The following is a 57,671-nucleotide window of genomic DNA, read 5'->3' on the forward strand; positions in this document are numbered from 1 at the left end:
CGCTGGCCCGACACCGCGGTGACGCTGGCGTTCCCGGGGGAGCGGGCGTTGCCGCGGCACCACCCGCGGGTGTGGTCCGTGGCCCGCCGTCGCCTGGCCCGGGCCGGGGTGCGGCTCCTGCCCCGCCMCCSSGCCGAGCTGCCGGCCGGCTTCACGGCCGACCGGATCACGACTGGACCGGTGAGGTGGACGAACGGGCGGGCGCCGGTCGACGCCGACGCGGTGCTCTGGGCCATCGGCAGCGTCCGCCCGAACACCGACTGGCTGCCGCCTGCGCTGCTCGACGAGCAGGGCTTCGTCCGGGTGCGACCGACCCTCGAGGTGCCGGGCGTGGACGGGGTGTTCGCCGTCGGCGACGTGGCCGCGACCGACCCGTTGCGGTCGTCGGCGCGCAACCGGGCCGACCGGCTGCTCGCCCGCAACGTGCTCGCGCACCTGCGCGGCGAGCCGCTGTCGTCGTACCGGCCGCCGGGGCGGCGCTGGGGCTCGGTGCTCGGCCCCGAGGCCGACGGGCTGCGGGTGTTCGCACCGTCCGGGCACCCGTTCCGGTTCCCCGCGTGGACGGTCGACCGGCTGCTGCAGGCCTGGATCGTGCGCCGCGGGATCTACGGCGGCGTGCGCCGCTGAGGACGTGCAGGGGGACGTCAGGGCAAAAAGAGAGCTGCGGCGCACCCCTGTGGGACTGGAGGGGAGCGCCGCAGCCGTCTGGTCGGTCAGGTGAAGATGCTGACACCGCCGGGGCCGACCAGCAGGCCCACGATGATCAGGACGACCCCCCACAGGACCTCGCCGCGGAACAGGCTGACGATGCCCGACACCACGAGGATGACGGCCAGGATCCACAAGATGAATGCCACGATTTCCCTCCTCCTTCTCAGGGGCCTCGCGGCCCTGACCACTGGTACCCCGGTCGTGTTGCGCTAGACGGGTCGGCGTCCGTCCGCGGATGCGAGGGCCGGCCCACGCGGCCGTCCGGCCGGGTCAGTCCGAGGCGCCCAGCTCGTCCTCGCCGACGACGTGCATCGCGGCCTCCTCCGCGCTCGCAGCGGCGCCGTCGATGCCCACGTCCTCGGCGACGAGGTCCTTCTCCACGTCGTCGTGGACGCCCTCGTCCGGGGCGACCAGGCGGCCGGCACGGGTGTCGCCCACCTCGACCCCCTCCTCGTCCGCGTCGTGCGGGACGCCGTCCTCGTCGACGTCGGCCTCGGCACGCGGGTCGGGCTCGGGCACCTCCTCGGCGAGGCGGTCGTCGAGCGGCCGGTCGTGCGCCTGCTCCCACGGCGTGTTGCCGTAGCCCTGCGCGGCGGAGTACCTCTCCGGCGGCGAGTAGCCGCGGTCGAGCTCGTCCTCCACGTCGTCGCCGACGAGGGTGTCCTCGGGCTGCAGCTGGTCCTCCGCGTCGATGCTGTAGTCCTCGTAGTGCTCCTGGTCGTTCCCGGCCTCGTTGTGCTCGTTCTGGGTGCTCATGAGCGCTTCGGTACCCGGACCTGCTGCGGCCTTACGCTGGCGCGGTGGAATCACTCGCCCTGGCGTTCTCCTCGGGCTGGGCCAGCGGGGTCAACAGCTACCTCGTGGTCCTGGTGCTGGGCATCGCGGACCGGGTCGGGTCCTTCGACTCCGTTCCCGACGTGCTCGGTCGCTGGGAGGTGCTCGCGGTCGCGGCAGCGCTGTACGCCTTCGAGTTCGTCGCCGACAAGATCCAGTACGTCGACTCCGCCTGGGACGTCGTCTCGACCGCGATCCGGCCGGTCGTCGGCGGGGTCCTCGGCGTCCTCGTCGCCGGCGACTCGGCCGCGCTGGACGAGCTGGTCGGTGGCACGGTCGGCGGCACCAGCGCGCTCGTCTCGCACACGGTCAAGACCGGCACCCGGATGGCGGTCAACACCTCGCCCGAGCCGTTCTCCAACGTCGGGGTCAGCCTCGGCGAGGACGTGGTCGTGCTCGCCGTCGTGTGGTTCGCCGTCGAGCACCCGGTCGCTGCGGCGGCCGTCGCGCTCGTGCTGCTGCTCCTGGGGCTGCTCCTGCTGTGGCTGGCGTGGCGGCTCGTGCGTCGCGGGTGGGCCCGGCTCCGGGCCTGGCGAGCGCGTCGCGGAGGCAGCGGAACGAGGGCCTTGACTTAAAGTTCAAGTGTCGTACTAAATGGGGGCGTGTCCCTCGTCCTCGGCGTCGACTCCTCGACGCAGTCCACCAAGGCCGTCCTGGTCGACGCCGCCGACGGCACCGTCGTCGCGCAGCAGACCGCCCCGCACCCGCCCGGGACGGAGGTCGACCCGCGCGCCTGGCTGGGCGCCCTCGAGCTCGCCACGGACGGCCTGCTCGAGCAGGCCGACGCGGTCGCGGTCGCCGGCCAGCAGCACGGGATGGTCGTGCTCGCCGACGACGGCACGCCGGTGCGCGACGCGCTGCTGTGGAACGACACCCGCTCCGCCGGCGCGGCGACCCAGCTGATCGCCGAGCTCGGCGGCCCGCAGGCGTGCGCCGACGCCCTCGGCAGCGTGCTGGTCGCCTCCTTCACCAGCACCAAGCTGCGCTGGCTGCGCGACCACGAGCCCGAGTCCGCCGCCCGGGTCGCCCGCGTGCTGCTGCCGCACGACTACGTCTCGGGACACCTCGCAGCACCCGGCACGGACCCGTTCACCGACCGCGGTGACGCCTCCGGCACGGGCTACTTCGACGCCCGGACGGCGACCTGGCGCCACGACCTGCTCGAGGCCGCGCTCGGTCACGCCGCCGCCCTGCCCGACGTCGTCGCCCCTGGCCTGGCCGCCGGCGAGACCAGGGACGGCAAGCCGATCGCCGCGGGCACCGGCGACAACATGGGCGCCGCCCTCGGCCTGCCCCTCGTGACCGGCGACGTCCTGGTCTCCATCGGTACGTCGGGGGTCGCCTCGGCCGTCGTGCCCGACCCCGTCGCGGACGGCACCGGCACGGTCACCGGCTTCGCCGACGCCACCGGCGGTTACCTGCCGATGGTCACCACGATGAATGCCGCCGGCATCCTCGACCTCCAGGCGCGCTGGCTCGGCGTCGACCACGACGAGCTCGCCGCCCTCGCCCTGTCGTCCGTCCCCGGCGCCGGCGGCGTCGTCCTCTCGCCCTACTACGGCGGCGAGCGGACCCCGAACCGTCCCGATGCCGTCGGCACGTGGACCGGCCTGACGCCCGCGACCACCCGCGCCGACCTCGCCCGCGCGGCCGTCGAGGCGCTGCTCTGCTCCCTCGCCGACGCCGTCGACGCCCTCGTCGCCCGCACCGGCGCCGAGCCGCGCCGGGTGCTCATGGTCGGCGGCGCCACCCGCAACCCCGCCGTCCGCGCCCTCGCCCCGGCCATCCTCGGCCGCCCGGTCGCGCTGCCCGCGCCGGGGGAGTACGTCGCCCGCGGGGCCGCCCGCCAGGCAGCCTGGGCGCTCGCCGGCACCGCCGAGCCGCCGGACTGGCCGCTGACCACGACCGACGAGCTCACCGCCGACCCGCAGCCCGCCGTCCGCGAGCGCTACGCCGCGCTCCGCAACCACCTCACCGATGTCGGCGACCCCGCCCAGGAGACGACCTGATGACCCGCACAGCCCGCCCGACACCCACCCCGGCCGACAAGTTTTCCTTCGGGCTCTGGACCGTCGGCTGGCAGGCGCGCGACCCGTTCGGCCTCGCCACCCGCGAGCCGATGGACCCCGTCCACGCCCTCGAGCAGCTCGCCGCGGTCGGCGCCTACGGCGTGAACTTCCACGACGACGACCTGGTCCCGTTCGGGTCCGACGACGCCACGCGGCAGGCGATCATCGACCGCTTCCGCCAGGGGCTCGCCGACACCGGCCTCGTCGTGACCACCGCGACCACCGACCTGTTCACCCAGCCGGTCTTCAAGGACGGGGCCTTCACGTCCAACAACCGCGACGTGCGCCGCCTCGCGCTCCGCAAGGTGATGCGCAACCTCGACCTCGCCGCCGAGCTCGGCGCGAAGGTCTACGTCTGCTGGGGCGGGCGCGAAGGTGCGGAGTACGGCGCGGCCAAGGACGTCCCCGCCGCGCTCGACCGCTACCAGGAGGCGTTCAACCTCCTCGGTGAGTACGTCACCGACCAGGGCTACGACCTCCGCTTCGCCATCGAGCCGAAGCCCAACGAGCCCCGCGGCGACCTCCTGCTCCCCACCATCGGTCACGCGCTCGCGTTCATCGAGACCCTCGACCGCCCCGACCTCGTCGGCCTCAACCCCGAGGTCGGCCACGAGGAGATGGCCGGCCTCAACGCCGCCGCCGGCTACGCCCAGGCGCTGTGGCACGGCAAGCTCTTCCACATCGACCTCAACGGGCAGAACGGCCCCCGCTACGACCAGGACCTGCGCTTCGGCGCCGGCAACGTCCGCGGAGCGTTCTGGGTGGTCGACACGCTGCTCGCAGGCGGGTACGACGGACCCGTGCACTTCGACTACAAGCCGGTGCGCGCCGAGACCGAGGCCGGCGTGTGGGCCTCGGCCCGGGCCTGCATCGACAACTACCTGATCCTGCGCGAGAAGGTCACCGCCTTCCGGGCCGACCCGGAGGTGCAGGCCGCGCTCGCCGAGGCGGAGCTGCCCGGGCTCGCCCGCCCGACCCTGGCCGAGGGGGAGGGGTGGCGCGAGCTGCTGGACTGGGAGCTCCCCGACGCCGACGCGGTCGACGCGCTCGCCCGCCGCGAGGTGGCCATGGAGAAGCTCGACCAGCTGGCCCTCGAGCACCTCTACGGTGTCCGTGGCTGAGCCTGCCGGGGCGGAGTCGCTGCGTCGGCGCAACGCCGCTGCCGTCGTACGCTCGCTGCGGGTGGACGGTCCCGGCAGCCGCGCCGACCTCGCCGCCCGCACCGGCCTCGCGAAGGCGACCGTCGGCACCATCGCCGCGGGCCTCGAGGAGGCCGGCGTGGTGCGCGAGCTCGAGCAGGTGCGCAGCGGCGAGCGCGGTCGGCCGGGCCAGCTGCTCACCCTCGCCGGCGGCCGCCCGGTCGGCCTCGGCCTCGAGGTCAACGTGGAGTACGTCGCCGCCGTGGCCCTCGACCTCGCCGGCACCGTGCGCCGCGAGGTCACCCGGCCGGTGTCGGCCGACGGTGTGGTCGCGGCGCTCGCCGAGGTCGCCCGCCAGCTGGCCGCCGACCTCGCCGGAGCCGGGCTGGAGCCCGTCGGCGCGACCGTCGCCGTGCCCGGTCTCGTCGACGGCGACGACCGCACCGCGGTGTGGATGCCCAACCTCAGCGCGACCGGCACCGCCGTCGCCGACGCCGTCGACCAGGCCCTCGGCTGGTCCGGGCGCACCCGGGTCACCAACGACGCCGACTGCTCCGCGCTGGCCGAGCTCCACCACGGCGCCGGGCGCGGGGCGGGGCACCTGCTCTACCTCACCGGCACCGTCGGCATCGGTGCCGGCATCGTCGACGACCGCCGCCTGCTGCGCGGTGCCCGCGGCTTCGCCGGGGAGGTCGGCCACCTGCCCGTCGGCGACCCCGCCGCCCGCTGCGGCTGCGGTCGCACCGGCTGCTGGGAGGCCTCCGTCGGCCTGCACGCCCTCCTCTCCGCCGTCGGCATGGAGGAGGTCGGCACCCCGCAGGAGACGGCGGCCGCCGTCGCCCGTGCTGCGGAGTCCTCCGCCGACGTCCGCGAGGGCGTCGCCGTGGTCGGCCGCTGGCTGGGCCGGGGCCTGGCCATCGTCACCGGCGTCGTCGACCCCGGCGCCATCGTGCTCGGCGGCTACTTCGCCCCGCTCGGCGACCTCGTCCTCGCCCCCGCCGCCGACGAGCTGGCTGCCACCCTCGCCTCCAGCGCCCTCGGCACCCCCGACCTCCGCCTCGGCGAGCTCGGCACCGGCTCCGCCGCCACCGGCGCCGCCGAGCGCGCCCTCGAGGACGTGCTTTCCGGAACCTCTGACCTGTTGGGAGCCTGAGCGTCATTCCCGGTGGTTGAGGTGCGACGAGCGCCAGCGAGGAGCCTCGCTGTTCTCATGGCGCGAGCGCGTCGCCTGTCGAGGGACGCGCGCAGGCCTCGCAGGCTCGGCCCGCACTTGCCCTCGACGCGCCTTCGGCGCGGGCGCCGCGCTGCCGCGCACGCGGTTGGCTCCGGTGGAGGGCACAGCAGATCTGGCGGCAAGCCCTGGCTTGTTGCACCCCGCTCCCGGTGGTTGAGGTGCGACGAGCGCCAGCGRGGAGCCTCGAAACCTCCGGGCCTTGCGGGCGGGCCGTGGTGGCGCAGTCGGGCGTTCCCGGACCCGGCTCCGCTAGCCGGCGAGGCGGGCGGGGGCGTCGGTGATCGCATCGGCGAGGCTGGCGACCGGGTCGACGAAGACCGGCTCCATCGCCATCTCCGCGGCGCCGAGGAGGACGGAGTCGTTGCCCAGGCCGGGCAGGCACAGGCGCACCGACTCGCGGGCGGGCACCAGCGCCCGCTCGCCGAGGCCGGCGGTGACCTCGCTGCGGCAGAGCCGGAAGAGCGGCAGGAAGTAGCCGCCGAGGATCACCACGCTGGGGTTGAAGATGTTGACCACGGCCCCGAGGCCGCGGCCGAGGTCGGCGGCGATCGGGCGCAGCTCGCGGGGAGCGGTGGTCATCGCGTCCAGGATCTCGCCTAGCCGGGCCACCTGGTCGGCCGGGCAGCGCAGCGCCTCGGCGATCGCCGGGGCGCCGACGACCGTCTCCCAGCAGCCGCGCGAGCCGCAGTGGCACGGACCGCCGCGGGGGTCGTGGTGGAGGTGGCCGACCTCGCCGGCGTACCCGGCCACGCCCTCGAGCCGGTTGCCGCCGATGATGACGCCGGCACCGACGCCGACGTTGCCGGAGAGGTAGACCAGGTCGTCGATGCCCACCGCCGCACCGCGGCGGTGCTCGGCGAGCGCGCCGAGGTCGGCGTCGTTGCCGAGCGCGATGGGGACGTCGAGGGCGAGGGCCGCGAGCACGATCGAGCCGAAGGACACGTCGTGCCACCCGAGGTTCGGGGCGTGCCGGATGAGGCCGTCGCTGCGCCGGACCAGGCCGGGCACCGCGATGCCGATCCCGAGCAGCGGCGCGTCGGCGGGGGACAGCGACACCACCTGGCGGACCAGGGTGGCGATCGTCGAACCGGCCAGCCACGCCTCGGGGTCCGGCGGGATCGGCGCGGCCGCCCGGTGCCAGATCCGGCCGCCGAGGCCGACCCGGGCGACGACCGCGTGGTCGACGCCGAGGTCGACCGCGACGACGTACGGACCGTCCTCACGGATCCGGACCCCGGCCGAGGGGCGGCCGGCGCTGCGACGGCCGGCGGCGGGGGAGGCGTGCTCGATCAGGCCGAGCGTCTCCAGCTCGGTGACCAGGGCCGCGATCGTCGACCGGTTCAGCCCCATCCGACCGGTGAGCTCGGCGCGCGAGACCTCGCCCGAGTCGTGGACGTGGCGCAGCAGGGTCCCGAGGTTGTGTCGGCGGACGGCTTCCTGGTTGGTCCCCGTCCCCGTCCGCACACCAGCCACGCTAGCGATCCCTTCCGTGCACGCCGCACCACCCCTCGCCGTGCACCGCTAGACCCCTGTCGCCGACCGCCGACGGCGCGAGATGGCGTCGACGCTGGCCGCGAGCAGCAGCACGCCGCCGGTCACCAGGTAGTTGGCGTAGCTCTTGTCGATGAGCAGCGGCAGGCCGTTGTCGACCGTCGCCAGCACGACGCCGCCGATCACGCCGTCGATGGCGCGTCCCCGCCCGACGTTGCCGCCGCCGGAGCCCGGCGAGACCTTGCCGNTGGCCGCGAGCAGCAGCACGCCGCCGGTCACCAGGTAGTTGGCGTAGCTCTTGTCGATGAGCAGCGGCAGGCCGTTGTCGACCGTCGCCAGCACGGTGCCGCCGATGACGGCTGCGCCGACGGCGTACAGCAGGACGTTGCCGCCGCCGGAGCCCGGCGAGACCTTGCCGGAGTACGCCGCCTGCAGGATGCCGGCCACCGCCGCGAGGGACGAGCACAGCACGAACGCCATGATCCGCATGTAGAGCACGTTGATGCCCGCGCGGCGGGCCGCCTCGCGGTTGCCGCCCACGGCGTAGAGGTGCCGGCCGAAGGCGGTGCGCGAGAGCAGGAAGGTCATCAGCAGCAGGATCACCACGACGACGGGCACCATGTAGGGCACGCCCTCGATCGGGAAGAACGGGTTGCGGCTGCGGTTGACGTTGAAGTACGCCGTCAGGCCGAGCACGACGACGGCCAGCACCGCGATGCGCAGCACCACCAGCCCGAACGGCGGGCGGGCGAGGTCGCGGGCGACCTGGCGGCGGTAGGTGAACAGTGCGAGCGCGGCGTAGGCGGCGACGATCGCGACCGCGCAGATCCAGCCGAGCGTCACCGGGACGTTCTTGATCGCGAGGCCGCGCAGCACCTCGTGGTTGAAGCGCACCGAACCGCCCTGGCCGATGAGCCGCAGCATCACGCCCTGCAGGGCGAGGAAGAACGACAGGGTCACCACGAACGACGGGATGCCGAGCCGGGCGACCATCGCGCCGATGGCGAGGCCGATGACCGCACCGCAGGCGATGCCGGCCACCACCGCGACCGGCCACGGCTGGCCGTGGTCGACGATCGCCAGCGCGGTGATCGCGGCGCCCGTGCCGCTGGCGACGCCGGCGGACAGGTCGATCTCGCCGATGAGCAGCACCGGCACGAGCGCCATCGCGAGCACGCAGATGGGCGCGGCCTGCACGGTGAGGTTGGCGAGGTTGAGGTTGGTGAAGAAGCTGTCGGTCGTCAGCCCGAAGATGACGAAGAGCACCAGCAGGCCGAGCAGCGCGGGCAGCGAGCCCATGTCGCCGCCGCGGACGCGGTTGAGGTAGTCGCGGGCCGCCTCGCGCAACGTGCCGGCGCGGTGGCTGTCCTGGGCGAAGTCGGCGTCGGCGTAGGTCGCCGAGGCGGGACGGGTCTCAGGGGTCTCGGTGGTCATCGGGTACCTCAGATCGTGGCCGACGTGGGCGACTCGGCGATGCCGTGGCTCTCGCTGCGGCCCGCGGTGATCAGCTCGACGACCTCGCGGTGGGACACCTCCGAGGCCGGTACGTCGGCGGCGACCCGGCCGAGGTAGAGCGCGGTGATCCGGTCGGCGACCTCGAAGACGTCGGTCATGTTGTGCGAGATGAGGACGACGCCCAGGCCGCGGTCGGCGAGGCGTCGTACCAGGTCGAGCACCTGACGGGTCTGGGCGACGCCGAGCGCGGCGGTCGGCTCGTCGAGGAGCACGATCTTGGAGTTCCAGAGCACGGCCTTGGCGATCGCGACGGTCTGCCGCTGCCCGCCGGAGAGGCTGGCGACCGGCTGCCGCACCGACTTCACGGTGCGCACCGACAGCGACGCGAGCGTCTCGCGGGCCTTGGCCTCCATCTGCGCCTCGTCGAGCACGGGCCAGCGGCGCAGCTCGCGCCCGAGGAACATGTTCTGGACGATGTCGAGGTTGTCGCACAGCGCGAGGTCCTGGTAGACGACCTCGATGCCGAGCCCGGCGACGTCACGCGGGCCGTGCACGTTCGCCGGCTTGCCCTCGAAGAGGTAGTCGCCACTGTCGCGGCCGTAGATGCCGGCGATCACCTTGACCAGGGTGGACTTGCCGGCGCCGTTGTCGCCGACGAGGGCGGTCACCTGCCCCGGGTAGACGGCGAAGTCGACGTCGTGGAGCACGTGGACGACGCCGAAGCTCTTGTTGACACCGCGCAGCTCGAGCAGCGGTTCGGTCATGCCTTCCTCCAGGGGTGGCGGTTCGGTGCGCCGCGGGTGGCGCGGGACGCGCGGACGGGGCGCGTCCGTCGGTGCGGGAGGGGGCGTCCGGGCCGGTCGGGCCCGGACGCCCCGGGTGCTCCTGCGACGAGGAGCGGGTGGGTCAGGAGATGCCGGCGTCAGCGCAGAGCTTCTCGAACTCCCCGCTGCACACGTCCTCCTTCTTCTGGCCGCCGTCGTCGATGACGTCCTTGACGGTGTCCTTGGTGATCGGCTGCGGGTCGAGCAGGATGCTCGGCACCTCGCTGTTGTCGGAGGAGTCCGTCGTGGTGCCGGTGGTCTCGGCGTCCTCGCCCTTGGCGAGCGCGATCGCGACGTCCGCGAGGGCACCGGCCTCGAGCTTGGCCGACTTGTAGACCGTCATGCACTGAGTGCCGGCGAGGATGTTCTGCAGACCCTCGACCGTGGCGTCCTGGCCCGTGACCGGGACCTCGCCCGCGACGCCGTTCTTCTCCAGGATCGAGATCGCCGAGCCGGCGAGGCCGTCGTTGGCCGCGAGCACGCCGTCGACCTTGCCGTCGGCCTTGGTGTAGAGCTGCTCGAAGATCGTGACCGCCTCGTCGTTGTCCCAGTCCGGGACGGCCTGCTCGCCGACCTTCTTGTACGACGAGATGCCGTCGAGCACCGAGTGGGCGCCCTCCGCGAACAGGGTGGCGTTGTTGTCGGTGGGCGAGCCGTTGAGGTAGATGATGTTCGCCGGCTTCTCGCCCAGGCAGTCGGCCAGGCCCTGGCCCTGGAGCTCGCCGACCTTGGTGTTGTCGAACGAGACGTAGTAGTCCGCCGTACCACCGAGCGTGAGCCGGTCGTAGTCGATCGTGCGGACGCCCTGGGACGCGGCCTTCTCCTGGATGGCCGCCCCGGACTCCGAGTCGAGGTTGACGATCGCCAGCACCGTGACGCCGTCGGCGATCATGCCGTCGGCGATCTTGGTCATGTTGTCGGCGTCGCCCTCGGCGTTCTTGATGTCGTACTCGACGCCCGCCTCGTCGAAGGCGGCCTCGAGGGCCGGGCGGTCCGCCGACTCCCACCGGACCGAGGACTCGGTGTCGGGGAGGATCACGCCGATCTTGCCGACCGAGCCGCCGTCACCGGCGTCCGAGCCACCGGCGCTGTCGTCGTCACCGCACGCGGCCAGGGAGAGGGCGAGGCCCAGTCCCGCCACTGCCATCACCGCAGCGTTCCTGCGCTTCAACATCCAACCGCCTCCTAGCGATCCGGGCCCGGGCGAGCGAGGGTCGCACACCATACGAGTCGGGCCATATGTTGTTTGGAACAACATATGAAGTGACGCCCGTCACGTAAAGAGGGGCGAGGGAAAAATTCCGGGACGGCGTCCCGGGTACCCCTTCGCCGGCGGGTGGCGGCTCGTCGGCGCCGGCGGGCGGGCGGGGCTGGCGGGCGGGCGGGGCTGGCGGGCGGGCAGCGCCATGTAACACGTGGTTCGCGGCTCTGCGGGCCGGTCGGCCGCTGCAACACGTGGTTCGCCGCTGTCCGCGCCCGACCACCGCTGTCACACGTTGTCCGCCCACCTGGCAGCCCGTTCACGTCTGTTCCCGCCCCACCCAGCAGGGGTACGCCGCGGTCCCCGGGCTGCCAGAGCCGCGACCAGCGTGTTACATGGCCGGGCGACGGGATCGGGCTGCCAGAGCCGCGACCAACGTGTTACATGGCCGGGGCGACGGAACCGGGCTGCCAGAGCCGCGATCAGCGTGTTACATGCGGGACGCGCGGGCCGTGCGACCCACCCGCCCCACCGGCGGACGACAGGGAGAGGGAGCGCAGAGGCTCAGGCGCGGGTCGGTACGCCGTACAGCGTGGTGCGCTCGCGGACCGGGCGGTCGATCCCGGCGCCGATCTCGACCAGCTCATCGACCGTCTTCGCGGAGCCGTGCTCGGAGCCGGCCATGCGCGAGATGGTCTCCTCCATCAGCGTGCCGCCGAGGTCGTTGGCGCCCGCCTCGAGCATGGCGCGGGTGCCCTCGACGCCGAGCTTCACCCAGCTGGTCTGGATGTTGTCGACGCGCCCGTGCAGCATGATCCGGGCCATCGCGTGCACGGCGAGGTTGTCGCGCAGGCTCGGCCCGGGGCGGGCGACGCCGGCGAGGTAGATCGGGGCGGAGGTGTGCACGAACGGCAGCGGCACGAACTCGGTGAACCCGGTGGAGCCGTTCTCGCGGGCGGTGTCCTGGACCCGCTTGAGCACGTTGAGGTGGCCGACCCAGTGCCGCGGGTTGTCGACGTGGCCGTACATCATCGTCGACGTCGTCGGCAGGCCGATGCGGTGTGCGGTGCTGACGATCTCGATCCAGGTGCTGGCGGGCAGCTTGCCCTTCGTGAGCACCCAGCGGACCTCGTCGTCGAGGATCTCCGCGGCGGTGCCGGGCAGCGAGCCGAGCCCGGACTCGCGGGCCTTGATCAGGAAGTCCTCGATCGACAGGCCGGTGCGGGCGGTGCCGTTGACGACCTCCATCGGCGAGAACGCGTGGACGTGCATGTCCGGCACGCGCTTCTTCACCGCCGCGGCGATGTCGAAGTACGCCGACGCGGGCAGCTCGGGGTCGATGCCGCCCTGCATGCACACCTCGGTCGCGCCGAGGTCCCACGCCTCCTGGGCGCGGTCGGCGACCTCGTCGTAGGACAGCGAGTAGGCGTCGGCGTCGGTGCGGCGCTGCGCGAAGGCGCAGAAGCGGCAACCGACGTAGCAGACGTTGGTGAAGTTGATGTTCCGGTTGACCACGTAGGTGACGTCGTCGCCCACCACCTGCTTGCGCAGGTCGTCGGCGAGCCGGACCACCTGCCGGAGCAGGTCGCCCTCGGCGGTCATCAGGGTCAGCGCGTGCTCGTCGGAGAGGTTGGCGGGGTCGGCCTCGGCGGCCCGGAGCGCGTCCCCGCCCTCGGCGTGCAGCACCGCAGGGGCACCGGTGCCCTGCGCGGCCTCGCGTACGGCGTCCCAGTCGCCGTAGACGGAGGCGAAGTCGCTGCGGCGGTCGTCGGTGCGGCCCTCGGCGTCGACGGCGGCGAACAGGTCGGTGCGGCCGGCGGACTCGAGGACGACGTCCGGCTCCTGCCACGGCAGGCCGGCGGGGCGGACGCCCTCGCGCGCCAGGCCGGGCATGTCGCCGTCGAGGTCGGCGAGCGCGGCGACGTGGGCGTGCAGGCGCGGGTCGATCCACGCCTCGCCGCGCACGAGCGAGCCGACGACGTACTCGGGGTGCACGGTGAGCCGGGCGCGCAGGTCGAAGCCGCAGGTCGCGGTGATCGAGTGGAGCCGGTCGAGGGAGGGCCACGGGCGCTCCGGGTTGACGTGGTCCGGCGTCAGCGGGGAGACGCCGCCCCAGTCGTCGATGCCGGCGTCGAGCAGCGCGCGGCACTCCTCGAGGTCGACCAGGTTGGGGGGCGCCTGGATGCGCGCCTTCGGGCCGAGCACGAGGCGGGTGACGGCGATCGCGGCGCGGTACTCCGCCAGGCCGAGGTCGTCCACGTGGCGCATCGCGGTGTCGGGCTTGGCCCGGAAGTTCTGGACGATCACCTCCTGCACCGCGCCGTAGGCACGGGCGTTGGCGCGCAGCGCGAAGATCGTCTCGGCGCGCTCGGTGAGCGTCTCGCCGATGCCGACGAGCAGTCCGGTGGTGAAGGGGATGCCGTGGCGTCCGGCGTCCTCGAGCACCCGCAGCCGGACCTCGGGGTCCTTGTCGGGGGAGCCGAAGTGGGCCAGCCCCCTGGTCTCGAAGAGCCGGCGCGAGGTGGTCTCGAGCATCATCCCCATCGACGGGGACACCGGCTTGAGCCGGTTGAGCTCCTCCCACGACATGACGCCGGGGTTGAGGTGCGGCAGCAGGCCGGTCTCCTCGAGCACCCGGACCGCCATCGCGCGGATGTAGGCCAGGGTCGAGTCGTAGCCCTGCTCGTCGAGCCACGCCTGCGCCTCGGGCCAGCGGTCCTCCGGCCGGTCGCCGAGGGTGAACAGCGCCTCGAGGCAGCCGAGCTCGGCCCCCTGCCGGGCGATCTCGAGGATCTCGTCGGGGGAGAGGTACGGCGCCCGGCCCTCACGCGCGGCCTGCGACGGCGTCTCCACGAAGGTGCAGTAGTGGCACCGGTCGCGGCACAGCTTGGTGACCGGGATGAACACCTTGGGCGAGTAGGTCACGACTCCGGGGCGCCCGGCGGCGACCAGGCCGGCGTCCCGCACCCGGGCGGCGGCCGCCGTCAGCCGGTCGAGCTCCTCGCCGGTCGCGGCCAGCAGGGCCTCGGCCTCAGCGGGGTCGAGGGCGGCGCCGCGCTCGGCTCGGGCGAGTGCGCGGCGGATCTGCTGGGGGGTCGGACCGTGCGTCATGACCGCCTCAGGCTACCTGCTGCCCTCCGGCCCGCAGCGGGCGAGGCTCCGGACGGACACCGCGGCCGGGGCGCCCGCCGCCGGCGTACCGGCGCCCTCCGCGATCAGTTCGGCAGGCGGCTCTTGAGCTTGCCGACCCGGGCCACGAAGTTGCCCTGGTAGGACCCCGGGAAGCTCCACGTGACGACCGTGCCCCGACCGCCGATGGCGGCGGTGACCGTGTCGGAGCACCGGCCGCTGACGGCCATGCAGTCGCCGCCGTTGCTCGTGTAGCTCGCGGTGATGCTCTCGAAGTCCCGGAAGCCCTCGTAGTGCAGCTGGAAGGCGTAGCAGCCCGGCTCGGTCGTGCAGCGCTTCTTCTTCCACCAGATCCGCTTCGGCTTCGACGTGCCGCAGAACTCGTCGACGGCCTCGGCCTCCGAGCCCCACGGGTAGGTCGTCACGGCCTGCGCCTCGACGCAGCCACGCGCCCCGCCCTCGTCGGTGTCGATCTTCACCTTCTGGCCCTTGAGCGGGGTCCAGCTGCCGGGGCCGCCCGTGTTGATGACGACGTCGCCGGCGGACGCGGAATTGGTGAAGGTGAACTCCACGGCGCGGTACGCCGCCCGCGCGGTCGCCTTGGGAGGCGGCGGCGTCTTGAGGTAGCACTCGTCGAGCGCCTCGACCGCCTCGGCGCGGTCCTCCTCGGCCGCGTCCTCGCCGTCGCTGAGCTCGAGCGAGTCCTGGGCGAACCAGGCGGCCATGGTGCCGGCACCGATGTCGTCGAGGCAGTCGGTGTCCTCGAGGTCCCACTCGTCACCGACCTGCTTGGCCCAGTTGCCGCTGCAGTCGAGGAGGCTCTCGTAGTAGGTGTTCGCGTCGGCACGCTTCCACTCACCGGTGTAGGTCCACGTGTCACCGCTGCGCTCGACGAGGCCGCGCTCCTCGAGGTCGCCGGACCGGTGCTCGTGCAGCAGCTCGTCGACGGCGCAGTCGACGTCGCCGTTGCTGGCCCAGGCCGGCTTCTCGACGCCGGCGGCGATGGCCTTGGCCGCGTCCTTGTCAGCCGCGCTGAGCGGGCCGATGCCGAGGCGGCCGGTGAAGTAGAGGAAGCCACCGACGCCGAGGCCGATCACGAGGACCAGGGCGACGACGGCGGCGATGATGATGCCCGCACGGGACTTGCGGGGCGGCTGCGGGGGGAACCCGCCGGGGAGCGGAGCCGGGGTCGGCGCCCCACTGCGGCGGCAGTGCCGTCGGCGGCTGCGCGGGCGGCGGGCCGGCGGGCTGGCCCTGGGGACGCTCGGCGCGCGGGCTCGTCGGCTCCTCGCGCGGCCAGATCGGCGACTGGTCGTTCATCGGCTGCAACACCCTCGCTCCCACGGGCCGCGGGTGCGGCCCGTGGGAGCATCGTAGGTCGATCGAGCCCCGCTCAAACGCGGAAATCAGACCCCGACGGGTTCCTTGTCGGTGTCGACCACCGGCGGCTCGTCGGCCGGCGGCTCGGGGGTGCGTGCGGCCGAGCCGCGGTCCAGCCTGCTGGGCCACCAGATCTTCCCGCCGAGGTCGAGGTTGAGGGCGGTGACCAGCACCGACCGCACGACCATCGTGTCGAGCAGCACGCCAAGGGCGACCGCCACGCCGAGCTCGGCGAGGAACACCAGCGGCAGCGAGCCGAGGACGAGGAAGGTCGCGGCGAGCACGATGCCCGCGGAGGTGATCACGCCCCCGGTCGAGGACAGCGCCACCAGGGACCCTGCGCGGGTTCCTCGGGTTGCGGTCTCCTCGCGGACCCGGGTCATCAGGAAGATGTTGTAGTCGATGCCCAGGGCGACGAGGAAGACGAAGGCGAACAACGGGAAGCCGGGGTCGGCCCCGGCGAAGCCGAAGACGTACTCGAACAGCAGCGCCGAGATCCCCAGGGCGGCGCCGAAGGACAGCACCACCGTGGCGATCAGCAGCACCGGCGCGAGCACCGCCCTCAGCAGCGCGAGCAGGATGAGGAACACGACCGCGAGCACCAGCGGGATGATGACCAGGTTGTCGCGGTTCGACGCGATCTTGGTGTCGAGGTAGAACGCTGACCCGCCGCCGACGACCGCGTCCGCGCCCTCGACGTCGTGGACCGCGTCCCGGCTGTCCTCGACGATGTCGAAGGCCGCCTGCGAGGAGATGTCCGCGCCGATCGTGGCCTCGAAGTACGAGCGACCGCCGCCCATCGCGACCGCCTCCTCGGGCGTGCCGAGGCCGTCGATGCCGGCGAGTGTGTCCTGCACCGCGTCGACGCGGTCGGTGTTCGCGACCACCTGGATGGTGTTGGAGGCGTCCTGCAGGCCGTGGTCCTCGAGGAGCTTCTGGCCCTTGATGGAGTCGAACTCCTTGGTGTAGGTGTCCTCGGTCGAGAGCCCGCCCGTGTCGAGGCGGAAGAGCCCGAGGCAGGCGACCAGCAGCAGCCCGGTCGTGACGACCCAGACCGTGCGCGGCCGGGGCCGGATAGCAGCGCCGACCTTGGCCCACAGGCCCGACGAGGTGGGCTCGCGGGAGCCGAAGTCCGGTCGCCCGTGCACGCCGGTCGTGTGCTCGATGCCGACCTGGAGCAGCATGAGCAGGCCCAGCACGGCCGGCAGCACACCGACCATCAGCACACCACCGAGGGCGCCGAGCCCGCCGTCCTGGCCGGACAGTGCGCTGCCCGACGCGGCGGCGACCGCGCCGCCGACCAGCATGCCGGCGCCGACCCGGACCCAGCGTGCGTGCTGGCCCTGCTGGGGGCCGAAGATCCAGCGCCCGACGACGACGAGCAGTGCCGGCAGCAGGGTGACCATGACCAGGAAGGTCACCGCGATGCCGATGGCGATGACCGGGCCGAGGCCGGCGGTGGAGTTGAGGTCGGCGAAGACCAGGCACAGCATGCCGACGCAGACGGTCGCCGCACTGGCGAGGATGGCCGGCGCCGCGCGGTGCAGGGCGAAGGCCATCGCCTCGTGCCGGTCCTCGTGGCGACGCAGCTCCTCGCGGTAGCGCGCGACCAGCAGCAGGGCGTAGTCGGTGCCGGCGCCGATCACGAGGATGCTCAGGATCGCCTGGCTCTGCCCGTTGACCGTGAGGTCGGCGTACTTCGCCAGCAGGTAGACCAGGCCGGTCGCGATCAGGTTGGCCGCCACGGCGCAGAAGATCGGCAGCAGCCACAGGAACGCGCTGCGGTAGGTGAGCAGCAGGATCACGACGACCACGGAGAGGGTGGCGAGGATGAGGGTGCTGTCGATGCCCTCGAAGGACTCGGCCGCGTCGGCTGCCTGGCCGCCSYAGCCGGCGAGGTGGACCTCGACGCCGTCGATGCGGGCGATGTCGCGGATCTCCTCGGCCGCGTCGGGGATGGCGTTCCACCCGTCGTCGCCGTAGTTGAGGACGAGGTAGAGGTAGCCGACCTCACGGTCGTCGGAGAGCAGCTGCTGTGGCAGGTTCGCCGCCTGCGCGACGTTGGGCGAGAGCACGTCGGGACGGCCGTCGCCGTCGGCGTCGGTGACGCCGTCGACCTCGGCGGCGATCTCCGCGGCCTGCTCGTCCATCGCGGCCAGGTCGGCGTCGGTGAGTCCGCCGTCGCGGTGGTAGGTGACGAGGGTCGGGATGTCGTTGGGGTCGACCGTCTCGGACAGCTCCTCGAGGACGGTCGTCGACTCCGCGGACTCCGGGAGCCAGGAGGACGCCTCGTTGTTCTGGACGTCGACCAGCTTTGCGTTCAGCGGTGCCAGGGACAGGGCAGCGAACACGACGATCGCTGCCACGATCCACTTGGTGACGGGGCCGGTGAGCCGGCCGGCGATCTGACGGTGCATGCGAAGGACTCTTCCACTGGGTCTTCCCGGGGGCATCGGGGATTTCTCCGGATCCGACCCTGAGATCACCCCGAACTCATCGCCCGGCGGGAACCTTTCTCGTCCCGCCACCCACGAGACACCGGAGGGCCCCGGGACGTGACGTCCCGGGGCCCTCCGGTTGGTGAGGCCTTGCTAGCGCGGCAGGCAGGTCACAGGCCGAGCGACCGGCCGATGATCTCCTTCTGGATCTCGGTCGTGCCGCCGTAGATCGTCTGGATCCGGCTGTCGGCGTAGGCCTTGGCGATGGGGTACTCCATCATGAAGCCGTAGCCACCGTGCATCTGCAGGCCCTGATTGACGACCTTGAGCTGCAGCTCGGTCGTCCACCACTTCGCCATCGAGGCGAGCGAGGTGTCGGCCGTGCCGGCGTTGAGCTGCTCGACGCAGTGGTTGACGAAGGTGCGGGCGATGTAGGCCTCGGTGGCCATCTCGGCCAGCACGAAGCGGGTGTTCTGGAACTTCCCGATCGGCTTGCCGAAAGCCTCGCGCGACTTCACGTAGTCGAGGGTCATGTCGAGGACGTGCTCGATCGCGGCGATCGCCATGGTGGCGATGGAGATCCGCTCCTGCGGCAGGTTCTGCATGAGGTAGATGAAGCCCATGCCCTCCTCGCCGAGGAGGTTCGCCTTCGGGACCACGACGTTGTCGAAGTTCAGCTCGGCGGTGTCCTGCGCCTTGAGGCCGAGCTTGTCGAGGTTGCGGCCGCGGGTGAAGCCCTCCATGCCCTCCTCGACGACGACGAGGCTGAAGCCGTGCGCGCCGGCCTCGGGGTTGGTGCGGGCCACCACGATCACCAGGTCGGACAGGATGCCGTTGGTGATGAAGGTCTTCGAGCCGTTCAGGACGTAGTGGTCGCCCTTGTCGACGGCCGTGGTGCGCAGGCCCTGCAGGTCCGATCCGGCGCCCGGCTCGGTCATCGCGATCGCGGTGACGATGTCGCCGGAGACGCAGCCGGGCAGCCAGCGCGCCTTCTGCTCGTCGTTGCAGAGCTCGTTGAGGTAGGGCACCGTGATGTCGTTGTGCAGCGCGAAGCCGAGGCCGCTCGCACCGACGCGGGTGATCTCCTCGGTCAGGACCATGTTGTAGCGGAAGTCCTTGATGCCGGGGCCGTCGAACTCCTCGGGGACGTCGAAGCCGAGCAGGCCGGCCTGCCCCGCCTTGCGCCACACGTCGCGGTCGACCTGGCCGTCCTTCTCCCACTGCTCGTGGTGCTCGACGACCTCGCGCTCGAGGAAGGCGCGGACGGTCGTGCGGAAGTCCTCGTGCTCGGTCTCGTAGATGCTGGGACGCTCGGGCATCAGCTCACCCACTCCTTGATCTGTGCGATGGTCCCGGCGGGGTCGTCCGACGCCGGGGAGACGGAAAGGTTGGTCACACCGGACTCCCTGAAAGCGGCGATGCGCTCCTTGACGTACGACGCCGGGCCGACCAGGTTGCCCGCCTCGAGCCACTCGAGCGGGACGAGGGCCTCGGCCTCCTTCTTCTTCCCCGAGAGGTAGAGGTCCTGGATCTCCTTCGCCTCCTTCTCGAAGCCGTACTCGCAGGCGAGCTGGTTGTAGAAGTTCTTGTCGCGCGCGCCCATGCCGCCGACGTACAGGGCGTAGAGCGGGCGCATGAAGTCGAGCAGCGCCTTCGTCTCCGGGCCCTCGCCGATGGCGACCATGCCGCCGGCGCACACCTCGAGCGGCGCCAGGTCGGGGGAGCGCTTCGCGGCGCCGCGGGCCAGGGACTCGCCCCACACCTGCTGGGCCTTCTCCGGGTAGTAGAGGAACGGCAGCCAGCCGTCGGCGACCTCCGCGGTCATCGCGACGTTCTTGTCGCCCAGGGCGGCGACCCAGATCGGCAGGTCGGCGCGCTCGGGCTTGTTGAGCAGCTTCAGCGGCTTGCCCAGGCCCAGGCCCTGGCCCTCGGGCAGGGGGACCTGGACGGTCTTGCCCTGGAAGTCCAGCCGCTCGCCGCGCAGCCCGGCGCGGATCACCTGGATGACCTCGCGGGTGCGGGTGAGCGGGCGGTCGTAGGGAATGCCGTGGAAGCCCTCGATCACCTGGGGCCCCGAGGCGCCGAGGCCGAGGACCGCGCGGCCGCCGGAGACGTTGTCGAGGCCGGCCGCGGTCTGCAGCAGGGCGCCCGGGGTGCGCGAGTAGATGTTGAGGATCCCCGCGCCGATCTGCACGGTCTCCGTCTTCGCGGCGAGGTAGCCCATCAGGGTCGGCGCGTCGAAGCCGTACGGCTCGGCGACCCAGATCATGTCGAGGCCGGCCCTCTCGAGCGCGACGACCTGGTCGGCCGACTCGCGCGGGTTGCCCGCGTAGACGAGCGGCATCGAGAGCTTCATGGATCTCCCTTCCGGCCGGGGGCCGAGGTCGGTGGAGCAGCGGCGGGCCACCCCGCCAGCACAACTGTGACAGTAACACTGTCACGATGCAACGGTCGTGGGATACCGCGGGTACGCCACGACGCGTGTGAGAACCTGCTCATCTATTTCGTCTCAGGAGGATCTGACCGTGACTGACACCCGCTACACCGTCGCCGTCATCGGCGGCACCGGCCCGCAGGGCAAGGGCCTGGGCTACCGCTTCGCCAAGAACGGCCACGACATCGTCCTCGGCTCCCGTGCCGCGGAGAAGGCCGAGGCCGTCGCCGCCGAGGTGACCGAGCGGCTGGCGGGCGTCGCGGGTGCGGGCACCGCCAAGGGCGCGGCCAACGCCGACGCGATCGCTGCTGCCGACGTCGTCCTGCTGGCCGTGCCGTACGACGGCCACGACGAGCTCGTCGCCTCGCTGGCCGGCGACCTCGCGGGCAAGACCGTCATCTCCTGCGTCAACCCGCTGGCCTTCGACAAGCGCGGCGCCCACGGCCGCGTGATCAACGGCGGCGAGGGCTCGGCCGCCGAGCTGGCGCCCGAGGCCACCGTGGTCGGCGCCTTCCACAACGTCGCCGCGCCGCTGCTGTGGGGTGAGGACGAGTTCCTCGACGAGGACGTCATCGTCGTCGGTGACTCCGCCGACGGCAAGCAGGTCGCCATCGACCTGGCCGCCTCGGTCACCGGTCGCCCGGGCGTGGACGGCGGCAAGCTCCGTCTGGCCCGCGTGCTCGAGCCGTTCACCGCGGTGCTCATCTCGATCAACCGCAAGTACAAGACCCACGCCGGCATCCGGGTCACCGGGCTCGGCGAGCACTGAGCCGTCCGGGGAGGGCCCGTCAGCGGGCCTCCCCGGACAGCCGGTCCAGGACCGCGCGCGCCTCGTCCGACGGTGACCACACCGAGTTCGTCGCGTGGTCGACGGTGAACCAGCCGTTGGTGCACGACGCCTGCACCTCCACCCGGTCGCCCCACGCCGTGGCGCCGATGATGCGGGGCAGCGGGGGCGCCACGTCGCAGTCGACGTACCCGGCGTCCTCCTCGGTGTGGGCGTCGATGTCCGTCACCAGCGTCGCGAGGTCCGCGGCGGGGATCGCGGCCCGGCGCCAGTCACCGCTGCCGGGCACGTCCTCGGCGCAGTAGACGGCGACGACCAGGTCCTGCGGCCGCCCGAGGCTCGGTGCCCCGGCGCCGGTCGGGGCGGTGGGGCAGCCGATGGTCGATGCCGCGACGGGTGGCGGCGGGTCCAGCCCCTCGCGCTGCGCGCGCAGCAGGTCGACGAAGCGCTGCCACGGCGCGTCGGCGCCGGACCGGACGACGCCGTTCACGACCACCTCCCGGCAGCCGTAGAGCCCGCCCGAGGCGACCACCGTCGAGCCGTCAGGGTAGGCGAACTGGAGCTGGTAGCCGGGACCGAGGTCCGCGGTGCACACCGCGTCGCGTGGGAGCGGCTCGAGGCCGTTGACGGCCGCCGCCACGTCGTCCACCTGCGTGACGAGCGCGTCCAGCGGCACGTCGGCGGGCACCCCGTCGCCCTGGCACAGGCGCACGCTGGTAGCGCCGTCCGGGACCCGGTCGGGACCGGACGCCGCACGCGCGTCCACCGGCTGCCCGGGGCAGGCCGGCGCCGAGAGGGCGTCCACCGGGGCGGGGGCGGCCACCCGGTCCGGCCGGTCGTCGCCACCGCCGAGCGTGGCGGCACCGACCACCGTGGCCGCCACGGCGACGACCGCCACCGCGCCGCCGGCCACCGCCAGCGTCGTACGACGTCGGCGGCGTGCCGTCCGCCGGGCGGCCCCCGCACGGTCCGGTGCGGCGGGCGGCTCGGGCACCGCGTCCGCCAGGCCGCGGCGCAGCCAGTCCTCGTCGGTCATCGCTGGTCTCCTCCTTCGCGCAGGTGGGGAGAGGTCCGCAGGCTGGCGAGGGCGCGGGAGCACTGGCTCTTGACCGTGCCGACCCCGACCCCGAGGACGGCGGCGGTCTGCTGCTCGGTGAGGTCCTCGAAGTAGCGCAGCACCACGACGGCGCGCTGTCCGCGCGGCAGGTCGCCGAGTGCGGTCACCAGGTCGCGGCGGGCGTCGTGGTCGGCCGATGCGGCCGGCTGCTCGGGCAGCTGCCCGGTCGGACGCTCGCCGCGCCACCTCCGGCGCCACCACGACACGTAGGTCGTGAACAGCACCCGCCGCACGTAGGCCTCGAAGCCGTCGGCGCCGACCCGCTCCCACGCCCGCCACGACTTCGCGAGCGCGGTCTGCACGAGGTCCTCGGCGAGCTGGTGGTCACCGGTCAGCAGCCACGCCGAGCGCCACAGCGCGTCGCCGCGGGCAGCGACGAAGGCGTCGAAGCCGTCCGACCCCGCCAGGCTGTCCGACCCAGCCGGCCGGTCCGGACTGCTCGACGCGTCGTCGGGCGCAGCTCCGCGCGGCATCGCGTCCACCACCGTTCGTCCCATGGGCACCCCTCTCATCCTCCTGAAGGGGGTGGGGGTGCCGAAAGGTTGTCAGGACGCCAGCCCCTCCACCACCTCGGCGCGCGGGAGCTGCACCAGCAGGCTGCCGGGGACCAGCAGCTTGGAACGGCGCAGGCCGGAGCCGATGACCGCGACGTCGATGTCGGCGACGCGGGAGTCGACCAGGAGCCGCCAGCCGGCGGGCAGGCCGAGCGGGGTGATGCCGCCGTACTCCATGCCGGACTCGGCGACCGCCCGCTCCAGGGGGAGGAAGGACGGCTTGCGCACGTCGAGCAGGCGCTTGACGATGTGGTTGACGTCGGCGCGGGTGTCGGCGCGGACCAGGCAGGCGGCCACGCGCTCCTCGCCCTCCCGCTTGCCGGCGACGACGACGCAGTTCGCTCCCGCCGCCATCGGCACGTCGTAGGCCTCGCTCATCGCCGCGGTGTCGGCCAGGTCGGGGTCGATCTCGACCACCGCGACGCCCTCCGCCCCCGGCCAGGCCGCGAGGGCCTCGGCGACGGGGGCGGCGACGAGCTCGGGGTGCTCGGGCGCGGGGAGCGAGTGCAGTCCGGGGAGCTGGGGGAGTGCTAGTGCCACCCGTGCATGCTGCCCGACGGCCGGTCGCCGCGGTCGTCGTGGTCCGCCTCGCCGGCCGGCGCGTCGGGGTTCGGGCCGCCGCCGGTCCAGCTGCCGCGGTGCCAGCTGCCGGGGTGCCAGCCCGCCGCGAAGTCGTGGTGGCCCCAGTGCTCGCGACCCCAGTCGTCGTGGCGCCAGTGCTCGTGGTGCCTGGGGCCGCGCAGCACGGTCGCGACCAGCCCGACGGCGCCGGCGACGAGCCACGGGACGCCCAGCACCCAGCCGTCGTCGGCGAGGTCGACGGTGTCGGTGGTGACCAGCGCCCACACCACGACCAGCCCGACGAACGCGATGCCCATCACCAGGTGGCCGACGTTGACGGGGTGCCAGCCGCTGCGTCGCGGCTCGGTGGCCGCGCGGTCGGTCGCGCCCCGGTCGAGCTCGGTGACGTCGTGCTCGTGGGTGCTCATGCTGCTTCCTCCTCGGTGAGGACCTCGATCTGGCCGACGAACATCTCGGCCTCGATCGTGAGGGTGGGGTCGGTGACGTCGCCGTACGTCGCCTGGTCGGAGCTCTCGGACTTGTCGCCGAAGAGGACGATCTCGCCGACCGCGATGTCGGCATCCACCTCGACCCGCAGGCCCGCGTCGGGCACGACCACCCGCAGGTGTCCGACGCGGGTGTCGACGATGAGCGTCTCGCCGTCGAGCTTCGCCAGCTCGTCGGCGGGCAGCTCGGTGAGGTCGATGACCATGTCGCCGATGCCGAGGTCGTGGCTGAGCTCGACCTCCGCCGCCGTGTCCGGCGTGTGCCGGACCTCGCCGATGCTCGCGTTGCCGATCGCGGAGCCGAAAGCGGTGACGGCGGCCGCGACCAGGCCGATGAGGATCAGCCCACCAGCGCGGCCGTAGAACGCGCCCACCAGCAACATCAGGCCGACCAGGCCGAGAACGGTGGCGGGGTACGCCGAGCCGGGCACGTCCATGCCGGCGAGGTCCATCGTCCCGACGACGCCGAGACCGAGCAGGACAAGGGCGAGCGTGAACGGGAAGAGCAGGGGGCCGCGCCGGCGCGGGTCCGCCGGCGGCCGCGGGGGCTGCGGCGGCACCGGCGGGACGACCGGGCGGTAGTTCTCGTAGGTCGGACCGTGGGGCGCGCCGGCACCGGGAGCCCCCGGCCCCGCGGCACCGGGACCGGCCGGGACGTCGCCGCCGGAGCCGAACCGGTTCTCCCTGGCCTGCTTGCTGCCGACGACCACGAGGAGGACCAGGCCGACGAGCATCAGCGGCCACGGGAAGTCCATCCCGCCGACCGAGTCACCGACCACCGACGCGAGGGCGAGCACGCCCGCGATGATCAGCGCCGCGGTGCGCACGCCGTCGTCGGTGCGGACCACGGTCTCGCCGGTCTCGTCCTCGGGCACCAGGACCCACGCGACGCCGTACAGGATGAGGCCGCCGCCGCCGAAGAACGTGAGCACGACGAAGGCCACCCGCACGAGCAACGGGTCGATGTCGAGGTGGCGGGCGACGCCGGCCGCGACGCCGGCGACCTTGCGGTCGGTGCGGCTGCGGCGCAGGCGAGCCAGGTCGCGGACCTCCTCGCGGGTCACACGGGGACCGGCGGCAGGCTCGGGACCGGGCTGGCCGGGATCGCCGGGCTGGCCCGGCTGGCCGGTGTCGGTGTCGTGCGGTGCGTTCATGGCTCCAAGCCTGCTGTGCGGATCGGTCCGGGACCATCGGGGACGACCCTGATCCTGCCGCACCCGTCGGAGGTGCGGATCAGGGTCGGGTCAGGGTCGTTCCCCCTGCTCGCACACGGCGCGCTGTGTGACGATGGAGGCACCATGACGAGCACTGCGTCCTCCGCCACCACGGGCCCCGCCGCGCCCGCGGCTGCCCCGGCTGCCCCGGCAGGCCGGGAGGTCCGCCGCGCCTGGCGCGACCTGCGCGACCCGGTCCTCGGTGGCGTCGCCGCCGGCCTGGCCGCGCACCTGGCGGTGCCGGTGATGTGGGTCCGGGTGGCGTTCGTGGTGGCCACCTTCGCCGGCGGCATGGGCGTGCCCGTGTACGCCGCCCTGTGGGCGCTGCTGCCCGCCGGACCGCCGCCGGAGGTGCTCGCCCCCGGGCTGGAGAGCGCCAGCCGCGACGGTCGCCGGCCGGGCCGCACCCGCCGGCTGGCGGACGTCGGCCCGGTCGTCGCGCTGTCCGCGCTCGGCGTGGGGGTCGTCTTCGCGACCGGCGCCGTCCTCGGCACCGGCTGGTGGATCTGGCCGCTGGCCATCGCCATCGCCGGCATCGCCCTGCTGTGGCGCCAGGCCGACGAGGCCCAGCGCGAGCGGTGGCTGGACGCGACCGGCAAGGTCGACCCGGTCCGGGTCGTCGTCGGTGGCGGCGGCTGGGCGGCCTGGGGCCGGATCGCGGCGGGCGTCGGCCTGGTCGTCGTCGCGCTGCTGTGGTTCGTGCTGCGCGACGGGTCGGTGACCGCCGCCCGCGACGCCACCCTCGCCGTCGTGCTGGCCGTCGGTGGCATCGCGATCGTGGTGGCCCCCTTCGTCTACCGGTTGATGACCGAGCTCAGCGCCGAGCGGGAGGAGCGCGTGCGCACCCAGGAGCGCGCCGACGTCGCGGCGCACCTGCACGACTCGGTGCTCCAGACGCTCGCGCTGATCCAGAAGAACCCCGCCGACGCCGCGCGCCTCGCCCGCGCCCAGGAGCGGGACCTGCGGGCGTGGCTCTACTCCGGGGAGTCGATGGACGAGGCGACCGTCGCCAGCGCGCTGCGCTCCGCCGCCGCCGAGATCGAGGACGCCTACGGCATCACCGTCGACGTCGTCGCCGTCGGCGACTGCGACCACGACGAGCACACCCGGCCGATCGTGATGGCCGCCCGGGAGGCGACCACCAACGCCGCCAAGCACGCCGGCGTCCCGCGCGTCGACGTCTACGCCGAGATCACGCCGGGCGGGATCGACGTGTTCGTCCGCGACCGCGGCGCCGGCTTCGACCCGTCGACCACCCCCGAGGACCGGCTGGGCGTGCGACGCAGCATCATCGACCGCATGGAACGACACGGCGGCCGGGCCGAGGTCCGCTCCGCCCCCGGCGAGGGCACCGAGGTGCGGCTGCACCTGGACCACGCCGAGCACGACCGCAAGGTGAAGGAGAAGGATGAGTGAGCCGGTGCGCGTGGTCGTCGTCGACGACCACGCCATGTTCCGCCGCGGGGTGAGCGCCGAGCTGGCCGCCACCGGCGCGGGTCGCGTGGAGGTCGTGGCCGAGGCCGCCGACGTCGACGAGGCGGTGGCCGCGGTGACGCAGCACCGGCCCGCCGTCGTACTCCTGGACGTGCACCTGCCGGGCGGCGGTGGGGTCGAGGTGATCCGCCGCGTCAACGACCCGGACGTGCGCTTCCTCGCGCTCTCGGTCTCCGACGCTGCCGAGGACGTCATCGGCACCATCCGTGGCGGGGCGCGCGGCTACGTCACCAAGACCATCACCGGCCCCGAGCTCGTCGACGCGATCGGGCGTGTGGCCGATGGCGACGCGGTGTTCTCGCCGCGGCTCGCCGGCTTCGTGCTCGACGCCTTCGCCGGCGCCGGGCTCTCGGCCGACCTCGCCAGCGTGGACGAGGACCTCGACCGGCTGACCGAGCGCGAGCGCGAGGTGATGCGGCTGATCGCCCGCGGCTACTCCTACAAGGAGGTCGCCAAGGAGCTGTTCATCTCGATCAAGACCGTCGAGACCCACATGTCCTCGGTCCTGCGCAAGCTGCAGCTGTCCTCGCGCCACGAGCTGACCCGCTGGGCCTCGGACCGACGCCTCCTGTGAGGCGCGCGGCCGGGCGGCGGGCGGGCGCGCTCGTCGCGGCGCTGGTGGCGGTCGCGACGCTGGCTGCCGGGTGCGCCGACGACGACGTCGACGACGTCCCGGGCGGGGGCGCGTCGTCGGGTACGCCGTCGAGCGGGTCGGCGGACGACCCGACCCCGGTGTCCCCGGGCTCATCGGGCCCGTCGACCGGCGAGCCGGCCGACGAGCCGTCGTACTCCGACTGGGAGCTCGGCGTGCACGTCCTGCCGCGCACCCCGGACGGCTTCGGCGAGATCCGGCCGACGCCGAAGGAGCTGCGGGTGCGCCGGTTCCCGACGACCGACCTGCTGCCGCCCCCGGCCGACGGCCGCTTCCGCTCGACGATCGGGCCGGTCACCGACGAGGTCCGGCAGCGGATGGGGGACACCTGGTCGCCGTCGTGCCCGGTCGGCCTCGCCGACCTCGCCTACGTCACCGTGTCCTTCCGCGGCTTCGACGGCCTGCCGCACACCGGCGAGCTCGTTCTCGCCGCCAGCGAGGCGCAGGCCGTGGTGTCGGTGTTCCGCACGCTCTTCGAGGCCGACTTCCCGATCGAGGAGATGCGGCTGCCGACCACCGCGGACCTCGAGGCCCCGCCGACCGGCGACGGCAACAACACCGCCGCCCTGGTCTGCCGCGCCACCCGCGGCGCGACCTCGTGGTCGGCGCACGCCTACGGCCTCGCGATCGACGTGAACCCGTTCCTGAACCCCTACAGCAAGGGCGACCTCGTGCTGCCCGAGCGGGCCTCGGCGTACCTCGACCGCACCCGCACCCAGCCGGGCATCATCCACGACGGCGACCTCGTCGTGCGCGAGTTCGCGCGGATCGGCTGGTCGTGGGGCGGCGCGTGGAGCTCGCTCAAGGACTACCAGCACTTCACCGCGACCGGTCGCTGATCTGCGCCGTCGCAGGCAATAGAGTTCGGCCATGGACACCCTGCGCCTGATCCTCCTCATCGCCCACATCCTCGGCTTCGCCGCCCTCATCGGCGGGCTGCTGGCGCAGGCCGGACCGGGTGACAAGAAGGTCACCGGCGTCATGCGCGACGGCGTCGGCACGGCGTTCCTCGCCGGCCTCCTCCTCGTCGGTGTGCTCGAGGGCATGGACGACGTCGAGGTCAACCACGCCAAGATCGCGGTGAAGCTGGTCATCGGCCTCGTGCTGCTCGTCCTGGTGATGGCGAACCTGCGCAAGGAGAAGATCCCGAACGGCCTGTGGGCCGGCCTGCTGGTCCTCTCCGTCGCCGAGGTCTGCATCGCCGTCGCCTGGTCGTCCGTCCACGCCTGAGCGAGGAACCCGCTGCCGGCGTACGGCGGCCGTGTCCCGCGGGCGTCGTCGTCGGCCCCGCGCGGTCCTCATCGGCTGGGCGGGGTCGCGGTCGCGCCGCGCGCTGCAACACGTGGTTCGTGGATCTGGGCGCCAGTCGGCTGTTGCAACACGTCGTCTGCGGTGGTGGGCGGCAGCTGCCTGCTGCAACACGTCATTCACGGCTGTACGCGCCGCCCCACGACTGTCCCAGCCCGTTCCGGCGCGGGATTCGCGCGGTCTCGGGGCTGGAAGAGCCGCGGACCACGTGTTACATGACCGCCGGCGGACGCGCCCGAGCCCGGCCGGGCACACCGGCCGGACCGTCACACCTCAGGCCGCCCAGCGCTCCCAGCCCAGCAGCCGGTACGCCGGTCGCCGGACCTGCGGCCGCGGCCGGGCACCGCGGGGACGGAACTGGGCGAGGTCGGCCACGTCCGTGCCGAAGAGCTCGCAGGTGCGCAAGAACTCGCGGCGCAGGCGCTCGCGCGCACGCTCCACGCCGGCGCCCCACACGTCGGCCCAGGTCACCCGGCACACGCCGAGCTTGAAGCCGCTCACGAAGTCCTGCCGCCCCTTCTCCGCCCAGAGCACGTCCGTGGGTGGCTGCTGGGCGAATCCACCGTCGGCCGGGCTCAGGAACTTCACCTTGCCGTCGAACTCGAACACCTGTCGGCCGAGTCGGAGGTCGCACCACGCGGTCCGACCGTCGGCGGTCAGCCCGAACTGGACCTCGGGCACGCCGAACCCGAGGCTCGCCACGAGGTCGCGCATGAGGGTCTCGCCGACCGAGTCGGCACCGGGCGAGGCGGAGGCGATCACGTCACGCACGACGGTGGACTGTGGCCAGCAGTACATCTGCGCTGCCACCGTGCAGAGCTGCTCACGGCTGACACCCACGCGCATCGCCGAGTCAGCCGCCACCAGACCCTGGAGGTAGCCGTGCTCGCGCGTGATGTCCACGGCCGTCCGGGCCAGGCCCAGGACACCGACCCCGTGGACGAGCTGGAGCTGCTCGGGCGGGTACGGCGCGAGGTGCTGCGCGATGCCAGCACGTCTGTGCGTGCCCACGATGCCGGGACGAGTGAGGTGGGTGAGGGGGCCCGGCTCACGCAGGACCTCGAGCCCGAGCACGTACGCGGCCGAGTGGTGGCTGAAGACGTGGGCGTCGCGCACCCGGAGGCTGGCGGCGCGGTCGGCGAGCATCCGCTGCTCGGCGTGGCTGGTGAGGCTCGCGACGTACGGAGCCTCCGCGTAGACCCCGCGTCGCACCAGCGCCCACCGCCCGCTCCTCACCAGGCGGTCGACCTGGTCGGCAGTCATTCCTGCCGCGAGCGCCTGCGGCCGTGTGACCAGGCCCCACTGCGCGCTCATCGCGGCCTGGACCCGAGCGTTCATGACGTTCATGGCCCCACGGTGGTCGCGACGTCCGCTGCTCGGGAACCGGCGCGATGGCACCTGTGGACAGCCGTCTCGGTGACGTCGGGTGTGGAGGGGGCTCGGCCGCTCACGGGAATGTTGAGGTCAGGCGGGCGCGGGCGCGGGCGCGGGCGCGTGGGTCGGTCGCCGCTGTAACACGCTGATCGCAGCTGTGGGCGACCCGCCACGTCTGTTCCAGCCCCACCCAGCAGCCCTTTCGCGCGGTCTCGCGGCTGGTMCGTCGGCAGACGACGTGTGACAGCCGCGACCGGCCCCGAACAACCGCCAACAACGTGTTACAGCGCGGCCGCCTCCGCACCACAGAGCCCGCAGGTCCCGCCACCCCCGTCGTCGGACCCGGGCCGTAGGCTGGCGGGAGCATGATCGACGCAGCCAGCACGCCGCCCGCCCTCACCGCAGAGGCGCTCCTCGAGGGCCTCAACGACCCCCAGCGGGAGGCCGTCCAGCACGAGGGCACGCCGCTGCTCGTGGTGGCCGGCGCCGGTTCGGGCAAGACCCGGGTGCTGACCCGTCGCATCGCCTGGCTGATCGCGGTGCGCAAGGCGCACCCCGGCTCGATCCTCGCCATCACCTTCACCAACAAGGCCGCGGCCGAGATGAAGGAGCGGGTCAGCGAGCTGGTCGGCAACCGCGCCCGGATCATGTGGGTGAGCACCTTCCACTCGGCGTGCGTTCGGATCCTGCGCAAGGAGGTCGAGCACCTCGGCTACGAGCGGGTGAAGTCGAACTTCTCGATCTACGACGCGCAGGACCAGAAGCGGCTGATCACCCTGGTCTGCAACGACCTCGACCTCGACCCGCGCAAGTTCCAGCCCGGCCCGGTGCTGCACTGGATCAGCAACCACAAGAACGAGCTGCGCGACCCCGACGAGGTCGCCGCCGAGGCGACCAACGTCAGCGACGAGACCTACGCGATGGCCTACAAGGCCTACCAGCGGCGGCTGCGTGAGGCGAACGCCTTCGACTTCGACGACCTGATCATGGAGACGGTCCGGCTCTTCCAGCTCAAGCCGGAGATCCGTGAGACCTACCGGCGCCGGTTCCGGCACATCCTCGTCGACGAGTACCAGGACACCAACCACGCCCAGTACGCCCTCATCCACCAGCTGTGCGGCCAGGACCTCGAGGAGCACGACCCGACCACCCTCGACGGGCAGCCGGCCCACCGGGTGCCGCCGGCGGAGCTGATGGTCGTCGGTGACGCCGACCAGTCGATCTACGCGTTCCGCGGCGCCGACATCCGCAACATCATGGACTTCGAGCAGGACTTCCCCGACGCCCGGACCGTCCTGCTGGAGCAGAACTACCGCTCCACCCAGACCATCCTCACCGCCGCCAACGCGGTCATCGAGCGCAACGCGAGCCGCAAGCCCAAGCGGCTGTGGTCCGACGCCGGGGACGGGGAGAAGATCGTCGGGTACGTCGCTGACGACGAGCACGACGAGGCCCGCTTCGTCTCCGGCGAGATCGACAAGCTCACCGACGAGGGCGGGCTGAAGCCCTCCGACGTGGCGGTCTTCTACCGCACCAACGCCCAGTCCCGGGTGTTCGAGGAGATCTTCATCCGCACCGGCATGCCGTACAAGGTCGTCGGCGGGGTGCGCTTCTACGAGCGGCGCGAGGTCCGCGACGCGCTGGCCTACCTGCGGATGCTGGTCAACCCCGACGACCAGGTCTCACTGCGCCGCATCCTCAACACCCCCAAGCGCGGCATCGGCGAGCGTGCCGTCCTCGCCGTCACCACCTTCGCCGACCGCGAGCGGATCACCTTCTGGGAGGCGCTGCAGCGATCTGGCGAGGCGCCCGGCCTGGCCACCCGCAGCCAGAGCAACATCGCCGGCTTCGTCGCGATGGTGACCGAGCTGCAGCAGATGGTCGCCGCGGGGGAGCGCCCCGACGTCATCCTCGAGACCGTGCTCGACCGCTCCGGCTACCTCGCCAGCCTCGAGGACTCCGACGACCCGCAGGACGCCACCCGCATCGAGAACCTCGCCGAGCTGGTCGCCGTGGCGCGCGAGTTCGCCGAGGACCCCGTCGCCGGCCCGTCGGCCGACCCCGCCGACGTCGACGCCGGCACCGTCGAGCCGGGGCTCGCCGACTTCCTCGAGCGGGTCGCCCTCGTCGCCGACTCCGACCAGATCCCCGACGCCCCGGACCCCGACGACCCCGACGCCCCCGAGGACACCGGCGTGGTCACCCTGATGACCCTGCACACCGCCAAGGGCCTGGAGTTCCCGGTCGTCTTCCTCACCGGCATGGAGGACGGCGTCTTCCCGCACTCGCGCGCCCTCGGCGACAAGACCGAGCTGGAGGAGGAGCGCCGGCTCGCCTACGTCGGCATCACCCGCGCCCGCCAGCGCCTCTACGTCTCCCGCGCCATGGTCCGCTCCGCGTGGGGAGCGCCGTCGATGAACCCCGGCTCCCGCTTCCTCGCCGAGCTGCCGGTCGACCTCGTCGACTGGCGCCGCACCGAGGCGGACCAGACCCGCTGGTCGCGCCCCAGCTACGGCGGCGACCGGTACGGCGACGGCGGGTCGTCGTACGGCGGGTCGTCGGGCGGGGGCAACCGGCTGGGCGCACCGACCGCTGCCGGCCGCCGCAACTTCAGCTCCGCCGCGGCCCGTGCCGACGCAGCCGCGAAGTCCAAGCCGTCGCGCCCGATCCCCGTGCTCGCGCCCGGCGACAAGGTCACCCACGACTCCTTCGGCCTCGGCACCGTCGTGTCCGTCGAGGGCCAGGGCGACAAGTCCGTCGCGTCCATCGACTTCGGCTCCGACGGCGTCAAGCGGCTCCTGCTGCGCTACGCGCCGGTGGAGAAGCTGTAAGGCCTGCTCGGCGCGACAGCTTCGTCGGTCGGGTGGAGAAATTCGCCGGTCGACCGGCGAAACTGTTGCTTGACCGACGAAGCTTCGTCGGTCAAGCGCGAGTTTCGTCGGTCAGGTTCGGGGCGCAGGTCGGTCCGGCGGGCGCGTGGGGTTTCACCACCTAGGTGGTGAAACTCAGGCACTGGGCACACGAAACTACGGCCTGGCACACGAATTCAGGCCCTCGAACAGGGGGTTTCACCACCTAGGTGGTGAATCCCCACTCCGCCGCCGCAGCGAGAGCGTCAGGGCGTCACGCCGTGCTGGCGCAGCGCGGCGTCGGGGTCGACCGGGTCGCCGCCGCCGGGGCGGACCTCGAGGTGGAGGTGCGGGCCGGTGACGTGGCCGGTGCTGCCGACGTAGCCGATGAGCTCGCCGGCGCGGACGGTGTCGCCGACGGACGCGGCGATCGAGGACTGGTGGCAGTACCAGATCTCGGTGCCGTCCTCGAGGGTGAGGACGGTCTTGTTGCCGTAGGCGCCGTCGAAGCCGGTCGAGGTGACCACGGCGTTGGTGACGGCGTAGAGCGGGGTACCGCTGGGGGCGGCGAAGTCGAGGCCGGTGTGGTAGCTCGACCAGAGGCCGTACTCGCCGTAGGTAGCCGCTGAGCGGCAGCACCCAGCGGTTGAGGGCGATCTCGGCGGCTTCCTTCTCGGCGGCCTTCGCGAGGTCACCCAGGGCGGTGTTGCGCTCCTCGGCGTGGCGCTCGGCCTCGGCGACGAGGTCGGTGCCGGTCGCCTGGGCGAGGGCGTCACGGTCGGAGTCGCGGCTGACGGTGTCGACGCGCTCGGTGATCGAGCCGGTGCCGAAGGAGCCGGTCATCGCGTTCGCGGCGGTGACCCGGTGGCCGCCGGCGGCCAGCTGCGGGTCGGCAGATACGACGGCGCCGCCGACTGCGACCGCGAGGGTCGCGACGCCGACGGCGACGGGGAGGCTGGGCAGTCCCTTGAAGAGGGGGCCGCGGCTCCCGGAGTGCCTGGTCGCGCGGCGCTTGCCGGGCGAGCCGACCGCGCGGAGCTGGGTCGAGGAGTCGGTCAGCAGCGGGATGTCGCGCAGTGCCGGCAGCTCGACGGTCGGGGTCTTCTCGAGCCCGCGGAGCGTGATCGGCGCAGCGGTCGGTACGACGGGCGCGGGCTCCGGCTCCGCAGGCGTCTCGACGTGGGCGGCGGCAACCAGGGCGGGCTCGACAGCGGGGGCCGGAGTGGGCGTGGCGCGGGTCACAGGGCTGGCCGGGGCCGGGGTGGGCACCTGCGCTGCAGCGACGGGGGCCTCCGGCGCGGGCGTGGGGTCCACCGGTCGGGCCACGCGCTTGCCGACGTAGGTCGACGGCGTCGCCGACTCGTCGACCGGGCGCCGGGCAGCTCGTTTCCCGACGTACGGGGAGGCTGCCGTGGGCTGCGGCGCGCGGTTGTCCGCTCGGTGGCTACCCATCAAGCTGCTGACTCCTTGGGGGGACGTTGTGCAGGCCGGTTTCGGCCCGCATCCTCGTCCGAGGCCCCGAGTGGCTCCGACACGACGTGGCTGTCGGGTGACAGCCGGGCGAAACATGCGCGACCGACCTTAACCGATGCCGGGACCGCCCCGAAATCCTCTGTTCGGACCTGTGGACGACTTTTTCGGGGCCGTGAGCAGGGCCGGGCGGGCGCCCGGCCGCCGGCGTGGTGGCGGACCTGGCGGCTGACCTGCAGGTGTCCGTCCGGTGGCGCGGAGGCGGCCCGCGGGCGGCTGCCGCACGCGCCCGGGCGTGTCGGGTGAGCCGCGTCACGTCGACGCTCCCGGTCTCGTCCTACTCGTGGGTCAGGACTAGTGTGCCGGGGGGTGCGGCAGGCTGCGCACCGACCTCTGACCCAGATGTGAGGACGTAAATCAGTGGACCTGATGGAGTACCAAGCGAAGGAGCTCTTCGCGAAGCACGGTGTGGCCACTACCATCGGCGTGGTCGTCGAGACCGCCGAGGAGGCGAAGGCCGCCGCTGAGCAGCTCGGTGGCGTCACCGTCATCAAGGCGCAGGTCAAGGCCGGTGGCCGCGGCAAGGCGGGCGGTGTCAAGATCGCCAAGACGCCGGACGAGGCCTTCCAGTACGCCACGGACATCCTGAACCTGACGATCAAGGACCTCCCGGTCAACCGGGTCCTCGTCACCCCGGCGACCCCGCCGGAGGAGGAGTACTACTTCTCCTTCCTGCTGGACCGGTCGAACCGCCAGTACCTCTGCATCGCGTCCGTCGAGGGTGGTGTCGAGATCGAGGAGGTCGCGAAGACCAACCCCGACGCCGTCAAGAAGATCGCGATCGACCCGGGCAAGGGCGTCGACGCCGCCAAGGCGCGCGAGATCGCGACCGAGGCCGGCTTCCCGGAGGCTGTCTTCGAGCAGGCCGTGACGATGATCGAGAAGCTCTACACGGTCTTCGTGGAGGAGGACGCGACCCTCGTCGAGGTCAACCCGCTCGCCCGGCTCGCCGGTGACAAGCTGGAGGCCCTCGACGGCAAGGTCTCGCTCGACGAGAACGCCTCCGAGGTGCGCCACCCCGACCACGAGGCCTTCGAGATCCGCGAGGAGGCCGACCCGCTCGAGGCGAAGGCCAAGGACCTCGGCCTGAACTACGTCAAGCTCGACGGCCAGGTCGGCATCATCGGCAACGGCGCGGGCCTGGTCATGTCGACCCTCGACGTCGTCGCGTACGCCGGCGAGAAGCACGGCGGCGTGAAGCCGGCGAACTTCCTCGACATCGGTGGCGGCGCCAACGCGCAGGTGATGGCCAACGGCCTCGACGTCATCCTCAACGACGAGCAGGTCAAGTCCGTCTTCGTGAACGTCTTCGGCGGCATCACCGCCTGTGACGAGGTCGCCAACGGCATCAAGGGCGCCCTCGAGCTGCTCGGCGACAAGGCCACCAAGCCGCTCGTCGTCCGCCTCGACGGCAACGCCGTCGACAAGGGCCGCGCGATCCTCGACGAGCTGAACCACCCGCTCGTCACGCAGGTCGACACCATGGACGGCGCGGCCGACAAGGCCGCCGAGCTGGCGAACAACGCCTGAGGCCGGGGGAGAAGAACAGATGAGCATCTACCTCAACAAGGACAGCAAGATCATCGTCCAGGGCATCACCGGCGGCATGGGTGCCAAGCACACCGCCCTGATGCTCGACTCCGGCGCCACCATCGTCGGCGGCGTGAACGCCCGCAAGGCCGGCACCACGGTGACCCACAAGGACCACGACGGCAACGACGTCGAGCTCCCCGTGTTCGGCACCGTCGCGGAGGCCATGAAGGAGACCGGCGCCAACGTGTCGGTCCTCTTCGTCCCGCCGGCGTTCACCAAGGACGCAGCGATCGAGGCCATCGACGCCGAGATGCCGCTGATCGTGGTCATCACCGAGGGCGTCCCGGTCCAGGACACCGCCGAGGTGTGGTCCTACCTGCAGGGCAAGAAGACCCGCATGATCGGCCCGAACTGCCCCGGCATCATCACGCCGGGGGAGTCGCTCGCCGGCATCACCCCGCACACCATCGCGGGCAAGGGCCCGGTCGGCCTCGTCTCGAAGTCGGGCACGCTGACCTACCAGATGATGTTCGAGCTGCGTGACTTCGGCTTCTCGACCGCCATCGGCATCGGCGGGGACCCGATCGTCGGCACCACGCACATCGACGCGCTCCAGGCCTTCGAGGAGGACCCGGAGACCAAGGTGATCGTGATGATCGGCGAGATCGGCGGCGACGCCGAGGAGCGGGCCGCGGACTACATCAAGGCCAACATCACCAAGCCGGTCGTCGGGTACGTCGCCGGCTTCACCGCCCCCGAGGGCAAGACCATGGGCCACGCCGGCGCCATCGTGTCGGGCTCCGCGGGCACGGCCCAGGCCAAGAAGGACGCCCTCGAGGCCGTCGGCGTCAAGGTCGGCAAGACGCCGTCCGAGACCGCGGCGCTCGCCCGGGAGATCCTCGAGTCGCTCTGACTCACCTGCTGAACGGCCGAAGGCCCGCCACCCCCACGGTGGCGGGCCTTCGTCATGCCCGGGGACCGGTTCCCGGTCGCGTGGCGGGGCTCAGCCCAGCCGGTCGACCGCCTTCGGCAGCATCTGGTTCACCGGGGTGCCGCCGTCCTCCTCGAGGAAGTTGTAGTCCAGGCCGACGATGATCGAGGTGACCATCGTGAGCCGGTCGCCCTCCACGGCCAGGCCCGTCTCCATGATGTAGGCCGACTCGCCCTCGTCGATCCCCTCCGGCACCGGGCCGAAGTGGGCGTCGATGATCTGCGCCGCGTCCCCGGTGGCCACGTCGCGGCTGGTGAGGGTCCGGAAGTCGGTGATCGCCTCCGGACGGTCGGTGCACTCGCTGACCAGCGCCGCGACCTCGTCGTACGCCGCACGGGCGGCTGCCGCGTCGTCGTACCGGCCGACGAGCTGGGTCAGGTGGTCCTCGTCCACCTCGACGTCGTCCTCGGTGTTGCGCAGCTCGAAGTCCGCGCGGACGACCTCGGTGGCGCCGGTGCCGCTGAGCCCCTCGGCGAGGCACGGGTGGGCGAGGTCGCCGTTGCCGTCCAGGTCCTCGTCGCCGGTGGCGGTGCGGAACCAGTCCGCGCCCTCGTTGTAGACGGTGTCGTCGTCGGTGAGCAGCACGTCCTCGGTGAGTGCGTCGGCCGCGGCCGGCGTGCTGGTCGTGCCGGCCTGGTCGGCGGGGGTGGCGGGCGCGCGGTCGTCGGCGGCGGACGGGTCGCTGCCGCAGGCGCCGAGCAGGGTGGCCGCCGCGACGGCGGCGGCGAGGGTGAGCCGGTGCTGTCGCATGGCGGTCTCCTTCGTTCGGTGGTGGTCGGTGGTGGTGCGTCGAGATGAAGACGCTGGGAGGAGCCGCCCGGTTGCAACGATCTCCCCGAAATCTCGGGAGATCTGGCTCCGGCCGCCCCGGGGCGGCGGAGACGCAGCACGGGCCGCCACCTGGTCGGTGGCGGCCCGTGTGCGGGTGGGGTCGTGGTCGTCGGGCGTCAGCAGCCGGCGGCGCGGAAGGCGCAGAGGCCGTCGACCACGTCGGAGGCGTCGGTGAGGACCTGCTCGATGACCTCGGTCTCCCGGCCCTGCGGGTTCCCGCCGTGGCCGGCGCGGGCCTCGACGAGGACGGCGGTGCCGGTGCGGACCACGACGATGGTCTCGCCGAAGGTCGACGGTGACCCGTCCAGCTCGTCCCAGCCGAGCACCGCGAACGAGCCGTCGCCGGCGCCGAGGTCCTCGACCTTCCAGTTCGGCGTGTAGCCGTCCTCGCGGACCTCCTCCACCGGGCACCCGGAGTAGAGGTCGCGCAGCGCCGTGGTCATCGCCGTGGCCTCGGCGACCGTCGCGTAGACGGTCAGCTGCCGGGTCCGGTAGTCCTCGACGTCCTCCCACCGTGCGGTCAGCCGGTCGGCGTGGTCGAGGTCCGGCTGGTCGGTCCCGCAGGCCGAGAACGCCAGCGGGTCGAGGCCGCGCTCCGGGCCGGTGAGGCCGTTGCCGGACTCCGCGGTCCCGGGCTCCGGCCAGCCGGAGGCGAGCGGGTAGCCGTCGGGGATCCGGACGTCGCCTGCGGCCTGGCCGTCGCCGTCCTGCCCGTCGCCGTCCTGCCCGTCGCCCTCCGCACCGTCGGTCTGGCCGGGGTCGGCCTGGGCGGTGGCCAGCAGCGAGGCGGCGGGCGGGATCATCTGGTTGACCGGCGTGCCGCCCTCCTCGGGCAGGAAGTTGTAGTCCTGTCCGACGATGCGGGAGTCGAGGACGGCGATCCGGTCGCCGACCCGGACCAGGCCGGTCTCGGCGAGGTAGGCCTCGTCGAGCTCCGCGTCGGGCACGGGGCCGTACTGGGAGTCGAGGATGACCGCCTCGCTGTCGCCGCCGAGGCCGGTGTCGGCGTCGTAGGCCTGGTTGTAGCGGTACTCCGGCGTGCCGGCCGCCGTCGCGGCCTCGGTGCAGTCACGGATCCACTCCGCGATGGTGTCGTAGGCGGCCGATGCGGTGGCCACGTCGGGGAACTGCGCGATCGCCTCGCGGAACCGGTCGCCGGTGACCTCGGGCGGGGTCTCGCCCTCCTCGAGCTGCGCGTTGCGGAGCTCGAAGTCGCGCTGGACCACGGCCGTCGCGCCGAGGTCGGTGAGGCTCTCCCGGGCGCACATCTGGAAGGGGTCGTCGCCGTCGCCGACGAAGGTGTCGGTCGCGAACCAGTCGGCGCCGTCGTTGTAGACGGTCTCGGCGTCGCTGAGCAGGTTCGCCTCGCTGATCACGGACGAACCGCCGTCGGGGTCACCGGCGACGTGGTCGCCGTTGCGGTCGGCGTCGCCGCCGATGACGGCGAACACGGGGACGCTGACGGCTGCGGCGGCGAGGGCGGCACCGCCCGCCACGAGGGCGGTACGACGGCGTCGGATCTGGTCGCCGCGGCGCCGTACGTCGGCTGCGGAGAGCGGCATGTCTCCTCCAGGGTTCGCGGCGCCGAAGCCGGCGCCGAAGCGGGCCAGCTCGTCGATGGGGTCGTGCTGCTCAGGCATGGGACACCCCTCCTCCGGCGAGCCCGGCGTCGTCGGCGAGCAGCTCCGCGAGGGCTGCCCGGCCGCGGCTGAGCCGGGCCTTGATGGTTCCTTCGGGAACGCCGACCTCGGCAGCGACCTGCTGCACCGGGAGGTCGGCGATGTGGTGGAGGACCAGCGCCTGGCGCTGGGCCTCGGGCAGCTGGCGCAGGGCCGCGACGAGCGCGACGTGCGACTCGTCCACGGCGGCCACGGTGCCAGCACCCTGCAGGGCCCGGTCGGGGGAGCGCTCGCCGCGCTTGCGGCGGCGCCAGCGAGGCGGTAGGCGGTGGTGCGTACCCATGCTTCGGGGNGGGCCCGGTCGGGGGAGCGCTCGCCGCGCTTGCGGCGCTGACCGCGAGGCGGTAGGCGGTGGTGCGTACCCATGCTTCGGGGTACTCGGCCCGGTCGAGCTTGCGACGGTGTGCCCAGGCGCGGGCGAACGCCTCCTGGGTGCACTCGGTGGCCTCCTCGAGGTCACCGATCATCGCGTAGACCTGGCCGGTCACCCTGCGGAACGACGCGGTGTAGAACTCGTCGAATTCGCTGGCCTCCACGTCGACCCTCCTCTCGGACCGTCCTGCGCGGCCCCGTCGGCGGGGGCTGTCAGGGGGTATACGCCCGCTGCCGGGAGCCGGTTGCACCCGATCCGAGGAAATCTCTACCCGCTGTAGGGCTTCATCGCGCGCAACCTGTCCAGGGCGCGCTCGGCGAGGGCCACGAAGTCGTCGTCGGCGATCCGGGCGCGGGGTGCGGCGACGTAGACCACGACTGCGAGGGCGGTGCCGCTGCGGACCAACGCGACGTCGTACTCCACGGTGCGGTCGCCGGGCAGGGCGGTGCTGAGGTGCCAGGCCGACAGGGACGTGGTCCGCGTGTCGCGGGAGGCGATCTCGTCGACCTCGGTGCCCGCGGTGGCGTCGGTGTCGGGGCACGCTGCCACCTGCTCGCGGAACCGGGCCACGAACGCACGGGCGGCCCGCGGCGGGAGGGTGCCGACGGTCTCGGTGAGGCCGACCTCGGGCGGCAGCTTCGCCGCGCTCAGCACGAACGTGCGGAACCGGTTGCCCTGGATCTTGCGGTCCCGGAAGGAGCCGAAGAGGTGGACGGTGGCGCAGCCGATCGCGCCGGAGTCGATCCGGTCCTCCTTGAGGGCCGCCGGCGGGGTCCCGACCCACGGCCCCTGGTCGGTGTTGAGCGGCGGCAGGTCGATCTCGGACAGCATCCAGCGGACCTTGCCGACGGGGTACGCCGCCCGGTCGACCACCTTGGGCCGGGCCGGCGCGCAGCCACCGCCGTCGGCGAGCGGGCAGAGCCGCCCGACCGCGGAGGCGACGAGGCGGGCCACCCCGCGACGGTCGGCCCTGTCCACGGGGACCCGGGTGGTCAGCGAGGTCGCCGTGGTGAACAGGCCGGTCCGGGCGAGCGCGACGACGTGGACCAGGCGGGAGTCGCGCGGGCGCAGCACGACGAGGGACGCCTCGTCGCCGACACCGGGCAGGTCGGCGGTGCTGACCAGCTGGACCCGCGGCACGGTGGCGTCCTCGTCCTCCGGGGTGGGGCAGCTCGTGAGCCAGATGAGGGTACGGCGGTAGGTGCCGGTCGCGCGGCGCTCGTTCATCGACGCCTCGGCGAACTGCACGACCGCCCGGGCGGGCTTCACGCCCGGGGTGCGGAAGGTGCGCACCCAGGCGGCGGTGCCGCGCGGGTCGGCGTACCGGTCCGCCTGGCAGGGGAGGACCCGGCCGTTCCCGGTCGAGTTGTCGCTGGTCGCGCCCTGGCGCCAGCCGCGGCCGCGGAGCACCTCCCGGACGGCGTCGACCGGCAGCAGCGCGGTGTCGGGCAGCGTGGTGACGGCGGGCCCGGCCCCCGGCGGGGCACCGGACGGCGTCGGGAGCGGCTCGCGGTGCAGGGACGGTCGGACGCCGGTCGCGTCGGTGGCGACGGCGCCGCCGGCCACGAGCGCGACCACCGCGGCGGTGGCACCGATGACGGTGTGCGCACGGCGGCGGGCGCTGCCGGCGCGGCGGATGATCGTGACCCGCGGCCAGGCGACGGCCCGCGTGACCGATGCCAGCGAGCTCAGCGACAGCGGGATCGCGGAGGTCGGGATGCCCAGCTGCATCGCGAACTGCGCCGCGCCGAGCTGCAGCTCGCGCTCGGCGGCCTCGAGCGGCAGGCCGACCTCCTGGGCCATCTCCTCCATCGTGACCGCCGCCAGCTGGGTCAGCAGCAGCGCCTTGCGCTGGGGGAGGGGCAGGGCCGCCACCGCGTCGAGCACGGAGCGCACCTCGGCGTCGAGGTCCTTCTTGCGGTGGAACGGCCGCGTGCTGTTGCGGCGCAGCGCCTTGCGCCACGCGTTGGGTCGCACCGCCATCTCCGGGTCGTCGAGGCGTGACGTCTTGCGCCAGTGGTGCCAGGCGACGACGAACGCCTCCCGCACGGCGGCCCGGGCCACGGCCAGGTCACCGGTGAGCGCGAAGGTCTGCAGCAGCAGCCGGTCGCGGGTGTCCTTGTAGAAGGCGTCGAAGCTGGTCGCGAGGTCCGCCGTCATCACGTACCCGTGCTCGGGTGAGGGCGTGCGGTCGAGCGGCTCGGTCATGGCCGGACCACCGTACGACGTCGGCGGGAATCCTCACGACCGGGTCCGGGACCGAGTCCTGGCAGCCGTCGTACCGGCGCCGGGGCACTGTGACGGGGATCAGGTCCCGAACCGGGGTGCCGTCGGCGTGCCTGCCCGTCCCGGCGCCGTGGCGGCGTGAAGATGGACGGACCATGACGTCGCTCCAGGACCCCGCGGTGCGCCGTGCCGCCGGACGCAACGGCAAGGGCACGGCCCGCAGCGACGCCGAGCTGCGCCACGAGCTGGCCACCAGCCGTCCGCTGGTGCCCACCGCGACCCTCGGTGGTGCCGTCGCCGCCGGCGGCCCGCTGCTGGTGTGCATGGCCCTCGCGGTCGTCGGCTGGTTCCTCACCGACGCCGGCGCCGACGGCAGCCCGAGCGGGGCGCTGCGCGTCGGCGCGCACGGCTGGCTGGTCGCGCACGGCTCGACCGTCGCCGTGGAGGGCATCCGGATCACCGCGATCCCGCTCGGCCTGACCCTCGCCTGCGCCTGGGCGGCGTGGCGGGTCGGCCACCGGGTGGGAGAGTCGGTCTCCGGGCACGGCCCCGACGCCGACCGGATCGCCGACGGCGCCCGCGACTGGACCGTCCCGCTCGCGGCGAGCCTGTTCGCGCTCGGGTACGCCGTGGTCGCGGTCGTCACCGGCGCGGTCGCCGCCACGCCCGCGTCCTCCCCGGCCCAGGCGCCCGTCGTGCTGTGGTCGGTCGTGCTCGCCGGGCTGGTGGGCGGCGCCGCCGTCGCGTTCGGCTCCGGGCGCGCCGCGATCTGGCTGCCGCTCGTCCCCGCCGCCGTCCGCGACGCCGCGCTCGTGGCCCGCCGGATCCTCGGGCTGTGGGTGGCGATCAGCCTGCTGGCGCTCGCGGCCGCCTTCGTCCTCGACTTCTCCACGGCCGCCAACGTCGTGTCCCAGCTGCACGCCGACGCCGGCGCCGTGACGCTCATGCTCGTCGTCACGCTGCTGGTGCTGCCGAACGCGGTGCTCTTCTCCAGCTCCTACCTGCTCGGCCCCGGGTTCACCGTCGGCACCGGCACCACCGTGTCCACCAGCGCCGTCGTGCTCGGCCCGCTGCCGATGTTCCCCCTGCTCGCCGCCCTGCCCGACCAGGGCGTGCAGCCGTGGTGGACCGAGTGGCTCATGCTCACCCCGGTCCTGCTCGCCGCACTCGTCGCCGCGAAGGTCCAGCGCGACCGCCCCGTCCTCGGGTGGGACCAGGCCGCCATCCGCGGTTGCGCCGGCGGCATCCTCGCCGGCGTCGGCCTCGCCGTCCTCACCGCCCTCGCCGGCGGAGCCGTCGGCCCCGGCCGGATGGCCCACGTCGGCCCCTACACCTTCGAGGTCCTGCTCCACGCCATCACCTCCTTCGGCATCGGCGGCCTCGCCGGCGCGGTCCTGGTCTGCTGGTGGCAGCGGGACGGTGACGGGTGGCTGCGGACCCGGCTCGGAGTGCTGCGGGAGCGGGTGCGGCGGTAGGCCGGGAATCACCGCCTGGGCGGTGATTCCCGAACTTGTTGACTGCTGCAGCGGCCAACAAGTCCGGGTAACGGCCACCAGGTGGCCCGGGTCGGCGCGGAGCGGGCTCGGCGCGGTGGCTTGGCGCGGCGGCTCGGGAATCGCCTCCTCAGAGGTGATTCCCACACTTCCTGACCGTTGCAACGGCCAGGAAGCAGCAGGGACGGTCAGGAGGTGCGGCCGTCGGTGGTGGCCCGGCCCGCCCGTCCTAGACTTCCGCCCGTGCCCGCACCCGCCCGCCTCGTCGTCCTCGTGTCGGGCTCCGGCACCAACCTCCAGGCGATCCTCGACGCCAGTGCCGACCCGGCGTACGGCGCCCGCGTGGTCGCCGTCGGCGCGGACCGCGACGACATCGAGGGGCTGCGTCGTGCCGAGCGTGCCGGCGTACCGACCTTCGTCACGAAGGTGAAGGACCACCCGACCCGCGAGGACTGGGACCGTGCCCTCGCCGCCGAGGTCGCCGCGCACGAGCCCGACCTGGTCGTGCTCGCCGGGTTCATGAAGCTCGTGGGGGAGTCCTTCCTCGACGCGTTCGGCGGGCGCACCGTCAACACCCACCCGGCGCTGTCGCCGTCGTTCCCGGGCATGCACGGCCCCCGCGACGCGCTGGAGTACGGCGTCAAGGTCACCGGCGCCACCCTGTTCGTCGTCGACGCCGGGGTCGACACCGGCGCGATCGTGGCCCAGGCCGTCGTCCCGGTCGAGGACGACGACACCGTGGAGTCGCTGCACGAGCGGATCAAGGTGGCCGAGCGGGCCATGCTCGTCGACTCGGTCGGGCGGATGGCCCGGGAGGGCTTCACCGTCGACGGCCGTCGGGTTCGCCTCGGCGGCTGAGCGGCCGTAGAATCGGCGGCACACGACTGGCGCAGGTGGGTCACCACCAGGGAGTGACGAGTCGGCATCGATCGCCTGGGTGCCCTCATCGAGATCACCGACCGATGAGTCCACCCTGAGGAGCCCCTCGATGTCTGCCACGCCCGACCGGATCGAGATCAAGCGCGCGCTGGTCTCCGTCTTCGACAAGACCGGCCTCGACGAGCTCGTGACGGGCCTGGCCGCCGCCGGCGTCGAGCTGGTCTCCACCGGCGGCTCCGCCGCCCTCATCGAGTCCCTCGGCCTGCCGGTCACGAAGGTCGAGGACCTGACCGGGTTCCCCGAGTGCCTCGATGGCCGCGTGAAGACGCTGCACCCGCGCGTGCACGCCGGCATCCTCGCCGACCGCCGCCTGCCCGAGCACGTCTCCCAGCTCGAGCAGCTCGACGTCGCGCCCTTCGACCTGGTCGTCGTCAACCTCTACCCGTTCGCCGCCACGGTCGCCTCCGGCGCCTGCGTGGACGACTGCATCGAGAAGATCGACATCGGTGGCCCCTCCATGGTCCGGGCCGCGGCGAAGAACCACCCCTCCGTCGCGATCGTCACCGACGGTGCCGACTACGCCCGCGCCCTCGACGCCGCCCGCAACGGCGGCTTCACCTACGCCGAGCGCAAGGAGCTCGCCGCCAAGGCGTTCGTGCACACCGCGACGTACGACGTCCAGGTCGCCTCCTGGATGGGCAGCGTGCTGACCGACACCTCCGAGGGCACCGGCTTCCCGGCGTGGATCGGCGGCACCTACGACAAGTCCGCCACGCTGCGCTACGGCGAGAACCCGCACCAGCCGGCGGCCCTCTACACCGCCGGCGCCGGCAACGGCGGCCTGGCCGCCGCCGAGCAGCTGCACGGCAAGGAGATGTCCTACAACAACTACGTCGACACCGACGCGGCCCGGCGCGCGGCGTACGACCACGGCGACCAGCCGACCGTCGCGATCATCAAGCACGCCAACCCGTGCGGCATCGCGGTCGGCGCCGACGTCGCCGAGGCCCACCGCCGTGCGCACGAGTGCGACCCGGTCTCCGCGTTCGGTGGCGTCATCGCCACCAACGTGCCCGTCTCGGTCGAGATGGCGCGCCAGGTCGCCGAGATCTTCACCGAGGTCATCGTGGCGCCGGGGTACGACGAGGGCGCGGTCGAGGTCCTCCAGGGCAAGAAGAACATCCGGATCCTCGTGGCCGAGCCGCTGACCGCCGGTGGTGTCGAGACCCGCCCGATCAGCGGTGGCCTGCTCGTGCAGCACGTCGACCAGTTCCAGGCCGAGGGCGACGACCCGGCCGGCTGGACGCTGGCCACCGGCGACGCGGCCGACGAGCAGACCCTCGCCGACCTCGCCTTCGCCTGGCGTGCGGTCCGGGCCGCGAAGTCCAACGCCATCCTGCTGGCGAAGGACGGCGGCGCCGTCGGCATCGGCATGGGCCAGGTCAACCGTGTCGACTCCTGCAAGCTCGCCGTCGAGCGCGCCAACACCCTCGTCGAGGGCCAGGAGCGTGCCCGCGGTGCGGTGGCCGCCTCCGACGCGTTCTTCCCGTTCGCCGACGGCCCGCAGATCCTCATCGACGCCGGCGTGAAGGCGATCGTGCAGCCGGGCGGCTCGGTGCGCGACGAGGAGACCATCGCAGCCTGCGCCGCGGCCGGGGTGACGATGTACTTCACCGGCACCCGCCACTTCTTCCACTGAGCCGGACCGAGCGAGCCATGTCGCCCGTCACGTCCGGCCGGTCCGGCGGCACGGGCGCGTCCTGCTCCGACCTGACCCCGACCTGACCGATCTGGAAGGATCAACGACGTGACTGCACAGAAGCTCGACGGCAACGCGACCGCTGCCGCCATCAAGGACGAGCTGCGCGTCCGCATCGAGCGGCTGCACGAGCAGGGCATCACCCCCGGGCTCGGCACCGTGCTGGTCGGCGACGACCCCGGCTCGCGCTGGTACGTCAACGGCAAGCACAAGGACTGCGCCGAGGTCGGGATCGCCTCCATCCGCGTCGACCTCCCCGAGGTCGCCACCCAGGAGGAGATCGAGGAGGCGGTCGCCACGCTCAACGCCGACCCGGCGTGCACCGGCTACATCGTCCAGCTGCCGCTGCCGCGCGGGCGCGACGAGAACCGCGTGCTCGGCCTGATCGACCCCGCCAAGGACGCCGACGGCCTCCACCCGACCAACCTGGGCTGGCTGGTGCTCGGCAACGAGGCGCCGCTGCCGTGCACGCCGTACGGCATCGTCGAGCTGCTGCGCCGCCACGACGTCCCGATCGCGGGCGCCGAGGTGGTCGTGGTCGGCCGCGGCGTCACCGTCGGCCGCCCGCTCGGCCTGCTGCTCACCCGCCGCAGCGAGAACGCCACCGTGACCCTGTGCCACACCGGCACCGTCGACCTCGCCGCGCACGTGCGCAAGGCCGACATCGTGGTCGCCGCCGCGGGCGTGCCCGACATCATCACCGGCGACATGGTCAAGCCCGGCGCGGCCGTCCTCGACGTGGGCGTGAGCCGCGTCGACGGCAAGATCGCCGGCGACGTCGCCGCCGACGTCTGGGAGACCGCGGGGTGGGTCTCGCCCAACCCGGGTGGCGTCGGCCCCATGACCCGCGCCATGCTGCTGGCGAACGTGGTCGCGATGGCCGAGACGCAGGCCGAGGGCGGGAAGGCAGCGCACTGAACGAGGAGCCGCACGTCGCGGAGGAGCCCGGGGAGGGCAGCCCGCCCGACGCCACGGACACCACCGCGCCCGAGGAGGCCGGTGGTGACGGGGCCGGTGCCGACGGGACCAGTGCTGACGGGGCCGGCGCCGACCACTCCGGCGACGCCGACCAGCCCGGACCCGCGGGCCAGGCCGGTGAGGTCGAGGCGGGCGAGGTGGAGCCTGGCGAGGTGGAGGCTGGTGAGGCCGAGCCGCCCGCGCCGCGCCGCTACCCCTCCACGATCGGCGGTGCCCTCTACATCGTCGTCGTGGCGCTGACCATCGTCGGCGTCGTCGTGGCCGCCGCGTCCGACTGGCGCACCGGCATCCGCATCGTCGCCGGCGCGCTGACCGCCGCGGCCGCAGGACGCCTGGTCCTGCCCGACCGCGACGCCGGCATGCTCGCCGTTCGCCACCGCGTCCTCGACGTCGCGATCCTCGTCGTGATCGCCGGTGCGCTCTTCGTGCTCGCCGCGAGCATCCCCGACCAGCCGGTCTGAGCAGCCCAGCAGGAACGGTCAGGAGGACCGCCGCGAGGCGGGTGTGGGGTGGCGCCGGGAATCACCGCCTGGGCGGCGATTCCCGAGCTTGTTGGCCGCTGCAGCAGCCAACAAGTCCCAGCAACGGCCACCAGGTACGACGAGGGGCCGGTGCCCGACGGCACCGGCCCCTCGTCGTACGACCCGTCAGGTGGGCCTCAGATGAGACCCAGCTCGGTGACGGCGGCCTTCTCGTCGGCCAGCTCGGCGACGGAGGCGTCGATCTTGCCGCGGGAGAACTCGTCGATCTCCAGGCCCTGGACGATGCTCCACTCGCCGTTCGAGGTGGTGACCGGGAACGAGGAGACCAGGCCCTCCGGGACGCCGTAGGAGCCGTCGGAGACGACCGCCATGGAGACCCAGTCGCCCTCGGGGGTGCCGTGCAGCCAGTCGCGGGCGGCGTCGCAGGTCGCGGACGCGGCCGACGCGGCCGACGAGGCGCCACGGGCGTCGATGATCGCGGCGCCGCGCTTGGCGACGGTCGGGATGAAGGTGTCGGCGATCCACGCCTGGTCGTCGACGACCTCGGCGGCGTTCCGGCCGCTGATCTCGGCGTGGAAGATGTCGGGGTACTGCGTCGCCGAGTGGTTGCCCCAGATCGTCATCTTCTTGATGTCGGTGACCTTCGCGCCGGTCTTCGCCGCGAGCTGCGAGATCGCCCGGTTGTGGTCGAGGCGGGTCAGCGCCGAGAACCGCTCCTTGGGGATGTCGGGCGCGTTGCTCGCCGCGATCAGCGCGTTGGTGTTGGCCGGGTTGCCGGTGACGCCGATGCGCACGTCGTCGGCGGCGACCTTGTTGAGCGCCTTGCCCTGGGCGGTGAAGATCGCGCCGTTGGCGGAGAGCAGGTCGCCGCGCTCCATGCCCGGGCCGCGGGGGCGCGCGCCGACGAGGAGGGCGAGGTTGACCCCGTCGAAGATCTTCTCCGGGTCGGCGCCGATCTCGATGCCGGCGAGGTTCGGGAACGCGCAGTCGTCGAGCTCCATGACGACGCCCTCGAGGGCCTTGAGCGCGGGCTCGATCTCCAGCAGGCGCAGCTCGACGGGACGGTCGCCGGCGATCGCGCCGCTGGCGATGCGGAACAGCAGGCTGTAGCCGATCTGGCCGGCGGCGCCGGTCACGGCCACCTTGAGCGGGGTGGTGCTCACAGGACACTCTCCTCAGGGGTCTGGGCTGTCTCCGTGACGCTAGCAGCGGATGGCCCGTCGCGGGGGCGTAGCCACGCGTGCGAGACCATGGGCCGCATGCGAACCCGGGCCCCCCTCGCCACGGCGGCGCTGGCGGCCCTGCTGGCCACGACGACGACCCTCGCCGGCTGCGGCTCCGGCTCCCCGCCGAGCCCCCCGTCGGGCGTGGACCAGCTCGTCGTCCCGACCCCCGACCCTGACGCCGACGACTTCGTGGAGGTCGTCGACAACCCGTGGTTCCCGCTGCTGCCCGGCACGCGGTGGGAGTACGACGTCCCGCGAGCCACGACCGAGACCCTGGTCGTCGAGGTCGCTGCCGGGCCGGAGGTCGCGGGCGTCGCGACCACCGACCTCGTCCGCACCTCCGCCGACGGCACGGTGGTCCGCGACCACTACGCGCAGGACACCGCCGGCAACGTGTGGTGGTTCGGCCGCGAGGGGGAGTGGACCGCCGGTGTCGACGGTGCCGAGGCGGGCCTGGCCATGCCGGCCGACCCCCGCCGCGGTGACGGCTTCGTGACCGGCCGCTCGACCAGCGGCGACGAGGTCGCGACCGTGGAGCGCCTCGACGGGGGCGCCGTCGTACCGCAGGGAGAGTTCGACGACACCGTCGAGCTCGAGGTCCGTGACGCAGCCGGGCTGACGCGACGCGAGGTCTACGCCCGCGGCGTCGGCCTGGTGCTGGTCGGCGAGACCGCGCTGGTCGACCTCACCCGGCCGGAGTAGGAGTCGGCTGCAGGAATCCCCGCCTGGGCGGGGATTCCCGCGCTTGTCGACGCTTGCAACGGCCAACAAGCGCAAGAAGACGTCGACAAGTCCGGCCCGGAACCGGCCCCGGACAGCCCCTGCCGCGGCGGGCGCGGCAGGGAGAACGCGGAGCGGGGCCCACCCCGGAGGGTGGACCCCGCTGTCGGGTCGACGTCAGGACCTCGGCGAGGCCCCGGTGCCGACCGGTGTCACTGCGTCACTGTCTCACTGCGTCACTGCTGCGGCGGACGCACCTGGGTCTGGTCGCTCGCCGGAGGCGCCCAGCCGCCACCCTGGCCGTGGTCGGGTGCGGGGGAGGGCGAGGGAGCCGGGGCGGACGAACCCTGCGCGCCGGGCTGCTGGGCCGGGATCCACTGCTGCGAGGCGGGGTCCCACTGCCAGCCGTCCTGGATGATCGGCTGGTCCTGCCCCTGGCCGTAGCCGGGCTGCTGCTGGCCGCCGAAGTCCTGCTGCTGGCCGAAGTTCGGCTGCGGGTAGCCCTGGTTCCACTGCTGGGTGAACCCCGGGTCCGACGAGCCGCCGCTGCCGAAGCTGAGGCCGGAGCCCGCGACCGGGTCGGCGTCACGGCCGAACAGCACCGGGTAGAGCAGGCCGGCCGCCGCGCCGCCGACGAACGGGGCGATGAGGAACGGCCAGACCTGGACGATCCAGTCACCGCCGCTGAACAGCGCCGGGCCGAGCGAGCGGGCCGGGTTCACCGAGGTGCCGGTCAGCGGGATCAGCATGAAGTGGATGACCGCGAGGGTGACGCCGATGGCGAGCGGCGCCAGGGCGGCGATCGCCCGGTTGCGCTGGTCGGTGACCGCGAGGATCACCAGGATGAACATGAAGGTCATCAGCAGCTCGACCAGGAACGCGGCCCACCAGGCGTAGTCGTAGTCGCCGTGGCTGAAGCCGTTGGTGCCGAGGGCGAAGCGGTCGTCGAAGGCCTCGAAGCCGTCGACGCCGAACATCAGGATCATCAGCACCAGCGCGCCCACGATGCCGCCGGCGAACTGCACGGCGACGTACACGCCGGTGTCACGCCACGAGATCCGGCCCGCGAGCGCCGCGCCGACGGAGACGGCGGGGTTGAAGTGCCCGCCGGAGATCCGGCCGAACGCGTAGGCCATCAGCGTCACCGTCAGGCCGAAGGCGAGCCCGGTCTGGACGACGGAGCCGCTGTTGACCACGGCCACGCCGCAGCCAAACAGGACCAGCGCGAAGGTGCCGATGAACTCGGCCAGCAGCTTCTGCAGGGTGGTCGGTGGGGTCTCAGGAGTGTCGGCCGACTGGTCGGCCATCGCTTCTTGCGTCATGGGGTCAACCCTTCCTCGGTCCGGCTCCCGAAAACCAGCCGGGTCACTGGAATTCCAGCCTAGACCCGTCGGAGCCCGGCCCCGGCGAGGCACGCGGCCGCCCTGGCGAGGCATGCGGAGGCCCTCGGGCCGGGGGAAACGGCCGTCCCCGGTTCCCCGGGACTCCGCCTAGGGTGGCCACGAAGGGGGCTCCCGCCCCGACATCAGGTATCTTGACGTCAAGAATCCCACCAACGGCCCCAGGAGTGACGCCCGAACATGTCGAGCATCATCTACACCCACACCGACGAGGCGCCGCTGCTCGCGACGTACTCCTTCCTGCCGATCGTCGAGGCGTACGCCGCCAAGGCCGGCGTGAACGTCGAGACGCGCGACATCTCGGTCGCCGCCCGCATCCTCGCGCAGTTCGGCCTCGCCGACGACGCGCTCACCGAGCTCGGCGAGCTGGCCAAGACGCCTGAGGCCAACATCGTCAAGCTCCCCAACATCTCCGCCTCGATCCCGCAGCTCAAGGCCGCGATCAAGGAGCTGCAGGCGCAGGGCTTCGACGTACCGGACTACCCCGAGTCGCCCTCCACCGAGGAGGAGAAGGAGATCCGGGCCAAGTACGACAAGGTCAAGGGCTCCGCGGTCAACCCGGTCCTGCGCGAGGGCAACTCCGACCGCCGCGCGCCGGCGTCGGTGAAGAACTACGCCAAGACCCACCCGCACACCAACAAGCCGTTCTCCGACGGCTCGAAGACCAACGTCGCCACCATGGGCGAGCACGACTTCGCGAGCAACGAGAAGTCGGTGACCCTGGCGGAGGACGACGTCCTCTCGATCGTGCTGGAGACCGAGGCCGGCGAGAGCGTCGTCCTCAAGGAGGGCCTGAAGGTCCTCGCCGGCGAGATCGTCGACGCCACCAAGATGGAGGCCGCGCACCTGCAGGGCTTCCTGCGCAACGCCATCGCCCAGGCCAGGGCCGAGGACGTGCTGTTCTCGCTGCACCTCAAGGCGACGATGATGAAGGTCTCCGACCCGATCATCTTCGGCCACGCGGTCAAGGCCTACTTCGCCGACGTCTTCGCCCAGTACGGCGACCAGCTGGCCGCCGCCGGCCTCTCGGCCAACGACGGCCTCGGTGCCATCCTGTCCGGCCTCGACGCCGTCGAGAACGGCGCCGAGATCAAGACGGCCTTCGAGGCCGCCCTGCAGGACGGCCCGCGCCTGTCCTACGTCAATTCCGACAAGGGCATCACCAACCTGCACGTGCCGTCCGACGTCATCGTCGACGCCTCGATGCCGGCCCTCATCCGCAACGGCGGCCGCCTGTGGGGCGCCGACGGCGGCGAGGACGACACCCTCGCGGTCATCCCGGACTCCTCCTACGCCGGCGTCTACCAGGCCGTCATCGAGGACGTGAAGAAGAACGGCCCGCTCGACCCGGCCACCATCGGCACCGTCCCGAACGTCGGCCTCATGGCGCAGGCGGCCGAGGAGTACGGCTCGCACGACAAGACCTTCGAGATCCCGGCCGACGGCACCGTCCGCGTGCTGGCCTCCAACGGCGACGTGCTGCTCGAGCACGACGTCCAGGCCGGCGACATCTGGCGCGCCTGCCAGACCAAGGACGTCCCGGTCCGCGACTGGGTCAAGCTCGCCGTCACCCGGGCCCGTGCCTCGCAGACCCCGGCGATCTTCTGGCTCAACGAGTCGCGTGCCCACGACGCGGAGCTGATCAAGAAGGTCAACGCCTACCTGCCCGAGCACGACACCGAGGGCCTCGAGATCCAGATCCTCTCGCCAGAGCAGGCGACGGCGTACTCGCTCGAGCGGATGCGCAAGGGCCTCGACACCATCTCGGTCACCGGCAACGTGCTGCGCGACTACAACACCGACCTGTTCCCGATCCTCGAGCTCGGCACGTCGGCGAAGATGCTCTCGGTCGTCCCGCTCATCGCCGGCGGCGGCCTCTTCGAGACCGGCGCGGGCGGCTCGGCGCCGAAGCACGTGCAGCAGCTGGTCGAGGAGAACTACCTGCGCTGGGACAGCCTGGGCGAGTTCTTCGCCCTCGTCCCTTCGCTGGAGAAGTACGCCGAGCAGGCCGACGCCCCCGCGGCGAAGGTGCTCGCCGCCGCCCTCGACCGCGCGACCGGCACCTTCCTCAACGAGGACCGCTCGCCGGGCCGCAAGCTCGGCACGACCGACAACCGGGGATCGCACTTCTACCTCGCCCTCTACTGGGCCGAGGAGCTCGCCTCGCAGACCGACGACGCTGCGCTCGCCGAGGCGTTCAAGCCGCTGGCCGAGACGCTGCGCAGCAACGAGCAGAAGATCGCCGAGGAGCTGATCGCCGTCCAGGGCAAGCCCGCCGACATCGGTGGCTACTACCGCCCCGACGCCGAGAAGACCGCGGCCGTGATGCGGCCCAGCGCCACCCTCAACGAGGCGCTCGCGGCGTTCTGAGGCACCACCGGGAGCCCGCCTGACGCGGGCCTCCAGCAGCACCGGGACGAGCCGGTCGCGCACCCTGCGCGGCCGGCTCGTTCGTGTGTTCGCCGCCCCTGCCACGGCGCCGCCGGAAGTCTTCCGGCAGTGACGGGGGTCGCCCAGAAAATCAGGGGCGTCCGTCGGCGACGACCATTACGATCGATCCAGTGACCACGACCCTGGACCGGGCCCCCGCGGCAGTTCCTGAGCCGGTCCGACCGGTCGATCCCGCCCGCCGCGTCGACTGGCGCCGGCTGCGCACCCCTGCCGCCGGCTTCGCCGTCGCCGCCGTCGCGCTGGGCGCCCTCGGCCAGGCGCTGGGGACCGTCGTCGCGGGCCGCATCGCCGACCACCCGACCGCCTCCCTGGTGTGGTGGCTGGCCTTCCTCGTCGTCGGGGCCGCCGCCGTCGACACCACCGGCCGCGTGGTGTGGGCAGGCGTGGTCGACCGCGCCGAGGGCCGGCTGCGCGGCGACCTGCTCAGCGCTGCGCTGCACCAGCCCCTCGAGCACCTCACCGAGCAGGCCGTCGGCGAGGTCCTGGACCGCGTCGACGACGACACCCACGAGGTCGGCACCCTGCTGCGGCAGCAGATCTGGATGGCGATGCGCACCGCCTTCGCCTCGGTGCCCATGTGGCTGGTCGCTGGCTTCACCTGGTGGCCGGCCTTCTTCCTGTTCCCCGTCGTCGGCGGCCTGACGGTCTGGCTGATGCGCCCCGCGCTGGTCGAGATCGCCCGCCGGAAGGTGGTCGAGGAGGCTGCCTGGACCGACCACGCCGCTGCGCTGGAGGAGGGTGTCGCCGGACGCGACGACCTGCGCACCAGCCTGGGCCAGGCGTTCGCCGTACGACGCCTCGCGCAGCTCTCCGCCGACGTGCACGAGAAGTTCCGCAAGGTGCTGGCGGTCGAGGCCCGCCTCGCGGTGAGGGTCGGCCTGGTGCTGCACGGGCTGCTGGCTGCGATCGCCGTCTCCGGCGTCCTGCTCGTCAGCGGCGACCGGCTCAACGTGGCCGAGCTGGTCACGCTCTTCCTCGTCACCACGATCTTCGTCGGCCAGATCAACCAGCTCGCCCACCAGCTCCCCGACATCCAGGCCGGGCTGGGCGCGGTGCTGCGCCTGCGCCAGCTGCTGGCCGTCGAGGCCGAGCCGGTCGGCGGCGAGGACCTCCCCGCCGGCGCGCTCGACCTGCGCATCCGGCACCTCGACTTCTCCTACGCCGAGGGCTCCTTCGCGCTGCGCGACGTGAACCTGTACGTCGAGGCGGGGCACACGCTCGCGCTCGTCGGCCGCACCGGCTCCGGCAAGTCCACGCTCGCCTCGCTGCTCTCGCGCGCCGCAGAGCCGCCGCCGGGGACGATCTTCCTCGGCGGGGTCGACATCACCACCCTCGACCTCGACGGCCTGCGCCGCCGCGTCGGCGTGGTCACCCAGCGCACCGAGATCCTCGCCGGCACGCTCGCCGAGAACATCACCCTCTTCGCGCCGGTGCCGCGCGAGGAGGTCGAGGCAGCGGTCGAGGAGCTCGGCCTCACCGAGTGGGTCGCCGGCCTGCCCGACGGGCTCGACACCCTGCTCGGCCCCGGCGGCACCGCGCTGTCGGCGGGGGAGGAGCAGCTGGTGGCGTTCGCGCGCCTGCTCGTGCGCCACGTCCAGGTCGTCGTCCTCGACGAGGCCACCGCCCGCATGGACCCCGTCACCGAGGCGCGGGTGGTCGCCGCCGCCGACCGGCTGATCAGCGGCCGCACCGGCATCCTGGTCGCCCACCGGCTCAGCACCATCGAGCGCGCCGAGGCCGTCGCCGTCCTCGACCACGGCGAGGTCATCCAGCACGGCCCGCGCGACGACCTCGCCGTCGTCGACGGCCCGTTCCGCCGGTTGCTCGCGGCCAGCGACACCCACGGCTTCGAGTACGGGCGAACCGCCGCAGCGGCCCGAGGTCCCGGAGGGCTCCTCGCTCGCGCGCGGCACCTGGAACGCCTTCTGGGTCCGCCCGTGGTGGGGCGCTTGGTCGGTGGTGCTCTTCCTGGGCGGCACCATCTTCGCCCCGCTCGGCGCGGTCACCGGCTTCCTCTGGGGCCGCGTCGTGGAGCGGCTCGAGGCCGACGGTGACGTCACCACGCTCGTCGTCGTCCTCGTCGGTTCGCTGCTGCTCGCGCCCTTCCTGCTCGCCGACGCCTTCCGGCGCTACCCCCGCTGGTGGATCGAGGTCATGCTGCGGGTGCGGATGGCCGTCCTGCTGGGGCAGGTGCGCACCCACCGCCTGGAGCGCACGCCCGCCGGCGAGGTGGTCGCGCGGTCGATGGACGCCGACCGCTACGCGCGGTACGCCGACCGCTGGGTCGACTTCGTCAACGGACTGCTCATCGCGGGCATCACCATGCTCGCCGGCGGCACCTGGCTCGCCGGCGCGGTCCTGCTCGTCGTGATGGTCACCAGCGCGCTCGCCTCGTCGCTGGGCCGCCCGATCGCCGGCCGCTCCGCCGCCCGCTCCTCGGCAGCCCGCGCCCGCTTCGGCCGGGCCGTCGTGTCCGCCGTGGAGTCGGCGCGGACGGTCAAGCTCGCCGGCCGCACGCCGCACGTGCACGCCCACCTGCGCAAGGTCGACGACGGCCGCGTGGAGGCCGCCGTCTTCGAGCACCGGGTGCAGGCCGTGCTCGACGGCGTCCCGATCGTGATGGTCCAGGTCGGCGTCGTCGCCGCGTGGGCGCTCTACCTCGCCGACGTGTGGGGCCTGGCGACCGCGCTGCTCGTCGCGACCGCGGTCAACGGCTTCGACTGGTTCGGCCGTGTCGCCGGCGCCGTCGTCACCGAGGCCCCCGGCGTCCGGTCGTGGCAGCGTGCCACCTCCCGCTTCGCCGGCGGCACCGACCTGATGGCGATGCCCGACGGCATCGACCTGGTCGCGGGCACCGCCCCCGACCCGGTGGCACCGCAGCGGGTCGCCCTCGAGCGGCTCGAGCTGTCCGGCTACAGCGCGATCCACGACGACGGCACGATCGGCGCCACCGGCGTCGACCTCACCGTCGAGCGGGGTGAGCTGGTGCTGCTCGTCGGCCAGGTCGGCTCGGGCAAGTCCAGCCTGCTGTCCTCGCTCGCCGGCCTGATCGAGCACCGCGGCTCGCTGCGCTGGAACGGCCAGGAGGTCGCCGACCCGGAGGCCTTCCTGCGCCCCGGCCAGGTCTCGCACGTCGCGCAGGTCCCGCGGGTGCTCTCGGGCACCTTCGCCGACAACATCCTGCTCGGCCACGACCGGCCGATCGACCAGCCGGTCGAGACCGCCCGGCTCTCGCTCGACCTCGCCGAGGCCGGCGGCGCGGACGCACTCATCGGCCACCGCGGCGTGCGGCTGTCCGGCGGCCAGGTCCAGCGCCTCGCGCTGGCCCGCGCCCTCGCGGCCGACTCCGAGCTGCTGCTGGCCGACGACGTCTCCAGCGCGCTCGACGCGGCCACCGAGATCGAGCTGTGGGCGGCGCTGCGCGAGCGGCACACCACGGTCATCGGTGCCACCTCCAAGCGGGCCGCGCTGGCCCAGGCGGACCGGGTCGTCGTACTCGTCGACGGGCAGCTCGCCGCGGTCGGTCCGTGGTCGGAGCTGTCGGCCGACTGGGCGCACCTGGCCGGCTGACCATCGCCGTTCGGGCACCACTTGGTGGCCGCTTCCCGGACCTGGTGGCCGCTGCAGCAGTCAACAAGTCCGGGAATCGCCGCCCAGGCGGTGATTCCCGGGCCACTTCCTGACCGGTTCCGCTGCTTCCTGACCGTTGCAACGGTCAGGAAGTGAGGGAATCGCCTCTGAGGAGGTGATTCCCACCCCTACCCGTACAGCCCCAGGAAGCTCCGGCTCGCGGTCTCCACGATCTCGTCCGGGGTGGTCTCCAGGACCCCGTCGAGCCAGGCGGTGACGAGCTCGGCCATGCCGCCGATGAACAGCAGGCCGGCGAGGTCGGCCTCGCGCTCGCGGCGCTGGAGGCCGGCGCGCTCGTGGGCCTCGACGCTGGCGAGGTGGGCGAAGTGGCGCAGCAGGTCGGTACGACGCCCGCGCAGCGACGGCATCGTGCCGGCCTCGATGATCGCGACCCGGCCCTTGCGGGGATCGGCGACGAGCAGCTCGAGGAAGGCGCGGATCGCGGCGCGGATGCGGGTCGCGGGGTCCGTGCCGGCGGCCTGGGCGGCGTCCTGGGCGACCTGCTCGATCTCGGTCGCCACGGCCTCGAGGACCGCGGACTGGGCCTCGTCGAGGTTCTTGAAGCTCTCGTAGAAGTAGCGCTCGGTGAGGCCGGCGGTGGCGCACACCCCGGTCATCGTCGTGCGCTGCTCGGGGTCGGCCCACACGGACAGGGTCGCGTCGAGCAGGCGGGAGCGTCGCTCCGCCATCCGGTCAGCGGCGCTGACCCCCTTGTAGATCCCTGACTGCACGGCC

Annotated in this window: 47 protein-coding genes and 1 pseudogene (1 of these 48 running past the window's edge); 22 read left to right on the plus strand and 26 right to left on the minus strand. The window is 73.0% G+C overall.

Annotated elements, in window-relative coordinates; all coding sequences use genetic code 11:
* Positions 1-627: FAD-dependent oxidoreductase (locus L615_RS00005; protein ID WP_186449648.1), on the plus strand; the 627-nt coding region annotated here is incomplete at its 5' end.
* A gap of 86 nt (positions 628-713) precedes the next feature.
* Here L615_RS00005 and L615_RS22985 read toward each other — a convergent pair.
* Together L615_RS22985 and L615_RS00010 are read right to left on the minus strand one after the other, a co-directional pair.
* Positions 714-857 (minus strand): GPGG-motif small membrane protein, encoded by a 144-nt coding sequence (locus tag L615_RS22985; protein ID WP_186449649.1) that lies wholly within the window; start codon positions 855-857, stop codon positions 714-716.
* Between the two features lie 124 nt (positions 858-981).
* Positions 982-1,467, minus strand: coding sequence for a DUF5709 domain-containing protein (locus tag L615_RS00010; RefSeq protein WP_028653855.1), 486 nt, complete (start codon positions 1,465-1,467; stop codon positions 982-984).
* 44 nt (positions 1,468-1,511) lie between these two features.
* Here L615_RS00010 and L615_RS00015 point away from each other — a divergent pair, with 44 nt between their 5' ends.
* Genes L615_RS00015 through L615_RS00030 form a run of 4 tightly spaced genes read left to right on the plus strand, consistent with a single transcriptional unit; the run spans position 1,512 to position 5,906 of the window.
* On the plus strand, positions 1,512-2,120 hold the full coding sequence (locus L615_RS00015) for a DUF4126 domain-containing protein (RefSeq protein ID WP_145723677.1): 609 nt from the start codon (positions 1,512-1,514) through the stop codon (positions 2,118-2,120).
* Between the two features lie 27 nt (positions 2,121-2,147).
* Positions 2,148-3,554, plus strand: a complete 1,407-nt coding sequence (gene xylB / locus L615_RS00020) for a xylulokinase (RefSeq protein ID WP_145723678.1) — start codon at positions 2,148-2,150, stop codon at positions 3,552-3,554.
* On the plus strand, positions 3,554-4,735 hold the full coding sequence (gene xylA, locus L615_RS00025) for a xylose isomerase (protein WP_145723679.1): 1,182 nt from the start codon (positions 3,554-3,556) through the stop codon (positions 4,733-4,735). Before xylB ends, xylA begins: the two co-directional genes overlap by 1 nt.
* On the plus strand, positions 4,728-5,906 hold the full coding sequence (locus tag L615_RS00030) for an ROK family protein (protein WP_145723680.1): 1,179 nt from the start codon (positions 4,728-4,730) through the stop codon (positions 5,904-5,906). The genes xylA and L615_RS00030 overlap by 8 nt, the downstream gene beginning before the upstream one ends.
* A 330-nt stretch (positions 5,907-6,236) precedes the next feature.
* Here L615_RS00030 and L615_RS00035 read toward each other — a convergent pair whose 3' ends face one another.
* The 9 genes from L615_RS00035 to L615_RS00080 all read right to left on the minus strand — a co-directional run bounded on the left by L615_RS00035 (position 6,237) and on the right by L615_RS00080 (position 20,261).
* Positions 6,237-7,451 (minus strand): ROK family transcriptional regulator, encoded by a 1,215-nt coding sequence (locus L615_RS00035; protein WP_145723681.1) that lies wholly within the window; start codon positions 7,449-7,451, stop codon positions 6,237-6,239.
* A 57-nt stretch (positions 7,452-7,508) separates the two neighbouring features.
* Complete coding sequence (locus tag L615_RS00040) at positions 7,509-8,912, minus strand: sugar ABC transporter permease (protein ID WP_145723682.1); 1,404 nt, start codon at positions 8,910-8,912, stop codon at positions 7,509-7,511.
* 8 nt (positions 8,913-8,920) lie between these two features.
* Entirely contained in the window at positions 8,921-9,697 is a 777-nt protein-coding gene (locus tag L615_RS00045) for an ATP-binding cassette domain-containing protein (RefSeq protein ID WP_145723683.1), read from the minus strand.
* A gap of 142 nt (positions 9,698-9,839) precedes the next feature.
* Positions 9,840-10,931, minus strand: a complete 1,092-nt coding sequence (locus tag L615_RS00050) for a sugar ABC transporter substrate-binding protein (protein WP_036516312.1) — start codon at positions 10,929-10,931, stop codon at positions 9,840-9,842.
* A 591-nt stretch (positions 10,932-11,522) separates the two neighbouring features.
* Entirely contained in the window at positions 11,523-14,069 is a 2,547-nt protein-coding gene (locus L615_RS00055; protein WP_145723684.1) for a bifunctional FO biosynthesis protein CofGH, read from the minus strand.
* Between the two features lie 104 nt (positions 14,070-14,173).
* Positions 14,174-15,184 (minus strand): hypothetical protein, encoded by a 1,011-nt coding sequence (locus tag L615_RS00060; protein WP_145723685.1) that lies wholly within the window; start codon positions 15,182-15,184, stop codon positions 14,174-14,176.
* Positions 15,185-15,493: 309 nt separating this feature from the next.
* Positions 15,494-17,884, minus strand: coding sequence for an MMPL family transporter (locus tag L615_RS23930; RefSeq protein WP_261376497.1), 2,391 nt, complete (start codon positions 17,882-17,884; stop codon positions 15,494-15,496).
* A 191-nt stretch (positions 17,885-18,075) separates the two neighbouring features.
* Positions 18,076-19,224, minus strand: coding sequence for an acyl-CoA dehydrogenase family protein (locus L615_RS00075; RefSeq protein WP_145723686.1), 1,149 nt, complete (start codon positions 19,222-19,224; stop codon positions 18,076-18,078).
* Entirely contained in the window at positions 19,224-20,261 is a 1,038-nt protein-coding gene (locus L615_RS00080) for an LLM class F420-dependent oxidoreductase (RefSeq protein ID WP_145723687.1), read from the minus strand. Before L615_RS00080 ends, L615_RS00075 begins: the two co-directional genes overlap by 1 nt.
* A 169-nt stretch (positions 20,262-20,430) precedes the next feature.
* On the opposite strand from L615_RS00080, the gene npdG reads away from it, so the two are divergent.
* A complete protein-coding gene (gene npdG / locus L615_RS00085; protein ID WP_145723688.1) occupies positions 20,431-21,108 on the plus strand; it encodes an NADPH-dependent F420 reductase in 678 nt (225 codons plus the stop codon).
* Between the two features lie 19 nt (positions 21,109-21,127).
* On the opposite strand, the gene L615_RS00090 is transcribed toward npdG, so the two are convergent.
* From L615_RS00090 to L615_RS00110, 5 genes are read right to left on the minus strand one after another with little or no spacing between them, the layout of a single operon-like run.
* Positions 21,128-22,162 carry a hypothetical protein gene (locus tag L615_RS00090; RefSeq protein ID WP_051485311.1) on the minus strand — a complete coding sequence of 345 codons (1,035 nt, stop codon included), beginning with the start codon at positions 22,160-22,162 and terminating at the stop codon, positions 21,128-21,130.
* Positions 22,159-22,740, minus strand: a complete 582-nt coding sequence (locus tag L615_RS00095; protein ID WP_315897764.1) for a SigE family RNA polymerase sigma factor — start codon at positions 22,738-22,740, stop codon at positions 22,159-22,161. Before L615_RS00095 ends, L615_RS00090 begins: the two co-directional genes overlap by 4 nt.
* A 48-nt stretch (positions 22,741-22,788) precedes the next feature.
* Positions 22,789-23,337, minus strand: a complete 549-nt coding sequence (locus L615_RS00100; protein WP_145723689.1) for a YbaK/EbsC family protein — start codon at positions 23,335-23,337, stop codon at positions 22,789-22,791.
* Positions 23,328-23,786, minus strand: coding sequence for a hypothetical protein (locus tag L615_RS00105; protein WP_145723690.1), 459 nt, complete (start codon positions 23,784-23,786; stop codon positions 23,328-23,330). The genes L615_RS00100 and L615_RS00105 overlap by 10 nt, the downstream gene beginning before the upstream one ends.
* Positions 23,783-25,018, minus strand: a complete 1,236-nt coding sequence (locus L615_RS00110; protein ID WP_145723691.1) for a PspC domain-containing protein — start codon at positions 25,016-25,018, stop codon at positions 23,783-23,785. The genes L615_RS00105 and L615_RS00110 overlap by 4 nt, the downstream gene beginning before the upstream one ends.
* Positions 25,019-25,162: 144 nt before the next feature.
* Between L615_RS00110 and L615_RS00115 the strand changes: the two genes are divergently transcribed.
* Genes L615_RS00115 through L615_RS00130 form a run of 4 tightly spaced genes read left to right on the plus strand, consistent with a single transcriptional unit; the run spans position 25,163 to position 28,454 of the window.
* Positions 25,163-26,494, plus strand: a complete 1,332-nt coding sequence (locus tag L615_RS00115) for an ATP-binding protein (protein ID WP_051485354.1) — start codon at positions 25,163-25,165, stop codon at positions 26,492-26,494.
* Positions 26,487-27,146, plus strand: a complete 660-nt coding sequence (locus L615_RS00120) for a response regulator transcription factor (RefSeq protein ID WP_028653871.1) — start codon at positions 26,487-26,489, stop codon at positions 27,144-27,146. The genes L615_RS00115 and L615_RS00120 overlap by 8 nt, the downstream gene beginning before the upstream one ends.
* Positions 27,143-28,063, plus strand: coding sequence for a M15 family metallopeptidase (locus L615_RS00125; protein WP_222430388.1), 921 nt, complete (start codon positions 27,143-27,145; stop codon positions 28,061-28,063). The genes L615_RS00120 and L615_RS00125 overlap by 4 nt, the downstream gene beginning before the upstream one ends.
* Before the next feature lie 31 nt (positions 28,064-28,094).
* The gene (locus tag L615_RS00130) at positions 28,095-28,454 is read left to right on the plus strand and encodes a hypothetical protein (protein WP_028653873.1); all 360 of its coding nucleotides are present in this window, start codon (positions 28,095-28,097) and stop codon (positions 28,452-28,454) included.
* 351 nt (positions 28,455-28,805) lie between these two features.
* On the opposite strand, the gene L615_RS00135 is transcribed toward L615_RS00130, so the two are convergent.
* The gene (locus tag L615_RS00135) at positions 28,806-29,879 is read right to left on the minus strand and encodes a type IV toxin-antitoxin system AbiEi family antitoxin domain-containing protein (protein ID WP_145723692.1); all 1,074 of its coding nucleotides are present in this window, start codon (positions 29,877-29,879) and stop codon (positions 28,806-28,808) included.
* Positions 29,880-30,271: 392 nt separating this feature from the next.
* On the opposite strand from L615_RS00135, the gene pcrA reads away from it, so the two are divergent.
* Positions 30,272-32,737, plus strand: coding sequence for a DNA helicase PcrA (pcrA, locus tag L615_RS00140; protein ID WP_145723693.1), 2,466 nt, complete (start codon positions 30,272-30,274; stop codon positions 32,735-32,737).
* Between the two features lie 284 nt (positions 32,738-33,021).
* Here the strand turns inward: pcrA and L615_RS00145 are convergent, their stop codons facing one another.
* Positions 33,022-33,450 (minus strand): M23 family metallopeptidase, encoded by a 429-nt coding sequence (locus tag L615_RS00145; RefSeq protein ID WP_222430389.1) that lies wholly within the window; start codon positions 33,448-33,450, stop codon positions 33,022-33,024.
* A 1,195-nt stretch (positions 33,451-34,645) separates the two neighbouring features.
* On the opposite strand from L615_RS00145, the gene sucC reads away from it, so the two are divergent.
* Complete coding sequence (sucC, locus tag L615_RS00150) at positions 34,646-35,815, plus strand: ADP-forming succinate--CoA ligase subunit beta (protein ID WP_145723695.1); 1,170 nt, start codon at positions 34,646-34,648, stop codon at positions 35,813-35,815.
* Positions 35,816-35,834: 19 nt separating this feature from the next.
* Entirely contained in the window at positions 35,835-36,731 is an 897-nt protein-coding gene (gene sucD / locus L615_RS00155; RefSeq protein ID WP_028653877.1) for a succinate--CoA ligase subunit alpha, read from the plus strand.
* Between the two features lie 90 nt (positions 36,732-36,821).
* Here sucD and L615_RS00160 read toward each other — a convergent pair whose 3' ends face one another.
* The 5 genes and pseudogenes from L615_RS00160 to L615_RS00175 form a co-directional block, all read right to left on the minus strand.
* The gene (locus tag L615_RS00160) at positions 36,822-37,559 is read right to left on the minus strand and encodes a hypothetical protein (RefSeq protein WP_145723696.1); all 738 of its coding nucleotides are present in this window, start codon (positions 37,557-37,559) and stop codon (positions 36,822-36,824) included.
* 197 nt (positions 37,560-37,756) lie between these two features.
* Positions 37,757-39,280 (minus strand): hypothetical protein, encoded by a 1,524-nt coding sequence (locus L615_RS00165; protein ID WP_145723697.1) that lies wholly within the window; start codon positions 39,278-39,280, stop codon positions 37,757-37,759.
* Positions 39,273-39,503, minus strand: coding sequence for an RNA polymerase sigma factor (locus L615_RS23935; RefSeq protein WP_261376499.1), 231 nt, complete (start codon positions 39,501-39,503; stop codon positions 39,273-39,275). Before L615_RS23935 ends, L615_RS00165 begins: the two co-directional genes overlap by 8 nt.
* A gap of 202 nt (positions 39,504-39,705) precedes the next feature.
* Positions 39,706-39,786: pseudogene (locus L615_RS23940) on the minus strand (SigE family RNA polymerase sigma factor); the annotation flags it as partial.
* Between the two features lie 173 nt (positions 39,787-39,959).
* On the minus strand, positions 39,960-41,900 hold the full coding sequence (locus L615_RS00175) for a hypothetical protein (RefSeq protein WP_145723698.1): 1,941 nt from the start codon (positions 41,898-41,900) through the stop codon (positions 39,960-39,962).
* Positions 41,901-42,073: 173 nt separating this feature from the next.
* On the opposite strand from L615_RS00175, the gene L615_RS00180 reads away from it, so the two are divergent.
* From L615_RS00180 to L615_RS00200, 5 genes are all read left to right on the plus strand, one after another.
* Positions 42,074-43,393, plus strand: coding sequence for a DUF6350 family protein (locus L615_RS00180; RefSeq protein WP_051485315.1), 1,320 nt, complete (start codon positions 42,074-42,076; stop codon positions 43,391-43,393).
* Positions 43,394-43,654: 261 nt separating this feature from the next.
* The gene (gene purN, locus L615_RS00185; RefSeq protein WP_028653882.1) at positions 43,655-44,269 is read left to right on the plus strand and encodes a phosphoribosylglycinamide formyltransferase; all 615 of its coding nucleotides are present in this window, start codon (positions 43,655-43,657) and stop codon (positions 44,267-44,269) included.
* Positions 44,270-44,399: 130 nt separating this feature from the next.
* The gene (gene purH, locus L615_RS00190) at positions 44,400-45,989 is read left to right on the plus strand and encodes a bifunctional phosphoribosylaminoimidazolecarboxamide formyltransferase/IMP cyclohydrolase (RefSeq protein ID WP_145723699.1); all 1,590 of its coding nucleotides are present in this window, start codon (positions 44,400-44,402) and stop codon (positions 45,987-45,989) included.
* 108 nt (positions 45,990-46,097) lie between these two features.
* Positions 46,098-46,967, plus strand: coding sequence for a bifunctional methylenetetrahydrofolate dehydrogenase/methenyltetrahydrofolate cyclohydrolase (locus L615_RS00195; RefSeq protein ID WP_028653884.1), 870 nt, complete (start codon positions 46,098-46,100; stop codon positions 46,965-46,967).
* Between the two features lie 212 nt (positions 46,968-47,179).
* Positions 47,180-47,488: a DUF3017 domain-containing protein gene (locus tag L615_RS00200; RefSeq protein ID WP_186449650.1), complete on the plus strand. Its 309-nt coding sequence runs from the start codon at positions 47,180-47,182 to the stop codon at positions 47,486-47,488.
* Between the two features lie 197 nt (positions 47,489-47,685).
* Here the strand turns inward: L615_RS00200 and L615_RS00205 are convergent, their stop codons facing one another.
* The gene (locus L615_RS00205) at positions 47,686-48,672 is read right to left on the minus strand and encodes a malate dehydrogenase (protein WP_028653885.1); all 987 of its coding nucleotides are present in this window, start codon (positions 48,670-48,672) and stop codon (positions 47,686-47,688) included.
* A gap of 96 nt (positions 48,673-48,768) precedes the next feature.
* On the opposite strand from L615_RS00205, the gene L615_RS00210 reads away from it, so the two are divergent.
* On the plus strand, positions 48,769-49,437 hold the full coding sequence (locus L615_RS00210; RefSeq protein ID WP_145723700.1) for a hypothetical protein: 669 nt from the start codon (positions 48,769-48,771) through the stop codon (positions 49,435-49,437).
* Between the two features lie 254 nt (positions 49,438-49,691).
* On the opposite strand, the gene L615_RS00215 is transcribed toward L615_RS00210, so the two are convergent.
* Positions 49,692-50,777, minus strand: a complete 1,086-nt coding sequence (locus L615_RS00215; protein WP_145723701.1) for an MIP/aquaporin family protein — start codon at positions 50,775-50,777, stop codon at positions 49,692-49,694.
* A 258-nt stretch (positions 50,778-51,035) separates the two neighbouring features.
* Here L615_RS00215 and L615_RS00220 point away from each other — a divergent pair, with 258 nt between their 5' ends.
* From L615_RS00220 to L615_RS23950, 3 genes are all read left to right on the plus strand, one after another.
* Complete coding sequence (locus tag L615_RS00220; protein ID WP_145723702.1) at positions 51,036-53,225, plus strand: NADP-dependent isocitrate dehydrogenase; 2,190 nt, start codon at positions 51,036-51,038, stop codon at positions 53,223-53,225.
* Between the two features lie 191 nt (positions 53,226-53,416).
* Positions 53,417-55,360, plus strand: coding sequence for an ABC transporter ATP-binding protein (locus L615_RS23945; RefSeq protein ID WP_261376500.1), 1,944 nt, complete (start codon positions 53,417-53,419; stop codon positions 55,358-55,360).
* The gene (locus L615_RS23950) at positions 55,263-56,876 is read left to right on the plus strand and encodes an ABC transporter ATP-binding protein (protein WP_261376501.1); all 1,614 of its coding nucleotides are present in this window, start codon (positions 55,263-55,265) and stop codon (positions 56,874-56,876) included. The genes L615_RS23945 and L615_RS23950 overlap by 98 nt, the downstream gene beginning before the upstream one ends.
* Positions 56,877-57,064: 188 nt before the next feature.
* Here L615_RS23950 and L615_RS00230 read toward each other — a convergent pair whose 3' ends face one another.
* A protein-coding gene (locus L615_RS00230; RefSeq protein ID WP_145723703.1) for a TetR/AcrR family transcriptional regulator crosses the window boundary here: on the minus strand, positions 57,065-57,671 show its 3' portion. The gene runs 2 nt beyond the window's last position; 607 of the gene's 609 nt are visible here — the last part of the coding sequence; only part of the start codon is in view: it crosses the right edge, with 1 base visible at position 57,671; the stop codon is at positions 57,065-57,067.

The organism is Nocardioides sp. J9 (assembly GCF_007829375.1).
Lineage (GTDB): Bacteria > Actinomycetota > Actinomycetes > Propionibacteriales > Nocardioidaceae > Nocardioides.

What these genes read in the sequence shown, in the direction of transcription:
- L615_RS00010 (WP_028653855.1), bottom strand. Translation starts at nt 1,467, where the DNA reads ATGAGCACCCAGAACGAGCACAACGAGGCCGGGAACGACCAGGAGCAC.
- xylA (WP_145723679.1), top strand. Translation starts at nt 3,554, where the DNA reads ATGACCCGCACAGCCCGCCCGACACCCACCCCGGCCGACAAGTTTTCC.
- L615_RS00045 (WP_145723683.1), bottom strand. Translation starts at nt 9,697, where the DNA reads ATGACCGAACCGCTGCTCGAGCTGCGCGGTGTCAACAAGAGCTTCGGC.
- L615_RS00050 (WP_036516312.1), bottom strand. Translation starts at nt 10,931, where the DNA reads ATGTTGAAGCGCAGGAACGCTGCGGTGATGGCAGTGGCGGGACTGGGC.
- L615_RS00055 (WP_145723684.1), bottom strand. Translation starts at nt 14,069, where the DNA reads ATGACGCACGGTCCGACCCCCCAGCAGATCCGCCGCGCACTCGCCCGA.
- L615_RS00075 (WP_145723686.1), bottom strand. Translation starts at nt 19,224, where the DNA reads ATGCCCGAGCGTCCCAGCATCTACGAGACCGAGCACGAGGACTTCCGC.
- L615_RS00080 (WP_145723687.1), bottom strand. Translation starts at nt 20,261, where the DNA reads ATGAAGCTCTCGATGCCGCTCGTCTACGCGGGCAACCCGCGCGAGTCG.
- L615_RS00090 (WP_051485311.1), bottom strand. Translation starts at nt 22,162, where the DNA reads ATGACCGACGAGGACTGGCTGCGCCGCGGCCTGGCGGACGCGGTGCCC.
- L615_RS00095 (WP_315897764.1), bottom strand. Translation starts at nt 22,740, where the DNA reads ATGGGACGAACGGTGGTGGACGCGATGCCGCGCGGAGCTGCGCCCGAC.
- L615_RS00105 (WP_145723690.1), bottom strand. Translation starts at nt 23,786, where the DNA reads ATGAGCACCCACGAGCACGACGTCACCGAGCTCGACCGGGGCGCGACC.
- L615_RS00110 (WP_145723691.1), bottom strand. Translation starts at nt 25,018, where the DNA reads ATGAACGCACCGCACGACACCGACACCGGCCAGCCGGGCCAGCCCGGC.
- L615_RS00115 (WP_051485354.1), top strand. Translation starts at nt 25,163, where the DNA reads ATGACGAGCACTGCGTCCTCCGCCACCACGGGCCCCGCCGCGCCCGCG.
- L615_RS00120 (WP_028653871.1), top strand. Translation starts at nt 26,487, where the DNA reads ATGAGTGAGCCGGTGCGCGTGGTCGTCGTCGACGACCACGCCATGTTC.
- L615_RS00130 (WP_028653873.1), top strand. Translation starts at nt 28,095, where the DNA reads ATGGACACCCTGCGCCTGATCCTCCTCATCGCCCACATCCTCGGCTTC.
- L615_RS00135 (WP_145723692.1), bottom strand. Translation starts at nt 29,879, where the DNA reads ATGAACGTCATGAACGCTCGGGTCCAGGCCGCGATGAGCGCGCAGTGG.
- pcrA (WP_145723693.1), top strand. Translation starts at nt 30,272, where the DNA reads ATGATCGACGCAGCCAGCACGCCGCCCGCCCTCACCGCAGAGGCGCTC.
- sucD (WP_028653877.1), top strand. Translation starts at nt 35,835, where the DNA reads ATGAGCATCTACCTCAACAAGGACAGCAAGATCATCGTCCAGGGCATC.
- L615_RS00160 (WP_145723696.1), bottom strand. Translation starts at nt 37,559, where the DNA reads ATGCGACAGCACCGGCTCACCCTCGCCGCCGCCGTCGCGGCGGCCACC.
- L615_RS00165 (WP_145723697.1), bottom strand. Translation starts at nt 39,280, where the DNA reads ATGCCTGAGCAGCACGACCCCATCGACGAGCTGGCCCGCTTCGGCGCC.
- L615_RS00175 (WP_145723698.1), bottom strand. Translation starts at nt 41,900, where the DNA reads ATGACCGAGCCGCTCGACCGCACGCCCTCACCCGAGCACGGGTACGTG.
- L615_RS00180 (WP_051485315.1), top strand. Translation starts at nt 42,074, where the DNA reads ATGACGTCGCTCCAGGACCCCGCGGTGCGCCGTGCCGCCGGACGCAAC.
- purH (WP_145723699.1), top strand. Translation starts at nt 44,400, where the DNA reads ATGTCTGCCACGCCCGACCGGATCGAGATCAAGCGCGCGCTGGTCTCC.
- L615_RS00210 (WP_145723700.1), top strand. Translation starts at nt 48,769, where the DNA reads ATGCGAACCCGGGCCCCCCTCGCCACGGCGGCGCTGGCGGCCCTGCTG.
- L615_RS00215 (WP_145723701.1), bottom strand. Translation starts at nt 50,777, where the DNA reads ATGACGCAAGAAGCGATGGCCGACCAGTCGGCCGACACTCCTGAGACC.
- L615_RS00220 (WP_145723702.1), top strand. Translation starts at nt 51,036, where the DNA reads ATGTCGAGCATCATCTACACCCACACCGACGAGGCGCCGCTGCTCGCG.